General features: G+C 68.5%; 61 protein-coding genes and 1 pseudogene (1 of these 62 cut by a window edge). 33 read left to right on the top strand and 29 right to left on the bottom strand.

Features of this window, described 5'->3' with window-relative positions:
- The 5 genes in view from AC1DVU_RS18070 to AC1DVU_RS18050 are tightly spaced (at most 9 nt apart) and all read left to right on the top strand, a layout consistent with a single transcriptional unit that may run on beyond the window.
- Positions 1-442: the 3' portion of a thiazole synthase gene (locus tag AC1DVU_RS18070; RefSeq protein ID WP_476923859.1), read on the top strand. The gene continues 335 nt to the left of window position 1, outside the view; only the last 442 of its 777 coding nucleotides appear in the window; its start codon lies off the left edge, out of view; the stop codon is at positions 440-442.
- Entirely contained in the window at positions 439-1,023 is a 585-nt protein-coding gene (locus AC1DVU_RS18065) for a thiamine phosphate synthase (protein ID WP_476923858.1), read from the top strand. The genes AC1DVU_RS18070 and AC1DVU_RS18065 overlap by 4 nt, the downstream gene beginning before the upstream one ends.
- A complete protein-coding gene (gene thiD, locus AC1DVU_RS18060; RefSeq protein ID WP_476923857.1) occupies positions 1,020-1,814 on the top strand; it encodes a bifunctional hydroxymethylpyrimidine kinase/phosphomethylpyrimidine kinase in 795 nt (264 codons plus the stop codon). Before AC1DVU_RS18065 ends, thiD begins: the two co-directional genes overlap by 4 nt.
- Entirely contained in the window at positions 1,814-3,535 is a 1,722-nt protein-coding gene (gene thiC / locus AC1DVU_RS18055) for a phosphomethylpyrimidine synthase ThiC (protein WP_476923856.1), read from the top strand. Before thiD ends, thiC begins: the two co-directional genes overlap by 1 nt.
- A 9-nt stretch (positions 3,536-3,544) precedes the next feature.
- Positions 3,545-4,444: an aminoglycoside phosphotransferase family protein gene (locus tag AC1DVU_RS18050; protein WP_476923855.1), complete on the top strand. Its 900-nt coding sequence runs from the start codon at positions 3,545-3,547 to the stop codon at positions 4,442-4,444.
- On the opposite strand, the gene AC1DVU_RS18045 is transcribed toward AC1DVU_RS18050, so the two are convergent.
- On the bottom strand, positions 4,441-5,028 hold the full coding sequence (locus tag AC1DVU_RS18045; protein ID WP_476923854.1) for a TetR family transcriptional regulator: 588 nt from the start codon (positions 5,026-5,028) through the stop codon (positions 4,441-4,443). The two genes, AC1DVU_RS18050 and AC1DVU_RS18045, sit on opposite strands and share 4 nt — an antisense overlap.
- 57 nt (positions 5,029-5,085) lie before the next feature.
- On the opposite strand from AC1DVU_RS18045, the gene AC1DVU_RS18040 reads away from it, so the two are divergent.
- Genes AC1DVU_RS18040 through AC1DVU_RS18025 form a run of 4 tightly spaced genes read left to right on the top strand, consistent with a single transcriptional unit; the run spans position 5,086 to position 8,595 of the window.
- Positions 5,086-6,039 (top strand): DUF2867 domain-containing protein, encoded by a 954-nt coding sequence (locus AC1DVU_RS18040; RefSeq protein ID WP_476923853.1) that lies wholly within the window; start codon positions 5,086-5,088, stop codon positions 6,037-6,039.
- Between the two features lie 28 nt (positions 6,040-6,067).
- On the top strand, positions 6,068-6,745 hold the full coding sequence (locus tag AC1DVU_RS18035; protein WP_476923852.1) for a VOC family protein: 678 nt from the start codon (positions 6,068-6,070) through the stop codon (positions 6,743-6,745).
- A 36-nt stretch (positions 6,746-6,781) separates the two neighbouring features.
- Positions 6,782-7,843 carry a succinyl-diaminopimelate desuccinylase gene (dapE, locus tag AC1DVU_RS18030; protein ID WP_476923851.1) on the top strand — a complete coding sequence of 354 codons (1,062 nt, stop codon included), beginning with the start codon at positions 6,782-6,784 and terminating at the stop codon, positions 7,841-7,843.
- Positions 7,840-8,595, top strand: a complete 756-nt coding sequence (locus tag AC1DVU_RS18025; protein ID WP_476923850.1) for an LOG family protein — start codon at positions 7,840-7,842, stop codon at positions 8,593-8,595. Before dapE ends, AC1DVU_RS18025 begins: the two co-directional genes overlap by 4 nt.
- An 11-nt stretch (positions 8,596-8,606) precedes the next feature.
- Here the strand turns inward: AC1DVU_RS18025 and AC1DVU_RS18020 are convergent, their stop codons facing one another.
- From AC1DVU_RS18020 to folP, 4 genes are all read right to left on the bottom strand, one after another.
- Positions 8,607-9,803, bottom strand: a complete 1,197-nt coding sequence (locus AC1DVU_RS18020; RefSeq protein ID WP_476923849.1) for an ABC transporter permease — start codon at positions 9,801-9,803, stop codon at positions 8,607-8,609.
- Positions 9,800-10,498: an ABC transporter ATP-binding protein gene (locus tag AC1DVU_RS18015; RefSeq protein ID WP_476923848.1), complete on the bottom strand. Its 699-nt coding sequence runs from the start codon at positions 10,496-10,498 to the stop codon at positions 9,800-9,802. Before AC1DVU_RS18015 ends, AC1DVU_RS18020 begins: the two co-directional genes overlap by 4 nt.
- Complete coding sequence (locus AC1DVU_RS18010) at positions 10,498-11,514, bottom strand: efflux RND transporter periplasmic adaptor subunit (protein ID WP_476923847.1); 1,017 nt, start codon at positions 11,512-11,514, stop codon at positions 10,498-10,500. Before AC1DVU_RS18010 ends, AC1DVU_RS18015 begins: the two co-directional genes overlap by 1 nt.
- A 132-nt stretch (positions 11,515-11,646) precedes the next feature.
- On the bottom strand, positions 11,647-12,531 hold the full coding sequence (gene folP, locus AC1DVU_RS18005; RefSeq protein WP_476923846.1) for a dihydropteroate synthase: 885 nt from the start codon (positions 12,529-12,531) through the stop codon (positions 11,647-11,649).
- A 4-nt stretch (positions 12,532-12,535) separates the two neighbouring features.
- On the opposite strand from folP, the gene AC1DVU_RS18000 reads away from it, so the two are divergent.
- Both AC1DVU_RS18000 and AC1DVU_RS17995 read left to right on the top strand, forming a co-directional pair.
- Entirely contained in the window at positions 12,536-13,096 is a 561-nt protein-coding gene (locus AC1DVU_RS18000; protein ID WP_476923845.1) for a DNA-3-methyladenine glycosylase I, read from the top strand.
- 68 nt (positions 13,097-13,164) lie between these two features.
- The gene (locus AC1DVU_RS17995; RefSeq protein ID WP_476923844.1) at positions 13,165-13,758 is read left to right on the top strand and encodes a hypothetical protein; all 594 of its coding nucleotides are present in this window, start codon (positions 13,165-13,167) and stop codon (positions 13,756-13,758) included.
- Between the two features lie 16 nt (positions 13,759-13,774).
- On the opposite strand, the gene AC1DVU_RS17990 is transcribed toward AC1DVU_RS17995, so the two are convergent.
- Positions 13,775-14,575: an enoyl-CoA hydratase-related protein gene (locus AC1DVU_RS17990; protein WP_476923843.1), complete on the bottom strand. Its 801-nt coding sequence runs from the start codon at positions 14,573-14,575 to the stop codon at positions 13,775-13,777.
- A 107-nt stretch (positions 14,576-14,682) separates the two neighbouring features.
- On the opposite strand from AC1DVU_RS17990, the gene AC1DVU_RS17985 reads away from it, so the two are divergent.
- Both AC1DVU_RS17985 and AC1DVU_RS17980 read left to right on the top strand, forming a co-directional pair.
- Complete coding sequence (locus AC1DVU_RS17985) at positions 14,683-14,844, top strand: DUF3117 domain-containing protein (RefSeq protein ID WP_082530405.1); 162 nt, start codon at positions 14,683-14,685, stop codon at positions 14,842-14,844.
- 71 nt (positions 14,845-14,915) lie between these two features.
- Positions 14,916-15,206 carry a hypothetical protein gene (locus AC1DVU_RS17980; protein ID WP_476923842.1) on the top strand — a complete coding sequence of 97 codons (291 nt, stop codon included), beginning with the start codon at positions 14,916-14,918 and terminating at the stop codon, positions 15,204-15,206.
- Here the strand turns inward: AC1DVU_RS17980 and AC1DVU_RS17975 are convergent.
- Entirely contained in the window at positions 15,203-15,991 is a 789-nt protein-coding gene (locus AC1DVU_RS17975) for a hypothetical protein (protein ID WP_476923841.1), read from the bottom strand. The two genes, AC1DVU_RS17980 and AC1DVU_RS17975, sit on opposite strands and share 4 nt — an antisense overlap.
- A 138-nt stretch (positions 15,992-16,129) precedes the next feature.
- Between AC1DVU_RS17975 and AC1DVU_RS17970 the strand changes: the two genes are divergently transcribed.
- Positions 16,130-16,801 carry a response regulator transcription factor gene (locus AC1DVU_RS17970; RefSeq protein WP_476923840.1) on the top strand — a complete coding sequence of 224 codons (672 nt, stop codon included), beginning with the start codon at positions 16,130-16,132 and terminating at the stop codon, positions 16,799-16,801.
- A gap of 13 nt (positions 16,802-16,814) precedes the next feature.
- Entirely contained in the window at positions 16,815-18,128 is a 1,314-nt protein-coding gene (locus tag AC1DVU_RS17965; RefSeq protein WP_476923839.1) for a sensor histidine kinase, read from the top strand.
- Between the two features lie 3 nt (positions 18,129-18,131).
- Here the strand turns inward: AC1DVU_RS17965 and AC1DVU_RS17960 are convergent, their stop codons facing one another.
- The gene (locus tag AC1DVU_RS17960; RefSeq protein ID WP_476923838.1) at positions 18,132-18,788 is read right to left on the bottom strand and encodes an O-methyltransferase; all 657 of its coding nucleotides are present in this window, start codon (positions 18,786-18,788) and stop codon (positions 18,132-18,134) included.
- Positions 18,789-18,910: 122 nt separating this feature from the next.
- Between AC1DVU_RS17960 and sigE the strand changes: the two genes are divergently transcribed.
- The 3 genes from sigE to AC1DVU_RS17945 all read left to right on the top strand — a co-directional run bounded on the left by sigE (position 18,911) and on the right by AC1DVU_RS17945 (position 21,493).
- A complete protein-coding gene (sigE, locus tag AC1DVU_RS17955; protein ID WP_476923837.1) occupies positions 18,911-19,477 on the top strand; it encodes an RNA polymerase sigma factor SigE in 567 nt (188 codons plus the stop codon).
- Positions 19,477-20,319, top strand: a complete 843-nt coding sequence (locus AC1DVU_RS17950) for an anti-sigma factor family protein (RefSeq protein WP_476923836.1) — start codon at positions 19,477-19,479, stop codon at positions 20,317-20,319. The genes sigE and AC1DVU_RS17950 overlap by 1 nt, the downstream gene beginning before the upstream one ends.
- Positions 20,320-20,428: 109 nt before the next feature.
- Positions 20,429-21,493: a methyltransferase gene (locus tag AC1DVU_RS17945; RefSeq protein ID WP_476923835.1), complete on the top strand. Its 1,065-nt coding sequence runs from the start codon at positions 20,429-20,431 to the stop codon at positions 21,491-21,493.
- An 8-nt stretch (positions 21,494-21,501) separates the two neighbouring features.
- Here the strand turns inward: AC1DVU_RS17945 and AC1DVU_RS17940 are convergent, their stop codons facing one another.
- The 4 genes from AC1DVU_RS17940 to AC1DVU_RS17925 all read right to left on the bottom strand — a co-directional run bounded on the left by AC1DVU_RS17940 (position 21,502) and on the right by AC1DVU_RS17925 (position 24,294).
- Positions 21,502-21,819, bottom strand: a complete 318-nt coding sequence (locus AC1DVU_RS17940) for a sec-independent translocase (protein WP_476923834.1) — start codon at positions 21,817-21,819, stop codon at positions 21,502-21,504.
- A gap of 9 nt (positions 21,820-21,828) precedes the next feature.
- On the bottom strand, positions 21,829-22,968 hold the full coding sequence (locus AC1DVU_RS17935) for an Mrp/NBP35 family ATP-binding protein (RefSeq protein WP_476923833.1): 1,140 nt from the start codon (positions 22,966-22,968) through the stop codon (positions 21,829-21,831).
- A 58-nt stretch (positions 22,969-23,026) separates the two neighbouring features.
- A complete protein-coding gene (locus tag AC1DVU_RS17930; protein ID WP_476923832.1) occupies positions 23,027-23,962 on the bottom strand; it encodes a TIGR01777 family oxidoreductase in 936 nt (311 codons plus the stop codon).
- 62 nt (positions 23,963-24,024) lie between these two features.
- On the bottom strand, positions 24,025-24,294 hold the full coding sequence (locus AC1DVU_RS17925) for a Fe-S cluster assembly protein HesB (protein WP_476923831.1): 270 nt from the start codon (positions 24,292-24,294) through the stop codon (positions 24,025-24,027).
- Positions 24,295-24,398: 104 nt separating this feature from the next.
- On the opposite strand from AC1DVU_RS17925, the gene AC1DVU_RS17920 reads away from it, so the two are divergent.
- Positions 24,399-25,820, top strand: a complete 1,422-nt coding sequence (locus tag AC1DVU_RS17920) for an ATP-binding cassette domain-containing protein (protein WP_476923830.1) — start codon at positions 24,399-24,401, stop codon at positions 25,818-25,820.
- Positions 25,821-25,846: 26 nt separating this feature from the next.
- On the top strand, positions 25,847-26,074 hold the full coding sequence (locus tag AC1DVU_RS17915) for a hypothetical protein (protein ID WP_476923829.1): 228 nt from the start codon (positions 25,847-25,849) through the stop codon (positions 26,072-26,074).
- 100 nt (positions 26,075-26,174) lie between these two features.
- Here AC1DVU_RS17915 and AC1DVU_RS17910 read toward each other — a convergent pair whose 3' ends face one another.
- Both AC1DVU_RS17910 and AC1DVU_RS17905 read right to left on the bottom strand, forming a co-directional pair.
- Positions 26,175-26,675 (bottom strand): DUF1003 domain-containing protein, encoded by a 501-nt coding sequence (locus AC1DVU_RS17910; RefSeq protein ID WP_476923828.1) that lies wholly within the window; start codon positions 26,673-26,675, stop codon positions 26,175-26,177.
- Complete coding sequence (locus AC1DVU_RS17905; protein WP_476923827.1) at positions 26,668-27,948, bottom strand: magnesium transporter MgtE N-terminal domain-containing protein; 1,281 nt, start codon at positions 27,946-27,948, stop codon at positions 26,668-26,670. The genes AC1DVU_RS17910 and AC1DVU_RS17905 overlap by 8 nt, the downstream gene beginning before the upstream one ends.
- 64 nt (positions 27,949-28,012) lie before the next feature.
- Here AC1DVU_RS17905 and AC1DVU_RS17900 point away from each other — a divergent pair, with 64 nt between their 5' ends.
- Positions 28,013-28,543 carry an NADPH-dependent FMN reductase gene (locus AC1DVU_RS17900; protein ID WP_476923826.1) on the top strand — a complete coding sequence of 177 codons (531 nt, stop codon included), beginning with the start codon at positions 28,013-28,015 and terminating at the stop codon, positions 28,541-28,543.
- Here the strand turns inward: AC1DVU_RS17900 and AC1DVU_RS17895 are convergent.
- From AC1DVU_RS17895 to AC1DVU_RS17880, 4 genes are read right to left on the bottom strand one after another with little or no spacing between them, the layout of a single operon-like run.
- Positions 28,540-28,968 carry a DUF1810 domain-containing protein gene (locus tag AC1DVU_RS17895; protein ID WP_476923825.1) on the bottom strand — a complete coding sequence of 143 codons (429 nt, stop codon included), beginning with the start codon at positions 28,966-28,968 and terminating at the stop codon, positions 28,540-28,542. The genes AC1DVU_RS17900 and AC1DVU_RS17895 overlap by 4 nt on opposite strands.
- Positions 28,965-31,325: an FdhF/YdeP family oxidoreductase gene (locus AC1DVU_RS17890; protein WP_476923824.1), complete on the bottom strand. Its 2,361-nt coding sequence runs from the start codon at positions 31,323-31,325 to the stop codon at positions 28,965-28,967. The genes AC1DVU_RS17895 and AC1DVU_RS17890 overlap by 4 nt, the downstream gene beginning before the upstream one ends.
- A 57-nt stretch (positions 31,326-31,382) precedes the next feature.
- Entirely contained in the window at positions 31,383-31,820 is a 438-nt protein-coding gene (locus AC1DVU_RS17885; RefSeq protein ID WP_476923823.1) for a hypothetical protein, read from the bottom strand.
- 5 nt (positions 31,821-31,825) lie between these two features.
- Positions 31,826-32,881 (bottom strand): alpha/beta hydrolase, encoded by a 1,056-nt coding sequence (locus AC1DVU_RS17880; RefSeq protein ID WP_476923822.1) that lies wholly within the window; start codon positions 32,879-32,881, stop codon positions 31,826-31,828.
- Positions 32,882-33,028: 147 nt separating this feature from the next.
- On the opposite strand from AC1DVU_RS17880, the gene AC1DVU_RS17875 reads away from it, so the two are divergent.
- Positions 33,029-34,393, top strand: a complete 1,365-nt coding sequence (locus tag AC1DVU_RS17875) for a WS/DGAT/MGAT family O-acyltransferase (RefSeq protein ID WP_476923821.1) — start codon at positions 33,029-33,031, stop codon at positions 34,391-34,393.
- 114 nt (positions 34,394-34,507) lie between these two features.
- Here the strand turns inward: AC1DVU_RS17875 and AC1DVU_RS17870 are convergent, their stop codons facing one another.
- Complete coding sequence (locus AC1DVU_RS17870; RefSeq protein WP_476923820.1) at positions 34,508-34,972, bottom strand: nuclear transport factor 2 family protein; 465 nt, start codon at positions 34,970-34,972, stop codon at positions 34,508-34,510.
- 159 nt (positions 34,973-35,131) lie between these two features.
- Between AC1DVU_RS17870 and AC1DVU_RS17865 the strand changes: the two genes are divergently transcribed.
- The 6 genes from AC1DVU_RS17865 to AC1DVU_RS17840 all read left to right on the top strand — a co-directional run bounded on the left by AC1DVU_RS17865 (position 35,132) and on the right by AC1DVU_RS17840 (position 40,237).
- On the top strand, positions 35,132-36,004 hold the full coding sequence (locus AC1DVU_RS17865; RefSeq protein WP_476923819.1) for a DMT family transporter: 873 nt from the start codon (positions 35,132-35,134) through the stop codon (positions 36,002-36,004).
- Between the two features lie 105 nt (positions 36,005-36,109).
- Complete coding sequence (locus tag AC1DVU_RS17860) at positions 36,110-37,300, top strand: acyl-CoA dehydrogenase family protein (protein WP_476923818.1); 1,191 nt, start codon at positions 36,110-36,112, stop codon at positions 37,298-37,300.
- 9 nt (positions 37,301-37,309) lie between these two features.
- Positions 37,310-37,789: a YflT domain-containing protein gene (locus tag AC1DVU_RS17855; RefSeq protein WP_476923817.1), complete on the top strand. Its 480-nt coding sequence runs from the start codon at positions 37,310-37,312 to the stop codon at positions 37,787-37,789.
- The gene (locus AC1DVU_RS17850) at positions 37,786-38,820 is read left to right on the top strand and encodes a MaoC family dehydratase (protein WP_476923816.1); all 1,035 of its coding nucleotides are present in this window, start codon (positions 37,786-37,788) and stop codon (positions 38,818-38,820) included. Before AC1DVU_RS17855 ends, AC1DVU_RS17850 begins: the two co-directional genes overlap by 4 nt.
- Entirely contained in the window at positions 38,807-39,391 is a 585-nt protein-coding gene (locus AC1DVU_RS17845) for a histidine phosphatase family protein (RefSeq protein WP_476923815.1), read from the top strand. The genes AC1DVU_RS17850 and AC1DVU_RS17845 overlap by 14 nt, the downstream gene beginning before the upstream one ends.
- A 21-nt stretch (positions 39,392-39,412) precedes the next feature.
- Positions 39,413-40,237, top strand: coding sequence for a PHP domain-containing protein (locus AC1DVU_RS17840; RefSeq protein WP_476923814.1), 825 nt, complete (start codon positions 39,413-39,415; stop codon positions 40,235-40,237).
- 72 nt (positions 40,238-40,309) lie between these two features.
- Here the strand turns inward: AC1DVU_RS17840 and AC1DVU_RS17835 are convergent, their stop codons facing one another.
- From AC1DVU_RS17835 to AC1DVU_RS17820, 4 genes are read right to left on the bottom strand one after another with little or no spacing between them, the layout of a single operon-like run.
- Positions 40,310-41,023, bottom strand: a complete 714-nt coding sequence (locus AC1DVU_RS17835; protein WP_476923813.1) for an FAD-binding oxidoreductase — start codon at positions 41,021-41,023, stop codon at positions 40,310-40,312.
- Complete coding sequence (locus tag AC1DVU_RS17830) at positions 41,020-41,634, bottom strand: sulfite oxidase-like oxidoreductase (protein ID WP_476923812.1); 615 nt, start codon at positions 41,632-41,634, stop codon at positions 41,020-41,022. Before AC1DVU_RS17830 ends, AC1DVU_RS17835 begins: the two co-directional genes overlap by 4 nt.
- Positions 41,634-42,464, bottom strand: coding sequence for an alpha/beta fold hydrolase (locus AC1DVU_RS17825; RefSeq protein WP_476923811.1), 831 nt, complete (start codon positions 42,462-42,464; stop codon positions 41,634-41,636). The genes AC1DVU_RS17830 and AC1DVU_RS17825 overlap by 1 nt, the downstream gene beginning before the upstream one ends.
- Positions 42,461-43,219 (bottom strand): SDR family NAD(P)-dependent oxidoreductase, encoded by a 759-nt coding sequence (locus tag AC1DVU_RS17820; protein ID WP_476923810.1) that lies wholly within the window; start codon positions 43,217-43,219, stop codon positions 42,461-42,463. The genes AC1DVU_RS17825 and AC1DVU_RS17820 overlap by 4 nt, the downstream gene beginning before the upstream one ends.
- 61 nt (positions 43,220-43,280) lie before the next feature.
- Here AC1DVU_RS17820 and AC1DVU_RS17815 point away from each other — a divergent pair, with 61 nt between their 5' ends.
- Complete coding sequence (locus tag AC1DVU_RS17815) at positions 43,281-44,054, top strand: ParA family protein (RefSeq protein ID WP_476923809.1); 774 nt, start codon at positions 43,281-43,283, stop codon at positions 44,052-44,054.
- Between the two features lie 16 nt (positions 44,055-44,070).
- Here the strand turns inward: AC1DVU_RS17815 and AC1DVU_RS17810 are convergent, their stop codons facing one another.
- The gene (locus AC1DVU_RS17810; RefSeq protein ID WP_476923808.1) at positions 44,071-45,531 is read right to left on the bottom strand and encodes an MFS transporter; all 1,461 of its coding nucleotides are present in this window, start codon (positions 45,529-45,531) and stop codon (positions 44,071-44,073) included.
- A 112-nt stretch (positions 45,532-45,643) separates the two neighbouring features.
- The gene (locus AC1DVU_RS17805; protein WP_476923807.1) at positions 45,644-46,306 is read right to left on the bottom strand and encodes a PadR family transcriptional regulator; all 663 of its coding nucleotides are present in this window, start codon (positions 46,304-46,306) and stop codon (positions 45,644-45,646) included.
- 103 nt (positions 46,307-46,409) lie between these two features.
- On the opposite strand from AC1DVU_RS17805, the gene AC1DVU_RS17800 reads away from it, so the two are divergent.
- Both AC1DVU_RS17800 and AC1DVU_RS17795 read left to right on the top strand, forming a co-directional pair.
- Complete coding sequence (locus AC1DVU_RS17800) at positions 46,410-47,075, top strand: L,D-transpeptidase (RefSeq protein ID WP_476923806.1); 666 nt, start codon at positions 46,410-46,412, stop codon at positions 47,073-47,075.
- Between the two features lie 118 nt (positions 47,076-47,193).
- The gene (locus AC1DVU_RS17795; protein ID WP_476923805.1) at positions 47,194-49,056 is read left to right on the top strand and encodes a hypothetical protein; all 1,863 of its coding nucleotides are present in this window, start codon (positions 47,194-47,196) and stop codon (positions 49,054-49,056) included.
- Here the strand turns inward: AC1DVU_RS17795 and AC1DVU_RS17790 are convergent.
- Positions 49,053-50,465: a DEAD/DEAH box helicase gene (locus tag AC1DVU_RS17790; protein WP_476923804.1), complete on the bottom strand. Its 1,413-nt coding sequence runs from the start codon at positions 50,463-50,465 to the stop codon at positions 49,053-49,055. The genes AC1DVU_RS17795 and AC1DVU_RS17790 overlap by 4 nt on opposite strands.
- Before the next feature lie 113 nt (positions 50,466-50,578).
- Between AC1DVU_RS17790 and AC1DVU_RS17785 the strand changes: the two genes are divergently transcribed.
- Complete coding sequence (locus AC1DVU_RS17785) at positions 50,579-51,277, top strand: ferritin-like fold-containing protein (protein WP_476923803.1); 699 nt, start codon at positions 50,579-50,581, stop codon at positions 51,275-51,277.
- A gap of 104 nt (positions 51,278-51,381) precedes the next feature.
- Here AC1DVU_RS17785 and AC1DVU_RS17780 read toward each other — a convergent pair whose 3' ends face one another.
- From AC1DVU_RS17780 to AC1DVU_RS17770, 3 genes are read right to left on the bottom strand one after another with little or no spacing between them, the layout of a single operon-like run.
- Positions 51,382-52,611, bottom strand: a complete 1,230-nt coding sequence (locus AC1DVU_RS17780) for an RNA polymerase sigma factor (RefSeq protein ID WP_476923802.1) — start codon at positions 52,609-52,611, stop codon at positions 51,382-51,384.
- 2 nt (positions 52,612-52,613) lie between these two features.
- Positions 52,614-52,958, bottom strand: a complete 345-nt coding sequence (locus AC1DVU_RS17775; RefSeq protein ID WP_476923801.1) for a YciI family protein — start codon at positions 52,956-52,958, stop codon at positions 52,614-52,616.
- 55 nt (positions 52,959-53,013) lie between these two features.
- On the bottom strand, positions 53,014-53,556 hold the full coding sequence (locus tag AC1DVU_RS17770; protein ID WP_476923800.1) for a GrpB family protein: 543 nt from the start codon (positions 53,554-53,556) through the stop codon (positions 53,014-53,016).
- Positions 53,557-53,676: 120 nt separating this feature from the next.
- Between AC1DVU_RS17770 and AC1DVU_RS17765 the strand changes: the two are divergent.
- A pseudogene (locus AC1DVU_RS17765) lies at positions 53,677-53,782 on the top strand (IS481 family transposase); the annotation flags it as partial.

Genomic DNA, 53,782 nt, shown 5'->3' with positions numbered 1-53,782 from the left:
CGTTGTCGAGCTCTTGTCGGCTGCCGAGACCTTGGTGGAGCAGGGATTCACGGTGCTGCCCTACACGACGGACGACCCAGTGGTCGCGCGACGACTCGCCGACCTCGGCTGTGCAGCGGTCATGCCGCTGGGCTCGCCGATCGGCTCGGGCCGAGGCATCAGCAACCCCCGCGCCATCGAGTCGGTACGCGCCGCCGTCGCAGTGCCGGTGGTGCTCGACGCGGGCATCGGTACGGCCAGCGATGCCGCCCTCGCGATGGAGCTCGGCTGCGACGCCGTCCTCGCCGCGAGCGCCATCACCCGTGCCGAGAGGCCAGTGGCCATGGCGACCGCGATGCGGCTCGCCGTCGACGCCGGCCGGCTCGCATGCAATGCCGGGCGGATCCCGGAGCTCACCACCGCTCGTGCCTCGACGCCGTCGATCGGGCGGGTGGGCACATGAGCCTCTCCCGCCTGCTGGTCCTCACCGATCGCGCGCAGCTGCCACTCGGACGTTCCCTCACCCAGGCGGTCTCCGCCTGCGCCAGCGCCGGTGCCACCCACTTCGTGGTGCGCGAGCTAGATCTCTCGGTCGGTCAGCGGAAGGCTCTGGTGACTTCGCTCGCCCGGATCCCCGGCATCGTCCTGATCACGGCGCGCTGTCACCTGGAGGGGTCGAGCGGAGTGCACCTTGCGGCCGCCCAGGACGATGATGCCGCCGCCGCGATTCGCGGACGCTCCTGCCACGACGAGGCCGAGGTGCGCCGGGCGGCCGGTGACGGAGCGTCATACGTGACCGTCTCGCCCGTCGCGCCCAGCGACTCGAAGCCCGGCTACGGCCCGCCGTTCGGGCCGCCAGGCGTACGTCGCCTGGTGGCTGCGGCGAATGGCACACCTGTGTTCGCGCTCGGCGGTGTCGACGCCGGGAACGCCCGCTCGTTCCGGGACGCCGGGGCATACGGGATCGCCGTCATGGGGTCACTCATGAGGGCCAACGACCCCGCAGCGATGGCGGAGAGCCTGCTCGCCGAGGTGAACCGATGACCCCTCCCGTCGTCCTGTCCATCGCGGCAACCGACTCCGGTGGCGGGGCCGGACTGACCGCCGACCTGGCCACGTTCGCCGCGCTGGGCGTCCACGGTGCGTGTGCCGTCACCGCGGTCACCGCCCAGGACACCACCGCGGTCCATGCCGTGACGCTCATGTCGCCCGCCGATGTGGCGCGGCAGATCGACACGGTCCTCGGCGACGTGACTGTGGCTGCCATCAAGACCGGAGTCCTCGGCAGCCCGGGGACCGCCCGACTCGTCGCCGACGTGGCCGGCCGGCATCCGTCCACGCCTCTCGTCGTCGACCCGGTCCTGGTGTCCACGAGCGGCGACGAGCTCGCCACCGGCGAGGTGCTCCTGGCATACCGCCAGATCATCCTTCCTTCGGCGACGGTCATCACCCCGAACCGTGACGAGGCGGCCCGACTGCTCGGCGGCGTGGGATCGCCCGAGGACATGGCCTACGCCCTCCACACTCTCGGGCCGGCGGTCGTCCTCACCGGAGGGAATCCGGAGGGCACTTCCTGCACCGACATCCTGGTCGACCGGTCCGGAAGGCTGACCCGACTCAGTCATGCCACGGTCGAGACCTCCAACGACCACGGCACCGGGTGCACCTTCAGCGCGGCCATCGCCGCCGGGCTCGCCCACGGCCGCCCGCTCGAGACCGTCGTGCGGAGCGCCCAGGCATTCGTGGGACGCGCCCTTGCCACCTCCAGAACCTGGGAGCTCGGCCGCGGCCGAGGCCCCGTCTCACACATCCGCACCCCCACCAAGGAGAACTGATGCAGATCCATTCCTCTCACAGCACCGTCCACCGAACCGGCACGCGCGCGGACATCGCTGTCCCGGTCACCCGTGTCGCGCTGACCAATGGCGAGTCGTTCGACCGTTACACGACGGCGGGTCCGGGCGCGGATCCCGAGGTCGGCCTGCCGCCGTTGCGCTCGACCTGGATCGCGGAGCGTGGGGACGTCGAGAGCTACGAGGGACGCCGGCCGCAACTGCTCGACGACGGACGGTCAGCCGTTCGCCGCGGAGGCGCCTCCGACGAATGGCGTGGAGCCCGCCCCAACCCGGTGCGGAGCAAGGACGGCGCGGTGGTCACGCAGATGCATTACGCGCGCAAGGGTGTCATCACCCCGGAGATGGAGTTCGTCGCGATCCGTGAACAGCTGCCCGTTGAGCTCGTCCGGGCGGAGGTCGCCTCCGGTCGGGCGATCATCCCGGCCAACGTCAACCACCCCGAGGCCGAGCCGATGATCATCGGCAAGCGGTTCCTGGTGAAGGTCAACGCCAACATCGGCAACTCGGCCGTCACCAGCTCGATTGCCGACGAGGTCGACAAGCTGACCTGGGCGGTGACCTGGGGAGCCGACACCGTCATGGACCTGTCGACCGGCGACGACATCCATACGACCCGCGAGTGGATCGTGCGCAACTCACCGGTCCCGATCGGCACCGTCCCGATCTACCAGGCCCTGGAGAAGGTCAACGGGGAGGCGCACAAGCTGACCTGGGAGATCTTCCGCGACACGGTGATCGAGCAGTGCGAGCAGGGCGTCGACTACATGACGATCCACGCCGGCGTGCTGCTGCGGTACGTGCCGATGACGGCCAAGCGCATCACCGGCATCGTCAGCCGGGGCGGCTCGATCATGGCGGGCTGGTGCCTGGCCCACCACCAGGAGAACTTCCTCTACACGCACTTCGACGAGCTGTGCGAGATCTTCGCCAGGTACGACGTCAGCTTCTCCCTCGGCGACGGCCTCCGCCCCGGCTGCGTCGCCGATGCGAACGACGACGCCCAATTCTCCGAGCTCAGGACCCTTGCCGAGCTGACCAAGCGGGCCTGGGAGTTCGACGTCCAGGTCATGGTCGAGGGACCGGGACACGTGCCGCTCAACCTCGTCGAGGAAAACGTCGTGCTCCAGCAGGACTGGTGCCACGGTGCGCCGTTCTACACACTCGGCCCTCTCGCGACTGACATCGCTCCCGGCTATGACCACATCACCTCGGCGATCGGTGCGGCCACGATCGCCATGCACGGCACCGCGATGCTGTGCTACGTCACACCCAAGGAGCACCTGGGACTGCCCAACCGTGATGACGTGAAGACCGGCGTCATCACGTACAAGCTCTCGGCCCATGCCGCCGACGTCGCCAAGGGTCATCCGGGTGCCCGTGACTGGGACGATGCCCTGTCCAAGGCCCGCTTCGAGTTCCGCTGGGTCGACCAGTTCGCCCTGTCTCTCGACCCACACACCGCCGAGTCGTTCCACGACGAGACCTTGCCCGCCGAGGCTTCCAAGACAGCGCATTTCTGCTCGATGTGCGGCCCCAAGTTCTGCTCCATGCGGATCAGCCAGGACGTGCGCCGGTACGCCGAGCAGCGTGGGCTCGACGAAGCCGAGGCGCTTCGCGCAGGCATGGACGAGAAGGCCGAGGAGTTCATCGAGCTGGGCAGCTCGGTGTATCTCGAGTCGACGGACAGCGGACCCGCCTAGGCTCGTGACGTGAGCCTGCTGCCGTTCGACCTGCCGCCGACATTTCTGGCGATTGCCGACCGGGACGACCAGTGGGCTGCTTGGGTCGGCGATGTCCCGCGGATCGTGCGCGACCTGCTCGACGAGTGGGGCCTCGCGGTCGATGGCGAGCCGATGCACGGTTGGACGTCGCTCGTCCTGCCGGTACGCACAGAAGGTCGGGCGGCGGTGCTCAAGGTCGCCTGGCCGCACGAGGAGTGCCAGCACGAGATCCTGGCGCTTCAGCACTGGCACGGCAATGGTGCGGTGTTGATGCTGCGCGCCGACCCACGCCGCAACGCGATGCTGCTCGAACGGCTGTCGACGCAGGACCTGACGCAGCTCGGCGACCTCGAGGCCTGCGAGATCATCGCTGGGCTCTACGCACAGCTGCACGTTCCTGCGCCACCGCAGCTGTTGACCCTGAGCTCGTACGTCCACCGCTACACCGACGACCTCGAACGGTTGCCGAGGGACGCACCGATGCCGCGGCGCATCGTCGAGCAAGCCATCAGCCTCGGCCGGGATCTGGTCACGGACCCGGCGACGGATGGCACGCTGATCCACGGTGACCTGCACTACGAGAACGTCTTGGCCGGGGACCGGGAGCCCTGGCTGGCGATCGACCCACAACCAGTCTCGGGCGATCCGCACTACGAGGTGGACCTCGCGCTGTTCAACCGATGGGACGAGATCGTCGCCTCGGCCGACGTGCGCGAGGCCGTCCGCCGTCGCTTCCACACCGTCGTGGATGGTGCAGGCCTTGACGAGGAGCGGGCTCGCGACTGGGTCATCGTCCGCGAGACGCACAACGCCATGTGGGCGATAGAGGACGGCGATTCCGAGCGTGTGACGACCGCCATCGCGATCATCAAGGCAGTCCAGGACTAGACGTCCACCAACGTCTCCACGATGCGGTCGACGTACGCCGTGAACGCCTTGCCCGTGGGCAGCCGGTCTGGCGTCGCGTGCGCGAGCTGGGCATGGCCGAGGTAGGCCGCGTATGCCAGCAGGGCGCGGTCGCGGGCGTGAGCCTTGGACAGGCCCTGCTCGGCGAACAGTGCCACGAGCGTCGACATGCGGCGCTCCGTGACGCGCGCCAGCACGGGCGCGACCAACGGATGGTCCGCGTGTGGCTGCAGCGCCAGCTCGATCGAACCCGCACCAGGCGTCCCCACCACGGCCCCGAGCACCAGACGCAGCAGGATGCGTAGCCGGTCCGTGCCGTCGGCTGCCCGGTCGACGGCAGCGATGACGCCGTCGGTGTCACGCCGCTCCCACAGCTCCAGGGCGGCGGCAATGAGGTCGTCGCGACCCGTGAAGTGCCAGTAGAAGCTGCCTTTGGTCGCGCCGAGCGTCTTGGCGAGCGGCTCCACCGCCACGGCGGCGAGGCCGTTGCGCTCGAGGGCTGCAAGCGCGGCCGCACTCCAGTCCTCCGCGGTGAGGGAGGCGCGCGAGCTCTTGGCAGATGTCATGTCCATACGCTACCGTATGGACGAGCCCTCCATACGGAGGCGTATGGAGGAAGTTCCATGGTCATCAATGTGCATGAACGCCTCATCGCCGCACCTGCGTCGCGCGTCGGGGAGTCGCTGGACCGGATCGGCAGCGACGACGACACCTGGTGGCCGTCGCCTGCTTGGCCGGCGATGGTGCTCGAGGCGCCGCTCGCGCTCTGGGTCCGCGGACGGCATGGCCCGATCCGCTACCAGGTGACCGAGTACGTCCCCGGGCGATCCGTCGAGTTCACGTTCGACGAGCGCGTGGGACTCCGCGGCACGCACCGCTTCGACGTCATCCCGCAGGACTCCGAGTCCTGCCTCGTGCGGCACGTGGTGGAGGGCCGGACCACGGGCACGATGCGGCTCGTGTGGCCACTGGCGATGCGCTGGCTGCACGATGCTGTCGTGGAGGACCTGATGGACCGGGTCGCGACCGACGCCGGTCACCCGCCGGCTCAGCGTGCCCGATGGTCGTGGTGGGTCCGGCTGATCCGTCGGGCGACGCGTCCGCGGGTGGCAGCCGTACCGGTTCCGGACACACCACTCCTCGCGGAGGCGTTGCCGCACGTGGACTGGGCGGACGCCTACGCAGTCCGGCGGCCGTCCGGCAGCTCGTCGGACCCGCAGGCGTGGGCCGACGCAGTCTTTCGGGCGCCGCCCCTCTGGGTCGGTGCCCTGCTGCTGGCGCGGGAGTCGCTCGTACGCCTGGTGGGCATCGATCGGGCTGGTCGCCGCGCGTTCGACCCGGTGGCGCGCACGGAGGACGAGGTGCTCCTTGGCATCGACCAGAGCCATCTGGGCTTCCGCGCGTCGGTGCTCTGTGAGCCCGACCGTGTCGTCGTGAGCACCGTCGTCCACCTGCACAACCGGCGGGGCGGGCTCTATTGGCTCATCGTGCGCCGGCTGCACCCTGCCGTCGTACGAGCGATGCTGCGACGTGCCGCTGGCCGGGTGCCCAGGGCCGAGGTCGTGCCCGCTCGCTGATCCGCGCGAGCCGTGGCAGGCTGACTCCATGCCTCTTGTGACCTTCCAAGCTCTGTGCATCGATGCGAACGACGTCTCCGCGGTCCAGGACTTCTGGGCCAGCACCCTCGGCTTCGAGCTCGAGAGGCTCGACGATGACGGTGACGCCCACTTGCGGGGTACCAGGGCGGGCGAGGAGCTGTGGATCAACCGCGTCCCCGAGCCGAGGACCGTCAAGCAGAGGGTGCACCTCGACGTCCGGGCCGCGTCGCTCGAGCCGTTCGCCGGCTTCGAGCTGGTCTCGAAGCCCGGGGAGTTCCCGTGGACCACGTTCAGGGATCCGGAGGGCGGCGAGTTCTGCGTGTTCACCTACGACGAGCCACCGGCGATGAAGTTCAAGTCCCTCGTGATCGACTCGGCCGACCATGTCGCCATCTCCGACTGGTGGGCCGGCGTCATCGGCGGCAAGGTGACTCACGACGACCACGGCTACTCGTACCTCGAAGAGATTCCCGGTCTGTCGACCGAGGGCTTCGACTTCGTGCCGGTGCCTGAGCCCAAGACGGTCAAGAACCGCATCCACTGGGACGTGACGCTGCTCCCCGGAGCCACTGTCGACGACCTGGTCGCCGCGGGCGCGACGATCCTGACCCCCGCGGGAGAACGGTCGTGGACCGTCATGGCCGATCCCGAGGGCAACGAGTTCTGCGCCTTCCCGAGTGAGTGACCTGTTGGACTCGGTGCCCCGTGGTGGAATGAACCCGTGCCCGCACTCGACCTGACCACCGACGTCGTCAGCCTCACCGCCGCGCTCGTCGACATCCCCTCCGAGAGCCTGGACGAGCAGGTCATCGCCGACGCGGTCGAGGCGGCGTTGCGCCCTTTGACGCATCTCGAAGTCGTACGTGATGGACACACGATCGTCGCCCGTACGTCGCTCGGTCGTGCCGAGCGCGTCGTCATCGCCGGGCATCTTGACACGGTGCCCGCCAACGGCAACCTGCCGTCGCGGCTGGAGGGCGACATCCTCCACGGTCTGGGCACGTGCGACATGAAGGGCGGCGTGGCGATCGCACTCATGATGGCCGCGACGGTCACCGAGCCGGTCCGCGACATCACCTACGTGTTCTACGAGGGTGAGGAGATCGCTGCCGAGCACAACGGGCTGGGCCGGCTGGCCCGAGAGCGCCCCGAGCTGCTCGCCGGGGACTTCGCGATCCTCATGGAGCCGTCCAACGCCGGTGTCGAGGCCGGCTGCCAGGGCACGATGCGCGCCGAGATCCGCACCGCAGGGGAGCGGGCTCACACGGCGCGCGCCTGGATGGGCAGCAACGCGATCCACGCCCTCGCCCCCGTGCTCGACGGCCTCAACGCGTACGTCGCACGGACAGTCGACATCGACGGCCTGACCTACCGCGAAGGACTCAACGCCGTCGCCATCAGCGGTGGCGTCTCGGGCAACGTCGTCCCCGACGAGGCCGTCATCACGGTCAACTACCGCTTCGCCCCGGATCGCAGCGAGGAGCAGGCGCACCAGCACCTGCAGGAGACGTTCGAGGGCTTCGGCCTGACGATCACCGACTCCGCGCCCGGCGCGCTCCCGGGCCTGTCGCACCCGGCTGCCGCGGCATTCGTCGAGGCCGTTGGCGGCGAGGTGCACCCCAAGTTCGGCTGGACCGATGTCGCACAGTTCACGCTCCTGGGCATACCGGCCGTCAACTACGGGCCCGGTGACCCGATCTTCGCCCACAAGGCTGACGAGCAAGTACCCGTCGAGCACCTGCACCAGGTGCGCGACCGTCTCGAGAAATGGCTCACCACATGACTGAAGAACGCATGACCGACGCGAGGCAGCCCAGGCCGGACCACCGCAAGGGCCCCGTGCGCTTGCGCGGCTCGCAGCGTCCGACGAGCACGACCGACCAACGACTGCTCGATTCGCGTGGGCCGTCCGACTGGGTCCACACCGACCCGTGGCGGGTCCTGCGCATCCAGTCGGAGTTCGTCGAGGGGTTCGGCGCGCTCGCCGAGCTCGGCCCGGCCGTCAGCATCTTCGGCTCGGCGCGGACCAAGCCGGACGACCCGATGTACGAAGCGGCCCAGAGGATCGCCGCCAAGCTGTGCGGCGAGGGCTACGCCGTCATCACCGGCGGCGGTCCCGGAGCGATGGAGGCGGCCAACCGCGGCGCGAGCGAGTGCGGCGGTGTCTCCGTTGGCCTCGGCATCGAGCTCCCGCACGAGCAGGGCATGAACGAGTGGGTCGACCTCGGCATCAACTTCCGCTACTTCTTCGTCCGCAAGACGATGTTCGTCAAGTACGCCCAGGGCTACGTCGTGCTGCCCGGCGGCTTCGGCACGATGGACGAGCTGTTCGAGGCCCTGACGCTGGTGCAGACGCAGAAGATCACGTCGTTCCCGATCGTGCTGTTCGGCACGGAGTACTGGGGCGGGCTGATCGACTGGCTGCGCACGACGATGCTGACGGACGGCAAGATCGGTCAGCCCGACATCGACATGCTGCACCTCACCGACGACATCGACGAGGCCGTCGAGTGGTTCGTCGCCAAGGACGCCTGAGGTAGCGGAGGTCAGAAGCGGATCGCGTCGATGATCTTGACCCGAACGGCGATCAGGGCCGGCAGGAGTCCCGCGAGGCTGCCGACGGCCAGTGAGACGACCAGGCCGAGGACCGCAGCCGACATCGGGAACGGCGGTATGTCGGTGACGTCCGTGATGACGTGATCGGCGATCAACGGGCTGTTGACGATGCCGACCGCCGCGACCACGCCGACGAGCCCCGCGACGAACGTCGCCACGACGCTCTCCATCATGACGGAGAAGAAGACCCGCGACGTCGTGGCGCCGAAGCTGCGGCGGATGCCGATCTCGCGGACGCGTTGCTTGATCGTCACGAGGGCGATGTTGAGCAGGCTCATCGCACCCAGCAGCAGGATCAGGGCGCTGATGCCCCCGACGACGTACTTGAACGTCTTGAAGGACTCGCCGCGGTCTGAGTAGTCATTCCGCCCGACGTCGACCTGCATACCGGGGAGCTCGGACCGGAGCTCCTTGCGGACCGCCTTGCTCAAGGCCTTCGCGCCGCTCGGCGGCACCCACATCTGGAAGTTGACGTCGTACATCGGCTGGCTCGCGCTGAACCACCGTTCGTACGCGTCGAACAGGATGTAGGCGGTCGGGCCACCTGACTGCTCGTCCTTGCGCACCTGGCCGATGATCGTGGCCGTGATCGCGGTCTCGCCACGGAAGGTCACGGTCGCGGGGAGGGAGTCGGGTCCGAGGCCGAGGGCCTTGAGCATGCGGGCGTCCACGACGACGGCCGGGCTGAGGTTCTGGGCGTCGTCCTTGCTCAACCAGCGTCCCTGCAGCGGCACCATGCGCCGCAGGTCGGCGTACGCCACGTCGACCGCGCGCAGGGTGACCCGCCGAGGACCCTTGGCGACGACCGCGATCGGTTGGGACTCCCCGATGGCCGAGTGGTAGTTGACGCCGAAGTCGCGCATCGTCTCGCCGAACACGCGCCGGGTCTCCGACGCGGGTGCGGGCTCGCCGGATTCGCTGTAGGCGAAGATCCCGTACGTCGCCGGTCGGCCGCCCTCACGCTCGGCCTGCTCGACGAGTGCCTGCTTGGCGATGCTGCTGACGGCCACCGCGCTGGTCAGGGCGCACACCGCGACCCCCACCCCGATCAACGAGAGCAGCACGCGGAGCCGGTGGATGCGCAGCTCCTGCCAGGCCTCGACGACCGCCGCGGCAAATCCGGTCATGCGGGTACGTCGACGAGGCTGTGGAGCCGGCCGCCGTCGAGGCGGAACCGCTGGCGAGCCATCTGGGCGACGTCGACGTCGTGCGTGATCGTGATGAGCGCCGCACCGGTCTCGTGCGTGATGCCGTCGAGCAGCGCCATCACCTCGGCGCCGGTCTCGAGGTCGAGTGCGCCGGTCGGTTCGTCGGCGAGGACGATCTTGGGGCCGCGCACGATCGCGCGCGCGATGGCCACGCGTTGCTGCTCGCCGCCGGAGAGGCTCTCGGGCATCGAGTCGAGGCGCGCGCCCAGGCCGACCCGCTCCAGCATCGCCGCAGCGATCTCCCGGCGCTTCCAGAACACGCTCCCGGGCGCGTACATCAACGGAGCCGCGACGTTCTCGAGCGCCGTGCGGCCGGGGAGCAGGTTGAACTGCTGGAACACGAAGCCGACGTCGCGACCCCGGATGCGGGCCGCGGCGCGCGCCCGGAGCGTGCGTATGTCCTGGCCGGCCCACTCGAGCGTGCCGGTCGTCGGCCGGTCGAGCAGGCCCAGCAGGTTGAGCAGTGTCGACTTGCCGGTGCCCGAACGACCGATGATGCCGATGTGGTCGCCGCTCGAGACCGTGAGGTCGACACCCGTGAGGATGTGCAGGTCGCTGTCGTCGGGCAGCTTGACGGTCCGGGTCACCTGCGTGAGGCGCAGCAGCTCGGACATCAGCCGGCCGCCTGCCCCATGTCGACGCCCATCTCGTCGCCGCCCATCTCGTCGGGGGAGGCGCCCGGGACGAACTCGAGGATCTCTTCGCCCTCCTTGAGACCCTTGCGGATCTCGACGACCTGTCCATCGCTCAGGCCCAGCCGCACACGGCGTTCGGTCGGCTCGCCGTCCTCCAGCACCCAGACCGTGCCGGTGCCCACCAGTCCGCGGACCGCGGTGATCGGTACGACCAAGACGTCCTCGGCACGTCCCGCGTTGATCGCCATCGTCATGTTGAGGCCGTCGAACACGCGTACGTCCTCGGGGACTCGGCAAGTGATGCTGGCTCCGCCGCCCTCGCCACCACCTTCGCCCTCGCCGGGTCCGCTGTAGCCGCTGGGCTGCATGTCGTCGCCGTCATCGGACCCGGCGTCGCCGCTGCCGGTGCTGGTTGAGGGATCGCCGATCGCCAGCTCTCCGCAGGCGAAGGGCTTGGGCCCGCCGGTGATGGAGACCTGGGCGGACCGAGGCATCTTGAGCAGGCGGTACTGGTCGACCGGGTCGATCGAGCCCGTCGCGCGAAACGTGTCGAGCCGGATCGTCGCGACGGCGTCGCCCTTGGTCACCGGGTCCTCGAGCTCCTTGGAGAACCCGCTGATGCGGCCGGACTTGGAGGCCAGGACGTTGTAGTAGCGGATCTTCGGCTTGGCCTCGTCCTCGTCGTCGCCTGCTGCGGCTTCCTCGGACTTGATCTGGAAGATCGGCTCGCCGACCTTGACCTTGGCGCCGGCCTGGAAGAAGAAGTGGTTGACGACGCCGTCGTGATCTGCCTTCGCCGTGACCGGCGGGTCCACCTGGATCGTGCCCTGGAGCGTGAGCATGTTCTCGACGGTTCCGCGGCTCACGCCAGCGTTGCTGACGGGGATCTGTCCTGTTGGCTTGAGTCCGCTCCGCGCCGGCTCGGGGTCATCGCTCCCGAACGCCATGACCGCCAGGCTGATGGCGATCGTCGAGAAGATCGCCACCCAAGCCACAGGGAGCACTACTTTGCGAAAAACTCTCACGGTCGGTCGTTCCTCGCTGTCGAGAGCAGGTGGCCCCGGTTGGGAAACTGAATCGTAGCGGTTCGAGACACGTGCGACTCGAACTCGGGAAATGCCCGCGCGTCAGGCCAGACCGCGTCGGGCGACCGCTGGAGGGCGGTCCCCACGGATCGAGGAGACCACGTCGAGGACCTGACGGGTCTCGGCGACGTTGTGGGCACGGAACACCCGCGCGCCCTGCCACGCCGAGACGGCGGTCGCGGCCAGCGTGCCGGGCAGGCGGTGGTCCTTGTCGACGTCGAGGGTCTCGCCGATGAAGTCCTTGTTGGACAGCGCGACCAGCACGGGCCAGCCCGTCGCGACCAGCTCGTCGAGCCTGCGCGTCAGCTCCAGGCTGTGCCGGGTGTTCTTGCCGAAGTCGTGCGTCGGGTCGATCACGATCCCGTCGCGGCGAACGCCCGCCTGGAGCGCGCGTTCGGCCAGTCCCGTCACGGTCTCAATGACGTCGGCGACGACGTCGTCGTACGCCGAGCGGTGCGGGTCGGTGCGCGGCCCGATGCCGCCGGTGTGGCTGCACACGAGCCCGGCACCGTGCTGCGCGGCGACCGCGGCGAGCTCGGGGTCGTGTCCCGACCAGGTGTCGTTGACGAGGTCGGCGCCGAGGCGGCACAGCTCGTCGGCGACCTCGCTGCGCCAGGTGTCGACGCTGATCACCAGGTCGGGGAACCGTGCTCGCGCCTCGGCGACGAAGTCAGCCGTGCGTCGCAGCTCCTCGTCGGCGTCGACATCAGGGCCGTAGCCCGCGCGTACGCCACCCACATCGACCAGGTCGGCCCCGTCGCGGACGGCCTCGCCAAGGCGTACGAGGGCGGGCTCGAGGTCGAACGTCGAGCCGCTGTCGTAGAACGAGTCCGGCGTGCGGTTGATGATCGCCATCAGCGCAAGCTCCCCGGGCTGGAACGTCCGCGTGCCCAGTCGCAGAGTGTCCGAGGTGGATGGCAGAGTCACACTCGTGAGCGTAACGACCGGTGCCGACCTGATCGTGCGTTGCCCATGGGGCGACGACCCCGCGATGATCGCCTACCACGACACCGAGTGGGGGCGGGAGCTGCGCGGCGACCGCGAGCTGTTCGAGCGCATGTCGCTCGAGGCGTTCCAGTCCGGTCTGTCCTGGGCGATCATCCTCCGCAAGCGCGACAACTTCCGCGAGGCGTTCGCGGGCTTCGATCCTGAGGCCGTCGCCGCGTTCGGCGACGCAGACGTCGCCCGGCTGCTCGACGATGCCGGCATCGTGCGCAACCGCCTCAAGATCGAGGCGACGATCAGCAACGCCCGCACGCTCGTGGAGCTCGACGAGTCGTTCAGCGACCTGCTCTGGTCGTTCGCGCCGCCGCCCGCGCCGGCGCCGACGTCATACGCCGACGTGCCGGCGACGACAGCCGAGTCGATCGCCATGGCCAAGACGCTCAAGAAGCGTGGCTTCCGGTTCTTCGGACCGACGACGGCCTACGCCCTGATGCAGGCGACCGGCATGGTCAACGACCACCTCGCCGACTGCGTTGCGCGCGGCTGAGTCAGACCAGTCACACGCGCCCAGCGTGGCTCCCCACTTTCGCCGCCGCCGCGGCTTACCATCCGGACATGGCTTCATCGCGCAGAATCCCCCGGTCTCGCAGAGCAGTCGGCTCGGTCGGACTGCTGATCTCTGCTGCCCTCGTGGCAGTGGCAGGCATCATCCTGTCGACCGTCCCCGTCCTGATCGCGGCAACGACGTACGCGGTCCTGGCCGGCGTCGTCGCGGCCCGGCTGCTGTCCAACGAGCTCCACGACAGGCGTCGCATCTGGTCGATGGAACGGTCTGCCATCGTCGACGACAACCGTCGCGCCTCGGTGGCGCGTTCTCGTGAGCACATCGAGTTTGCGACCCAGATGGGCGCGCGGATCAGGTTGCGCGACGAGCAGCTCGCCGAGCTCCGCGACTCACTCGTGACCGCCGAGATCGACCTGGCTCGCTCGCGCGAGCGGGTGTCGGAGGAGCGTGCCCGGAACGAGGCCCTCAAGGCCGACGCAGAGTCCGCGAAGTCCGATCTCGAGTCGGCTCAGTACGACCTGGCGCGTGCACTCGACGCCCTCGTCGAGAGTGAAGGCGCCGAGATGGACGCTCGGGCCCAGGTGCTCGCGTGGGAAGAGGCGGCCTCCGCGGAGGAGCGCCGCCAGCACGACCGCTCTGCCTGACGGTTCGGCCGTCGGATCAGCGCCCGGTGAAGACCGGCTTCTCCTTGGCGAGGAACGCCTGCACCGCGACCGCGTGATCTGCTGACGCACCGGTCAGTGCCATCTTCTGGCCCTCGTGCTCGAGCGAGGCGGGCAGGTCGTGCGTTGCCGAGAAGGACAGCGACCGCTTGATCGCGCCGAGCGCCAGCGTCGGCCCGTCCGCGAGGGAACGCGCCAGCGCGGCCACCTCGGCGTCGAAGTCCTCGTCGTCGACGACTTTCGTGGCCAGCCCGAGGGCGTACGCCTCGTCTGCCGGGATCGTGCGCGGCTGCATCAGCAGCTCGGTCGCCTTGCCGAACCCGACGAGCCGGGGGAGGGTCCACGAGGAGCCGGTGTCACAGGACAGGGCGATGCCGGCGAATGCCAGGTTGAACCCGGCCGAACGGCGTACGAGGCGGAAGTCGGCGGCGAACGCGAGAGAGGCCCCGGCGCCCGCAGCGACACCGTTGACCGCCGCGATGACGGGCTTGGGCATCGTCGCGATCGCGGTGACGGCGGGGTTGTAGTGCTCGGCGACCGTCGTGCCTAATGACGAGCTCTCGGACTGCAGGTCGGCGACGTGCTCCTTGAGGTCCTGGCCGACGCAGAAGGCCCGTCCGGTGCCGGTCAGGACGGTGCAACGCACGGCACTGTCGGCCGCTGCGGCGTGCAGCGAATCGCGCAGCGCGATCTTCGTTGCGAGCGTCAGGCTGTTCATCCCGTCGGGACGGTTGAACGTCACCGTGCCCACGCCGTCGACCACCTCGTAGGTGACAGGTGGTGCGCTCTGATCGGTCATCGGTGCCTCCTGGTGGTACTGCGGTCGAACGTGCTTCGGCCATAGGCGATAATAGGAGGCACGCTTCCCGCCGTAGCGGTGGGAGCTCCAGATCGAGAGGGGAACTGATGGCCGCCATGAAGCCACGGACCGGAGACGGCCCGATGGAGGTCACCAAGGAAGGGCGCTGCATCGTCATGCGCGTCCCGCTCGAGGGCGGCGGACGTCTCGTTGTCGAGCTCAACAATGAGGAAGCGGCCACGTTGGGCGACCAGCTCAAAGCCGTCTGATGTACGGGCTGACCGTTCGCTGGTCATTGGCCGACGCCCCCAAAGGCACACTCAAGGCTCTCCGCTCGTACGTGGAGGATGAGTCCTTCTCGAAGTTCGCAGGGCTCGACGGCCTGCGCTTCAAGACCTGGCGCGCCCGCAAGGGCGAGTGGTTCGAGGGCAGCTATGTGTTCGTCTCCGACGAGGCGCGCGCCGCATTCCAGGACAACTTCGAGAAGATCGCCGCCGACTCGGCCGGCTCCAAGATCATCGGCAGCCCGCCCGTCACGATCGAGCCCTATGAGGTCGTCGCTGTCGTACGCGGCCCTGCCGGATTCCGCTCGTCAGCCAGCTTCGAGCACGACAAGCGCGACGACGACTAGTCGTCCGGGTGCCCCAGGGGTCCGGTCGCCGTGCCGGCCGGCACCTTCTCGACGGTCAGCAGCTCCTCGCGCCCGCTGCCGCCCGCGATGTCAAGCGTGAGCACCTGGCCGACGCCGCGGGCGTAGAACTTGTACTCCAGCACATCCGGCTCGATCGCCGACGTGTCCTTCGTGAGCACCGCCGAGGTGAAGTGGCCGTATTTCACGTCGACCATCTCGCGTGCGCTCAGCACTTCGCCGTTGTCCTCGGCCTCGCCACGGTAGTACTCCTGGCGATACGCCAGTCCGGGCCGCGGGTGTGCTGGCATGACGACTCCGGCCATCGCTCCGTCGACCCCGGCCTCGAACGAGCCCTCCGACGTCACCTTCTTGCCATCCTCGAACTCCGCCGTGTCCTCCCCGAGGTACCAGACGTTCCCCTCAGCATCCTGGGCGTACCAGTCGAAGGTGTCCTCGACGATCTCACCATCCTCCGAGACGGTGTCGCGGACGACGCGCGCCGTGACGCCGTTGGCGACCTTGCGCGTCTTGCTCGTCACCGTGACGACAACCGTTGCGACGCTCCCGTCGCCGCCCACCTCCCGGAACGTCGACTGGGTGCCCGGCACCAACGGCAGATAGGGATTGTCGATCGTCGTCGTGAAGTCCTTCGGATCCAGCGTCATCGCCTCACCGCCTCGTGGCAGTTCACGCGAACTGGTCGTGGGTTCGTCGCTCCCCCCGGAGCACGCCGCGACCACGGCGATGCCTGCGAGTGCGGTGAGCACGCGGTGTGATGAGTTCATGTCCAATCCTCTCGTCCACCACGAGATTGCGTCGTCGGCGCTGAATGCCGGCTGAATCGCCGCAAAGGCTTGTTCAGCAGGTATTCAGCGGGGCCGGCTTAGCGTGGCTAGTCTGAAGACGGCTACCGGGAGACGACCATGAAGGTGCTCCTCGTCGATGACGACGAAAAGCTCACCGCAGCGGTGAAGCGCGGCCTCCAGCCCGAGGGCTTCACCGTCGACATCGCCCACAACGGCGTCGACGGGCTGTGGCGGGCGACCGAGGGGTCGTACGACGTCGTGGTGCTCGACCTGATGCTTCCCGGGCTCAACGGCTATCGCGTGTGCAGTGACCTGCGGGCTGCGGGCATCTGGACGCCGATCCTGATGCTGACAGCGATGGACGGCGAGCTCGACGAGGCGGAGGGATTGGACCTCGGGGCCGACGACTACGTGGTCAAGCCGTTCTCGTTCCCCGTGCTGGTCTCCCGCCTGCGTGCCCTGGTCCGTCGCGGCAGCACCTCTGCGCCCGTCCCGGTGGCCGCAGGAGATCTCGAGGTCGATCCGCTCGGCCATCGCGTACGAGTCGGTGACGGTGAGCTGTCGGTCACCTCACGGGAGTTCGATGTCCTGTTCCACCTGGTACGCAACTGCGGTCGGGTGGTGTCCAAGCATCAGATGATCGACGAGGTGTGGAGCGACGACTTCGATGGCGATCCCAACATCGTCGAGGTCTACGTCGGCAGGCTCCGGCGCAAGCTCGAGCAGCGGTCGAGCCAAGCCACGATCGAGACCGTACGCGGTGCGGGCTACCGGCTGAGCGCGGGCTGACATGGTCTGGGGTGTGCGGGCACGGACGACCCTGCTGGCGGCGACGCTCGTGCTGATCATGCTTGCCCTGACGGGGGCGGCATTGGTGGCTTCTCAGCGGCACACTCTCGTCGAGAGCGTCGACGAAGGGCTTGAGCATCACGCCAGTGCGGTCTCAAAGCAGGTGGATGACGGATCAATACCTGAGATCCTCGCCAGCGAGGGCGACGATGATGCATTTGCGCAGGTCGTCGACGCCTCAGGTCATCTGGTCGCGGAGACCACGACCTCACCGGGCCCTCTTGAGCTGGCCCTGCCCGAAGGCGGCAAGCCAGACTTTCGGTCCGCGCACGTCCCTCGCGCCGAGGGGGAGTATCGGGTGATGTCTGTGCGTCACGAAGGCGTCGTGATCCGCACGGCGACACCGCTCGATGACGTCAATGACAGTGTCTCGACCTTGATCCGCGGACTCAGCGTGGCGGTGCCCGCCGCGACTCTGGTGCTCGCGGGGCTCGTCTGGGTCCTGGTCGGCCGGGTTCTCAGCCCGGTCGAGCAGATCCGCCGCCAGGTGGCAGAGATCAGCGGCAGCAGCCTCGACCGGCGCGTGCCGGAGCCCGCCACCCGGGACGAGGTGGCTCGCCTCGCGCAGACCATGAATCTCATGCTCGGACGCCTCGAAGCCTCGTCGGCGCGTCAGCAGCGGTTCGTTGCGGATGCCTCACATGAGCTTCGCGGCCCATTGGCCAGGATGCGCGCGGAGCTCGAGGTTGACCTGGCCCAACCGGACAGCGCAGATCATCCGGCGACCCAGCAGAGCGTGCTGGACGAGACCGTGTCCCTCCAGCGCCTTGTCGACGATCTCCTTCTACTGGCGAGAAGTGACGGCGACGACACCCCTGGCAGACGTGGTCCCGTGGACCTCGACGACGTCGTGATGCGCGAGGTCCGCCGCGTGCGTGACACAGGGGGGCCGACGATCGACGCGTCGGCCGTGTCGGCCGCTCAGGTCGTCGGTGATCCGACGCACCTAGCCCTGGTCGTGCGCAACCTGCTCGAGAATGCCCGACAGCACGGCGGGCCCTCGGTCACGGTGTCGCTGACCGAGCGCGACGGTCAAGCGGTCCTGACCGTGTCAGACGACGGGGCCGGGATCACGGACGATCTCCGCGAGCGGGTCTTCGAGCGGTTCGCGCGCGCCGACGACGCGCGCGTCCGCAGCGGTCACAGCACTGGGCTGGGTCTGGCCATCTCCCGTGAGATCGTCTCGGCGACCGGCGGAAGCATCGCGCTCGATCCCGCTCACGGCCCGGGCGCGAGCTTCGTGGTGGAGTTGCCGTTGGCCCGGTGAGCCTCAGGCCAGGAGCTGGGCGGCCAGCAGGCCGTCGCCGAGCGGCAGCAGCACGCTGCGGAGTCGCTCGTCGTTCTTGACCCGCTGCACGACCTCGCGGATCGCCGACGTCTCAGGGTCGCGCTGGGCCGGATCGGCGACCCGGTCGTGCCACAAGGCGTTGTCGAACACGATGACGCCGCCGGGGCGTACGAGGCGCATCGCCTGGTCGAGGTACTCGCCGTACTCGACCTTGTCGCCGTCGAGGAACACCACGTCATAGCCGGCATCGGTCAGCCGTGGCATGACGTCGAGCCCGGCGCCCGCGATCAGGCGGAACCGCTGTGGTGCGTAGCCGGCCTCGGTGAACGTCTCACGGGCCAGCCGCTGGTGCTCGGCCTCGAGGTCGACCGACGTCAGGACGCCGTCGGGCTGCATGCCCCTCAGGAGCCACAGCCCGGAGACGCCGGTGCCGGTGCCGATCTCGGCGACCGACTTGGCCTGCACGACCGAGGCGAGGAAGGACAGGGCCGCACCGCCGCCAGGACCGACGGGGATGACGCCGACATCTGTGGACCGGCGTCTCGCAGCGGCAAGGTGGTCGTCCTCGCTCAGGAAGTCCTCGGCGTACGCCAGGCTGGCTGCGGTGGTGATGGTCGGCTCCTCGGTCGCGGTTGTCAAAGACAGACTATCCGCGCAGGAGCCGTTGGCTGCGGAGGCTCAACCGTGTGATGTCACGGGAATCTGGGGAACAGTCAGCAGTTTCAATGCGTTCTCTCAGGTACGGGGTGAACGATCAATTCATGAAGGACGACGACGTGACCACGGCAACGCTCAACTGGGACGACATCGTCGCGGAGCACTCCGCGCGCGTCTATCGGCTTGCCTACCGCCTGACCGGCAACCGCCAGGACGCCGAGGACCTGACGCAGGACGTCTTCATCCGGGTCTTCCGCTCGCTCGACGCCTACGAGCCGGGCAACTTCCCCGGCTGGTTGCACCGCATCACGACGAACCTCTTCCTCGACCGCGTGCGCCGCAAGTCGCGCCTGCGCATGGATGGCTTCTACGAAGGTGCCGAGGACAAGCTGCTGAGCTCTGAGGTGCTCCCCGAGTCGGCCGTCCACGACGCCAACTTCGACCCCGACATCGAGCTGGCACTGTCCTCGCTGTCCGACGAGTTCCGCGTCGCCGTCGTGCTGTGTGACATCGAAGGCTTGTCCTACGAGGAGATCTCCGACGTCCTCGGCGTCAAGCTCGGCACCGTCCGTTCCCGCATCCACCGTGGCCGCACGCAGCTGCGCGAGACGCTTGCTCACCGTGCTCCCCGCAAGGGTCGGACCCGATTCGTGGGGCCGGTTGGGATCTGATGGCTCATCTGGGTGCTGATGTCGCAGCGTTCGTGGACGGACAGCTGTCCGAGCCCGCGACGCGCGAAGCGCTGACGCATCTCCAGACGTGTGACGCCTGCGCCAAGGCCGTACGCCAGCAACGCCTGCTCAAGTCCCGTATGTCGACGGTTGCCGCGCCCGAGCCTCCGGCCAACCTGCTCGCCTCGCTGTCGAGCCTGGCCGCGTCGCCGCCGGAGCCCGACAGCTGGTGGGTCCGCGTACGCCGCTCGGTGCCGTTCCGTGCCGGTGTCGTCCTCGTCAGTGCCTCGGTCGCTGTGGTGATGACCGCGTACGCCGTTGGCGGAGGGGACCAGCGGGTCGGCGACGAGGTCGCACCTCCGTTCAACCGCTATGCCGCCGACTTCTACGGCGCGACCGCGGTGCCGGCCGGGCACGTCATCGAGGACTCGACGATGACCGAGCTCGACGGCTCGGGCTGGCCGTGCCTCACGACACTGGCGGGCGACATGCACCGCGTCTCCGGGGCGTTCGCTGACCACGAGGAGGTCGTTGCCCTGAGCTACTCCAACGGCAGCGCCAAGCTCAACCTGTTCGAGCAGAACGGGTCGCTCGATCGTGACAGCGTCCAGGACTTCGAGCACGCCGAGATGGCCGGCTCGCAGGTCTGGGTCCGTGATGGTGAGCCGATGCTCGTGACCTGGGACGACGACGGTGTCGTCTACACGATCGTGACCGACGCCGACCGTGGCCGGGTCGAGCAGGCGGTGTCCCAGCTGCCACGCGGCACCCACGAGGAGACGCCTCCGGAGCGCGTACGAGACGGGCTCGACCGCATGACGGCGTGGCTCGACGCAGCCTAAGGACTGTCAGAAACGCCTGCGGTTCTGGCTCGTCGTTGCAATACTCGAATGCACCGCTGATCTGTCCGCGGGGGCCCTGTCGGGACAGCTGACTGCCAGGAGCCCTCACATGAGCGAGACGACCACCAGTGCCACCGAGCCACCGATCGGTGATGCCCCGAGCCCCGAACACATCCTTCAGATCGGCATGGGCTTCTTCGCCTCCAGGACACTCCTGTCTGCGGTGGATCTCGGGCTGTACGCCGAGCTGGGCGCCGACGGTCTGACCGCGGCACAGATCGCCGAACGTGTCGGGCTGCACGAGCGGAGCCGTGATGACTTCCTCGATGCCTTGGTCGCGCTCGGTCTGCTGTCCCGCGACGGCAACGGACCCGACGCCGTCTATCGGCACACGCCGGACACGGCGGTGTTCCTCGACCCCAGCTCACCCGCGTACGTCGGCGGGATCCTCGAGATGGCCTCCGCGCGGCTCTACGGTTTCTGGGGCTCCTTGACCGAGGCCCTGCAGACCGGCCTCCCGCAGAACGAGATCAAGACCGGAGCGCCGGGGCTGTTCGAGGGCCTCTACTCGCAACCCGAGGTCCTGGAGAACTTTCTTGCCGGGATGGCCGGCATCCAGCTCGGTGCCTTCACGGCGCTGGGCGAGTCGCTCGACCTCAGTGCCCATCACACGTTCAGCGACATCGGCGGTGCCAACGGGGTGCTGGCGACGATCATCGCAAGCCGCAACCCCCACCTCACCGGCACCGTGTTCGACCTGGCGCCGGTCGTCCCGGTCGCGAACGCCCATCTGGCGAGCCACGGTGTCGCCGATCGCGTCAAGGCGGTCGAAGGGGACTTCTTCCGCGACGACTTCCCGCCGGCCGATGTCTACTTCATGGGGAACATCCTGCATGACTGGGACGAGGTCCAGAAACAGACGCTCATCGACAAGGCGTACGCGGGCCTGTCGTCCGGCGGCATGCTCGTGGCCATCGAGAACGTGATCGATGACGAGCGTCGGGTGAACGCTTTCGGGCTGTTGATGTCGCTCAACATGCTGATCGAGCTGCCAGGCGGATTCGACTACACCGGCGCCCAGTTCGATGGCTGGGCCCGCAGGGCCGGATTCGCGCGGACCGAGGTCCGTCACCTCGCCGGCCCGACCAGCGCCGCCATCGCGTACAAGGAATGAGTGGCGGGCTAGGTCGACTCCGGGTCGTACGGCGGGGTCTCGCCGGGCCGCAGGATGCGCTGCTCGCGGGTGGGTGACGGCGTCGTGTCGTCGTCGAGGAAGTTCTTGCGGACGATCTCGCGCGGGTCGAGGTCGCGGAGGTTGAGGTCGGAGAAGTCCTGACCCATCTCGCGCCCCAGGTCGTTCTTGGCGTTCTCAGCCATCTGGCGCAGCGTACGCACGAAGCCGCCGGCCTGCTTGGCGATCTCCGGGAGCTTGTCCGGCCCGAACACGAGCAACGCCACCACGAGGATGACCCCGATCTCGGGGAGGCCCATGCCGAACATGTGTGCGGCCTAGAGCCGTCCGGCCGGTGCCAACCCCAGCTGCATGCCGGCAAGGCCGCGGGAGCGTCCGCTCAGCTGGTCAGCGGCACCCTGGAGGACCTTGGCGGCCTCGGAGTCGGGATCCGTCTCGACGATCGGGTCGCCGGCGTCGCCGCCTTCGCGAAGTGTCTGGTCGAGCGGCACCTGGCCGAGCATCGGCACGTCGTAGCCGAAGCGCGCGCTGAGCGTCTCGGCGACCTTGGCAGCGCCACCGGAGCCGAAGATCTCCATGCGCTCGCCGCCGGGGACCTGGAGGTAGGACATGTTCTCGATGACGCCGACGACGCGCTGGTGCATCATCGAGGCCATCGTGCCGGCGCGCTCCGCGACATCGGCGGCCGCGGGCTGCGGGGTCGTCACGACGACGACCTCGGCGTTGGGCAGGTGCTGGCCGAGGCTGATCGCCACGTCGCCCGTGCCGGGCGGCAGGTCGAGGAGCAGGGCGTCGAGGTCGCCCCAGTAGACGTCGCTGAGCATCTGCACGAGCGCACGGTCGAGCATCGGCCCGCGCCATGCGACGACCTGGTCCTTGCGGGGCTTGAGCATGCCGATGCTGATGACCTTCATGCCCTTGACCGGGACGGGCATGATCATGTCCTCGACCTGGGTCGGGCGGAGGTCGCCGACGCCGAGCATGTCGGGGATCGAGTGTCCGTAGATGTCGGCGTCGATGATGCCGACCTTGAGGCCGCGCTTGGCCATCGCGAGCGCGAGGTTGACCGTGACGGTCGACTTGCCGACGCCGCCCTTGCCCGAGGCGATCGCGAAGACCTTGGTCAACGATCCGGGCTGCGCGAACGGGATCTCCTTCTCGGTGCGTCCACCGCGCAGCAGCTCCTGCATGCTCTTGCGCTGCTCGTCGGTCATGACGCCCATGTCGACGACGACCGCGTGGGCCGGCGCCACCTCGGCGACGGCGGCGGTGATGTCCCGGTTGAGGGTGTCCTTGAGCGGGCAGCCGGAGACGGTCAGCAGCAGGCGTACGGTGATCTGCGATTCGTCGATCGTGATGCCGTCGACCATCCCGAGCTCGGTGATGGGTCGCTTGATCTCAGGGTCGTTGACCTTGCTGAGGGCTTCACGGACTTGCTCTTCGGTGACCACTGCCATGCCTCCATCGTACGGGGGCGGTCCTGCGATCACCGCTGAGCCTGCCCTTCCAACCCTGTCAGCCCAGGGCGACGGGCAGCAGGCCACGGGGCGTACGGCCTGCGATCTCGTCGAGCGCGCCCGACAGCGTCGGGTGGGCGAACTCGAACCCCGACTCCCGCAGGATCCGCGAGTCGATCCACCGGCTCTTGAGGACGAGCTCGGGCTCGGTGCGGATGATGCGCGCACCCGCCTCGAGCGCCCACGCCGGGAGCGGCATGCCCCAGGCCCGGCCGAGCGTCGCCCGCACCTGGCGCATCATCTCCGCGTTCGACACGACCTCCGGGGCGGCGACGTTGACGGGGCCGGAGATCTCGGGGTGCTCGAAGGCGTACGTGATGGCGCTGACGACATCGTCGACGTGGACCCAGCTGAACTTCTGCTCGCCGTCGCCCATCGGCCCGCCGAAGCCCAGCCGGGCGAGGTTGATGAACGGGTTCAGCGCTCCGCCGCCGGCCCCGAGGACGATCGACATGCGAAGCGCGACCTTGCGGACGTCGGTCGGTGCTGAGAACAGCTCGTGCTCCCAAGCCCGAGCGACGCCAACGGAGAACCCGGTGCCGAGCTCACCGGAGGCCTCGTCCATGGGACGGTCGCGTGAGTCGCGATAGATCGTGCCGGTGCTCGAGTTGATCCACAGCGCCGGAGGGCTCGTGGTCGCCGCAAGCGCGCGTCCGAGCGCGACTGTGGTCTCCGTGCGCGACGAGAAGATCGCGTCGGCGTTGCGCTTGGTGTAGCGGCAGCTCACCGAGCGGCCCGCGAAGTTGACGAGCAGATCGGCGCCGTCGAGCACCTCGACGAGAGCCGACGGGTCGTCCCAGGTCGCGTCGCTCGACGCGCTGCGGCCGATCGTGCGTACGTCGACCCCTCGCTCCGCGAGCGTGCGGAGGAGGTGCTGGCCGATGTAGCCGGACGCACCGGCGATCACGGCGGTCCGTGGCTCTGAGTGGCTCATGGCGCCCACCCTAGACCACTATTTGAACATGTTCAATTTCGGTTCAGGGTGGGCGGCCAGTGTCAGCCTTGGACGCCGACGGCGAACTGCACCGATCCGTCGGCCTCGACCTGTGCATCGAGGATCTTGTCGTCGAGAAGGGCGGCGGCGCCTTCGTCGAGGAAGACTCGAGCACCGTTCTCCTCGACGACCTGGTCGCCTGGCTCGGACGCCGCTGCGGGCGTCAGGGCGAGCGACTCGTCGGCTGTCTGGCTGATCCGGAGGCCGGCCTGTTCGTCTGCCACGGTCTGTTCGACGATCTTCTGGACCACGTCTGCTGCGTTGTCGGTCATCGTGAGCACGTGTTTCTCCCGTTCCATGGATGGGCGTCTGGGTGAATCTCCCACTCTTGCTCGCGTTCGTCGCTGGTTCAAATGCCAGGTGCGAGGATGTCGTGGTGGGACACCTCGACCTCAACTCCGTCAGCTTCACGCTGTCCGACGGGCGACCTCTCCTCGACGAGGTCAGCCTGCGGGTGGGCGAGGGCATGAAGGTCGCTCTGATCGGCCCCAACGGCAGCGGAAAGACGACCCTGACCCGCATCGCGACGGGTGACCTCGACCCGCACGAGGGTGCCGTCACGATCTCCGGGGGACTCGGGGTGATGCGACAGTTCATCGGCTCGGTGCGCGACGAGTCGACCGTCCGCGACCTCTTGGTGTCCGTGGCTCCCGCGGCCGTGCGCAAGGCAGCAGCCGAGGTTGACCGGACGGAGCTGCTCATGATGGAGCGTGACGACGAGCGCGACCAGATGGCGTACGCCCAGGCGCTCGTCGACTGGGGCGATGCGGGCGGCTACGACCACGAGGCGATGTGGGACATGTGCACCGTCTCCGCGCTGGGCGTGCCGTTCCAGAAGGCGCAGTGGCGTCAGGTCACGACCCTGTCCGGTGGTGAGCAGAAGCGGCTCGTGCTCGAGGCCTTGCTGCGCGGGCCCGAGCAGGTGCTGCTGCTCGACGAGCCCGACAACTACCTCGACGTGCCGGCGAAGCGGTGGCTCGAGGACCAGCTCGTCGAGTCGCCCAAGACCGTGCTGTTCGTGAGTCACGACCGTGAGCTGATCGAGCGGGTCGCGCAGCGCATCGCGACGCTCGAGCCCGGCGCAGCCGGCAGCTCGCTGTGGGTGCACCCGGGGCACTTCTCGACGTACCTGCAGGCACGGATCGAGCGCAACGCCAAGCTCGAGGAGCGCCGTCTGCGGTGGGACGAGGAGCGGGCCAAGCTCAAGGCCCTCGTCGTGATGTACCGGGCCAAGGCCGCCTACAACGCCGACATGGCCTCGCGGTTGCAGGCGGCGGTCACCCGGCTCGAGCGTTTCGAACGAGAAGGCCCGCCGGAGGCCGTGCCGATCGCGCAGAACCTCCGGATGCGGCTCGACGGCGGACGTACGGCCAAGCGTGCGGTGGTCGCCGAGCAGGTCGAGCTCACGGGGCTCATGAAGCCGTTCGACCTCGAGATCTGGTTCGGCGAGCGGGTCGCGGTGCTGGGCAGCAACGGCTCGGGCAAGTCGCACTTCCTCCGGCTGCTGGCCGCCGGCGGTTCACGGCCGGACATCGAGCACGAGCCGGTCGGCGACGTCATCCCGCCGCCGGTCGACCACACCGGCATGGCCAAGCTGGGCTCGCGCGTACGCCCCGCGACGGTGCCCTCGAACGTCGACAGCGCCTGCTCAAGCGCCTCGGCGGAGTGCAGGTCGAGGTTGTCAGTGGGCTCGTCGAGCAGCAGTTCGACAGCTCGAGCAGCAGGATCTGGAAGCGCGCCTGCTGACCACCCGACAGCTGCTCGAAGACCTGGTCACCAGCCCTTGGCCAGCCCGTAGCGGTCAAGCGCCTTGGCCGAACCCTCATGCCCCATGCCCCTACGGTGGCCGTCGCCGTGATGCAGGATCTCCAGCAGCGTGCGGCCCAGCAGCGAAGGGTGCTCGTGAGTCTGCGCGAACCACCCGTCGCCGTGACCCATGACCGCTGGTTCGCCCGCGGCTTCGACCGGTTCCTGGTGTTCGGCGCCGACGGCCGGGTCTACGAGTCGGACGAGCCGGTGTGGGACGAGACGCGGGTGCAGCGCAGCCGCTGAGGCTGCGGCCGCCGGTGGGGTTGGACGGATCTCCATGCGTTCGCGTTGCCTGGACATCGGGAACGCATGGAGATCATCGTTCCGGGTACACGTCCGCGCGCTAGTTCTTCGACTCGTCCTCGGCGTCGCGTTCGTCGAGGTCGGCCATCAGGCCGCGCAGCTCGCCACGGATGAAGTCGCGGGTCGCGACCTCGCCGAGGCCGAGGCGCAGGCTGGCGACCTCGCGGGCGAGGAACTCCATGTCGGCGTTGGCCTGTGCGGTGGCGTCGCGGTCCTGCTCCTGCGTGACGCGGTCACGCGCCTCCTGGCGATTCTGCGCGAGCAGGATGAGCGGTGCGGCGTACGACGCCTGCAGCGACAGGATCAGGGTGAGGAAGATGAACGGGTAGTCGTCCCAGCGGTGCCGGTCGGGGCCGTACGGCATGTTCCACAGGACCCAGATCGCGACGAAGACCGTCATCCACGCGATGAACGTCGCGGTGCCCAGGAAGCGGGCGGTCGACTCCGCGAACCGTCCGAAGCGCTCGGGATCGGGCTCGCGGCGGGGCCGGAACGAGCGGCGTACGGAACGAGGCTGGTCGAGACGGGCGCGGTCAGCCATGCGTGACCACCTCCGACCCCTCTCCGGGAGCCGACTCGGTGTCGTCCTGCTCGCGCCAGCCCTCAGGGAGCAGGTGGTCGAGCACGTCGTCGATGGTCACCGCCCCGAGCAGATGGGCGTTCTCGTCGACGACCGGCAGCGCGACCATGTTGTAGGCGGCGAGCAGGTTGGCGACATGCTCGAGCGATGCCTCGGGGCGCGGCCAGTCGATGTCGTTGTCGACGATGGCGCTGACCAGCGTCGAGGGCGGCTCGCGCAGCAGGGCCTGGAAGTGCACGATGCCGAGGAACTTGCCGGTCGGAGTCTCCAGCGGCGGCCGGCACACGTAGACCATCGACGCGAGCGCGGGGATCAGGTCGGGATTGCGGATGCGGGCGAGTGCGTCGGCGATCGTCGCGTCAGGGGGCAGAACGACCGGCTCGGTCGTCATCATGCCGCCGGCAGTGCGCTCCTCGTACGTCAGCAGGCGGCGTACGTCCTCGGCGTCCTCGGGCTCCATGAGGGCGAGCAGCGCCTCCGCCGTGGCGGGCGGCAGCTCGCCGAGCAGGTCGGCCGCGTCGTCCGGGTCCATCTCGGTGAGCACGTCGGAAGCACGCTCGGGGTCGAGCACCCCGAGGATCTCGACCTGGTCCTTCTCGGGCAGCTCCTCGAGCACGTCGGCGAGGCGCTCGTCGTCGAGCTCGGTGACGACTTCCATGCGGCGCTTGGGGGCGAGGTCGCGCAGGGCGTTGGCGAGGTCGGCGGCGCGCATCTCGTCCATCGTGGCGAGCAGGTGGGTCGCGCCCTGACCGGCTTCCTCGGTGGTCAGGCCCTTGACCTCGTCCCACTCGAGCACGTGGTGGGGACCGCGGCGGCCGAAGCGCTTGCCTCCGCCTTGCACGGCCACCGAGCTGACGTACCAGTCACGGCGTGGGTCCTGCTCCATCGCGAGGTCGTAGACGGTGCCGCTGGTGCCGTCCGGGAGCGTCACGGTGCGGTCGAACAGCTCGTGGATCGCCAGCGTCTCAGTGCGGCGCTGAACGAACTTGCGGACGTTGAGCACGCCGGTCGTGATGATCTGGCCCGAGTCCAGCGAGGTCACGCGGGTGATCGGCAGGAAGATGCGGCGACGGCCGAGGACCTCGACGACGAGTCCGAGCACGCGCGGACGCTGGCGGGCGGAGCGTACGGCCACCACGACATCGCGGAGCTTGCCGACCTGGTCGCCCGCGGGGTCGAAGACCGCCTGACCCACGATGCGGGACAGGAAGATGCGTCCGGGCGTTGCGCTCACGCTCGAACTCTACCGTCGCGGCATGCCCGACCCGTGGCACATCAGGCGGTCCTAGGCTTGCCGGGTGACCAGCATCCTGATGATCAGCGGCAGCGTACGACTGGGTTCGGTCAACGCTGCGGTGATCGCGACAGCCGCCGCGCTGGCGCCCCAGGGCGTGAGCGCAGTGACGTACGCCGGCCTCGGCAACCTGCCGCACTTCAACCCCGATCTCGACCACGACCCACTGCCCGAGCCCGTCGTCGAGCTGCGGCGATTGATCGACGAGGCGTCCGCGCTGCTGATCAGCACGCCGGAGTACGCCGGCGCGATGCCCGGGGCGCTCAAGAACCTGCTGGAATGGACGGTCGGGGGAGTCGAGACCACGCAGAAGCCGACGGGCTGGATCAATCCCTCGGCGATCCTCAACCGTTCGGCGGGCACGTACGCCTCGCTGCGGACCGTGCTGGAGTACACCGATTGCCGCATCGTCGAGGAGGCGTGCGTCGACGTCCCGGTGCCGCGGGCCCTGCTCGGTGACGACGGCCTGGTGCCGCCCGGGCCCGAGCACGACGCGATCCGTGCCGCTGTGGCGGCGCTCGTCGCTGCGACCTAGCTGGCGAGCAGGCGCAGGGTCGCTGCGTCGGGCTCGCCGCCGAAGTGCCGGGTGAGCAGCTGCTCGATCGTGGCGGACTGCGGCGATGCCTGCGCGAACAGCGTCAGCGAGGAGTGCAGCTTCTGCGCGTCGACCGGGCCGAACACATCGGTCATCGAGACGTCACCCAGGGCCAGCAGCGCCTGGCAGCACTCGTCGTAGCGGACGCCGAGCACGGGATGCGCTGCGTACGCCTGCGCCTCGCCGAGGCCCGAGATGGCGTACCGGACGGCCATGTCGCTTCGGCCAAGACCGGCGATCTGTGGGAAGACGAACCACATCCAGTGGCTCGTCTTGCGACCGGCGCGCAGCTCGGCCACCGCACGCTCGTACGTGCCACCGGCTTGCGCGTCGACGAACCGCTGGAGGTCGAACGGGTCGCTCACGACAGGTGCCGGGGCTGGCGATCCGTCTTGTGGGCGTCGTCGGCACCGACCTCGTCCTGGCCCGCGCCGACGCCCGAGGCGCCGTCCGTCGGGTGCGGCTCGAGCCGGACCATGACGGACTTGGACGTCGGGGTGTTGCTGCCGATCGCCGTCGAGTCGAGGGGGACGAGCGGGTTGGTCTCGGGGTAGTAGGCCGCCGCCGAGCCGCGCGGGGTGTCGTAGGAGACGATCCTGAACCTGCGAGCCACCCGCGTGACGTCGTCGGCCTCCCAGTGCGCCACGAGGTCGACCAGGTCGCCGTCGGCGAAGCCGAGTGCTGTGATGTCGTCGGGGTGCACGAACACGACGCGGCGACCGTCCTCGATGCCGCGGTAGCGGTCGCTGAGCCCATAGATCGTGGTGTTGAACTGGTCGTGGCTCCGCAGCGTCTGCAGGACCACGTGCCCGTCGGGCACGTGCAGGAGCTCGACCGGCGACGCCGCGAACTCGGCCAGGCCGCTCGCGGTCTCGAACGTACGGGAGTCGCGCGGTGGGTGGGGCATGACGAAGCCGCCGGGGCGGTCGACGTTGTGGTTGTACTCCTCGCAGCCCGCGACGACGCGCGAGATGTGGTCGCGGATGATGCCGTGGTCGATCGCCATGGCGGACCAGTCGATGCCGTGTCGCTTGCCGATCGTGGCTTCTGCGAGCCCGGCGACGATCGCGACCTCGGAGCGTACGTGCGGGCTCACGGGCGGCAGGACGCCACGCGACGCGTGCACCGCTGACATCGAGTCCTCGACCGTGACGAACTGCTCGCCGGCGGGGGAGACGTGCTTCTCCGTACGCCCCATGGTCGGCAGGATCAGCGCGGTGTCGCCGCACTCGAGGTGGGAGCGGTTGAGCTTGGTCGAGACCTGGACCGTCATGGCGGCACTGCGGAGGGCCTTGGCGGTGACGTCGGTGTCGGGCGCGGCCTGGACGAAGTTGCCGCCCAGCGCCATGAAGAACGAGGCCTTGCCGTCGCGCAAGGCACGGATCGCGTCGACCGTGTCGAACCCGTGCTCACGGGGCGGGTCGAAGCCGAACTCGGCCTGCAACGCGTCGAGGAAGTGGTCGGGCACCCGCTCCCAGATGCCCATGGTGCGATCGCCCTGGACGTTGGAGTGCCCGCGTACGGGGCACAGGCCGGCGCCTCGCTTGCCGATGTCGCCCCGAGCCAGCGCGACGTTGGTGACCTCGCGGATCGTCGCGACTGAGTTGCGGTGCTGCGTCAGCCCCATCGCCCAGCAGTAGATCGTGGCGTCCGACGCGCGGATCATCTCGGCCGCTTCGGTGATCTGGGCGCGGGTCAGGCCGGTCGCCGACTCCACGACGGCCCAGTCGACGGCGCGGACGTGCTCAGCCCAGGCCTCGAACCCGTGCGTGTGCCGCTCGATGAACTCGTGGTCGATCGCGTCCCACTCCAGCAGCAGCGAACCGATCGCCTGGAACAGCGCGAGGTCGCCGTTGAGCCGGATCGGCAGGTGCAGGTCGGCGATGTCTGTGCCCTTGCCGACGACCCCGCGCGGCTTCTGCGGGTTGCGGAAGTTGACCAAACCGGCCTCGCGCAGGGGGTTGATCGAGATGATCTTGGCGCCGCGCCGCTTGGCGATCTCGAGCGCGGACAGCATGCGCGGGTGGTTGGTTCCGGGGTTCTGGCCGGCGATCACGATGCACTCGGCGTCATAGATGTCGCGCAGGCTGACACTGCCCTTGCCGATGCCGATCGACTCCGTCAGGGCCGTGCCGCTCGACTCGTGGCACATGTTGGAGCAGTCGGGCATGTTGTTGGTGCCGTACGCCCGGATGAACAGCTGATAGAGGAACGCGGCCTCGTTGGACGCCCGGCCGGAGGTGTAGAACACCGCCTCGTCCGGACTCGCGAGCGAGTTGAGCTGATCGCCGATCAGCCGCAGCGCCTCCTCCCAGCCGATCTCCTCGTAGTGCGTCCCGCCCGGCCGCTTGATCAAGGGATGCGTGATGCGGCCCTGTTGCCCGAGCCAGTACTCGTCGTGAGCGGCCAGGTCAGCGATGCTGTGGCGCGCGAAGAACGCCGGGGTGGCCCGGTCCTTCGTCGCCTCCTCGGCGACGGCCTTGGCGCCGTTCTCGCAGAACTCGGCGGTGTGCCGGTTCTCCGGGTCCGGATCGGGCCACGCGCAGCTCATGCAGTCGAAGCCGTCGGCCTGGTTGAGCTTGAGCAGCGTCTTGGCGGAGTTCTTGACCCCCATGTGGGACACGGCGCGCTGCAGCGACACACGTACGCCCGTCACTCCGGCCGCTGCGCGCTTGGGGTCGTGGACCTCGAGCTCGTCCTCGTTGATCACGTCGTCTGACATGTCAGCCCTTTCTCAGTCCATTGTTGCTCGCTTGCGAGCCAGCCGTGTGCCGCAGGGTCAACGCGTCAGGTGCGGCGACGTGTGGCGGATCGTGGTGGCGATCTGGTCCGGTAGCGAGATCTCCTCGGTCGGCACGAGGCGCACCACGACGGACTCGCGCGCCCACCGCTCGATCGCGTTGTCGCTGTCGCTGAGGTTGAGTCGTCCGGCCTTGAGCGCGGTCGTCACCGGGTCCCAGTGCTCGGACTCCGGCGTCACGACCTCGACCCGTGCCTTGGCCTCGGCGACGAGGGCCCGCGTCGACTTGCTGCGCAGGCTGAGGATCACGGTCTCGTGACGCTCGATGTCGGGCAGCGGCTGCTCCGAACCGCCGGCCACGACGCACACGGCATCGCCGACCCATTCGTGCCAGACCGGATGAACGCGTCGGCCGTACGAGATCCAGAGCAGGCCGGACTTCTTGGCGAGCTCGGCGACGAGGTCGGTGCGGTTCACACGGCTCAGCGTACGGCTGTGCGACTGCGGCGCGAGCGCGCAGCCGGGGCGGGTGCGGCGACGGGGCTCGTGGCGACGACCTCCCGGTCGGCGAGGCCACGGACGAACGTACCGATCTCGCCGATTGCGAGGCGTGCCTCGGGTACCCAGGCGGCAGCTGCCTGGAACACGTGAACCTGGCGATCCCACACCTGCAGGTCGCACGGCACGCCGGCCGACACCAGGCGGTTGGCCATCAGCTCGGCATCGGCCATGAGGACCTCGTTGGAGCCGATGTGGATCAGCGCGGGCGGCATGTCGGCGAGCGGCATGTTGACCGGGTCGACGCGCTGGCCCGAGATGCCACGGCGGGTGTCCATGCGGAGCGAGACGTCTGCGAGCTTCGCGACGGCGTTCATCGGGAATGTCTCGCAACGGTTGGCGTTGCGGTGGCCCTCCTTGCCGGCCGGGTCGAAGTCGAGCAGCGGCGAGATCGCGACGACTCCGGCGGGCTGGCCCCAGCCCTTGTCCATGACCGCGCGCGCGACGCTGAACGCGAGATAGCCGCCGGCGGAGTCGCCGGCGATCGTGATGTTCTCGGCGGCGTAGCCCTGCTCGAGCAGCCAGCGGAAACCGTCGACCCCATCGGCGACCGACTCGGTGATCGGCTCATAAGGCATCTGGCGGTAGCCGACGTTGAGGACGGGCTGCTTGGCGCTGAACGAGATGCGGGAGACGAGCCGGCGATGCGTGTTGAGGCCGCAGGTGATGAACGCGCCGCCGTGGAAGTAGAGGATCGCGCCCGGGTTGCCGCCGTGGATGTCGGCGACGCCCTTGGCCTGGAGCCACTCGCTGCCGCAGTCGGCGAGGTCGACCGAGCGCCACATCGTGCCTTCGTGCACCGGCAGCAGCCTGGCGATCTGCTCGACGGCGTTCGGGGGGAAGAGGTCGAATGGCATCCGCGCCCACACCCCGAGCAGAGGGCGCACGGTGTGGCGCAGTCCGAAGCCGAGGAGACGGGACTGGACGCTTGCGCCACGGAAGAACTGTGGTTGAGCGGCCAGCGTCAGATGCGATGCCATCGGGATCCCCCTTCAGGATCATGCGACACTCGTTTACCCAGGTCCGGCGGTAAACAGTCGTTAACGAACCATTCACAAAAAGTGACTTGCGCCACATGCGATCGTTAGCGTACTGCGCGTACGTTCCAGATTTTCGGAGGATCACCGATGTCGTTCATGCCACCTACGGACTCGATGTTCCTTCTGGCTGAGAACCGCGATCATCCGATGCACGTGGGCGGGCTGCAGCTGTTCGTGCCACCGGACGGATCGGGTCCGGCGTTCGCGCGGGAGATGCTCGAGGCGTACCGGCAGACCGACAACATCTCGCCGATGTTCCGCAAACGCCCCGGTGAACCGGTCGGCACGCGCTGGAAGACCGACGAGACGATCGACTTCGACCACCACGTACGACACTCGGCCGTGCCGAGCCCGGGCCGGATCCGCGAGCTGCTGCAGCTGACGTCCCGGTGGCACGGCTCGCTGCTGGACCGGCACCGGCCACTGTGGGAGGTCCACGTCGTCGAAGGGCTGCAGGACGGCCGCATCGCGGTCTACACCAAGGTCCACCACGCGATGGTCGACGGCGTCTCGGCGCTGCGCCTGATGCAGCGGTCGCTGAGTGAAGACCCGAACGCGTCTGACTGCCTGCCGCCCTGGGCGCTGCCGCCCAGGAAGTCCTCGGGTGACAAGAAGGGCTTCGACCCGATGGCCCTCATGCGTACGGGCGCGGGTGCGGCCGGCGACATCGCTGGACTGCTCCCGGCGGGGCTCAAGATCGCCAACCAGATCATCCGCGAGGGCGACATCACGCTGCCGCGCGCGCCCAAGACCATCCTCAATGGCTCGATCGGCGGGGCGCGCCGATTCGCCGCCCAGTCGTGGGAGATCGAGCGCATCCAGCGGGTCGCCAAGTCCTCGGCGACGACACTCAACGACGTCGTCCTCGCGATGGTCTCGGGCGCGCTGAGGGAGTACCTCCTCGAGCAGCACGCCCTGCCCGACGAGCCCATGACGGCGATGGTGCCGGTGTCGCTGTCGCTGCGCGCCGAGTCGGCGGGCAAGGACACCGGCACGGGCAACGCCACTGGCGCGATCATCGTCAACCTCGCGACGGACCGCGACCAGGGTGCGACCCGGCTCGAGGAGATCGCCTACTCGTCGCGGCAGGCCAAGAAGATCCTCGGCGACCTCTCGCCGACCCAGATCCTGGCGTTCTCGGCACTGCAGATGCTGCCGCTCGCGCTGACGCCGATCCCGGGATTCGTGAAGTACACCAACCCGCCGTTCAACGTCGTCGTCTCGAACGTCCCGGGGCCGAAGAACGACATGTACTTCAACGGCTCACGCCTCGACGGCATGTATCCCGTCTCGATCGTCACGGACGGCCTGGCCCTGAACATCACGCTGACGAGCCGTGCGGGCTACCTCGACTTCGGCCTCATCGGCTGCCGCCGTTCAGTCCCTCACCTGCAGCGACTGCTCACCCACCTCGAGTCGTCACTGGCGGAGCTCGAAAAGGCCTGGGGCTAGTCCCGAATCGGTGGTTGAGGAGCGAGGCACGAGCGTCTCGAAACCACGATCTGGAGTGGTGGTGGTTTCGAGGCTGCGGCCGGGGGCGGCCTCCGCACCTCAACCACCGATGGGTCACTCCCAGCGGTTGGCGATGAGCTGATGGCTCGGTGTGTCCTCGAGGGACTCCATCGCCTCGTAGATCCGCTCGTACGACGTCTCGGCGATCCGCCACCCGTCGCTCTCACGCCGGTATTTGTCGCGGTAGTAGCCGGCGCCGCGGATCAGCACCTTGAAGTCTGGCGCGATCACGGTGTCCTCGAAGCCCCACGACGCCTCGGCCGAGTCGCCGTCGACGTCGATCTCGGGGTGATGGGCGACGTGCATCGTGATGATGCCGTTGGAGAGCTTGTCGCTCATGAACCCGACGATCGCCTCACGACCCTCGAGCGCGTCCATCTCGCCGTACACCTTGGTGCCGTAGCGCCCGACGGCGTCAGAGGTGAACGTGTCGGCGAACTCGTCCCACAGCTTGAGGTCGAGCGAGCGGAAGTAGCGGTACTTGAGCCGTCGGATGTCTTCGAGCGCTTCCAGGTCCATCCCGGAAGCATCCCAGTGCTCAGGCTCAGAAACAAGAACCTGTTCTAGTTTTGGTGGACGGTTGTCGTCAGCTCGGCGCCCTGCCGCAGCGGTCTCCAATCCTTGCGGCGAGGGCCAGGCACGCGGAGCTGCGGGTAGGCATACCGGCAGACTGACGGGGTGAACGCCTTCCTCGCCATCGTCGCGATCCTCGGCGTCTCGGCTTCGGGGCCCCTGATGGCGGGGGCGAACGCTCCGGCGCTGGCGATCGGGTTCTGGCGCAACGCACTCGGGACGATCGCGGTCGCGCCGTTCGCAGCGCCGACGATCCGTCGAGAGCTGCGCGCCCTGGGTCGCGAGGGCTGGACCGCCACGGCCTTCGCGGGCGTGATGCTGGCGCTGCACTTCGGTACGTGGGTCAGCGCGCTCAAGATGACCTCGGTCGCCGCGGCGACGGCGATGGTCAGCATGCAGGTCGTGTTCGTCGTCGTGATCGACCGTTTGCGCGGGGACCGTACGCCCCGCGCCGTCGTGGCTGGGATCTCGATCGCCGTCATCGGCGTGCTGGTCATCACCGGTGTCGACTTCTCGCTGTCCGCGCGTGCGGTCGCGGGGGACCTCCTCGCCTTGGCCGGGGGACTGACCGCTGCGCTCTACTTGATGGCTGGCAGCCGGGTGCGCGAGAGCGTCTCGACGACGTCCTACACCGTCGCCTGTTACGCCATCTGTGCCGTCACTCTCCTCGTCGCCTGCCTCGTCGCGCGGGTCGAGATCGTGGGATTCTCCGGGCGTACGTGGCTGGCGATCGTCGGCGTCACGATCTGCGCGCAGCTTCTAGGGCATTCGGTGCTCAACCACCTGCTGGCGGTCATGAGCCCGGGTCTGATCTCGCTGCTGCTGCTGTTCGAGGTGCCGGGCGCCGCGATCCTGGCAGGAATCTTCCTCGACCAGACGCCTCCGGTCGGTGTGTACGCCGGGCTCGCGCTGATCCTCGCGGGCCTCGTGGTGGTCGTCCTGCGACGCCCACCACCCGACGAGGTCCTGCCCGACTGAAGTTAACGGGGAGTAACCAACGTCACCTCTTGCACCGGACGACATACCAATGGCCCGTCGGTACAGTCAGCAGGTCAACGTCAGCAACATTTGAGGAGCCCCGCAATGGGTCGTCTTGTCCGCACCGAAGGTCTGACCGACATCCAGGAAGAGATCCTGAAGACGGTCCGTCAGTTCGTCGAGAAGGAGATCCTGCCCGTCGCGACGGAGCTGGAGCACAAGGACGAGTACCCGACCGACATCGTCGAGGGCCTCAAGGAGCTGGGCATCTTCGGGATCATGATCCCCGAGGAGTACGGCGGGCTCGGTGAGAGCCTGTTGACGTACGCGCTGGTGGTCGAGGAGATCGCGCGCGGCTGGATGAGCGTGTCGGGTGTGATCAACACGCACTTCATCCTGGCCTACCTGATCCGTCAGCACGGCACGGATGAGCAGAAGCAGAAGTACCTGCCGCGGATGGCGACCGGTGAGGTGCGTGGCGCGTTCAGCATGTCCGAGCCGGCGCTCGGCTCTGATGTCGCGGCGATCAAGACCAAAGCGACCAAGACTGACACAGGCTATGAGATCACCGGTCAGAAGATGTGGCTGACCAACGGTGGCTCGTCGAACCTGGTCGCGGTGCTGTGCAAGACCGACGAGGGTGACGACAGCGTCTACAAGAACATGACGACGTTCCTGGTCGAGAAGGAGCCCGGCTTCGGGCAGACCGCTCAGGGCGTGACGATCCCGGGCAAGATCGAGAAGATGGGCTACAAGGGCATCGACACGACCGAGATGATCCTGGAGAAGCACCAGATCTCGGCCGACCAGGTCCTCGGCGGCAAGCCGGGTCAGGGTTTCTACCAGATGATGGACGGTGTCGAGGTCGGCCGGGTCAACGTCGGCGCCCGCGCTGTCGGCATCGCGAACCGGGCGTTCGAGCTCGGCATCGCGTACGCCCAGCAGCGCGAGACGTTCGGCAAGCCCATCGCACAGCACCAGGCGATCCTGTTCCGCCTGGCCGAGATGGCCACCAAGGTCGAAGCCAGCCACGCGATGGTGGTCCGCGCGGCCCGCGGCAAGGACTCGGGTGAGCGCAACGACGTCGAGGCCGGGATGGCCAAGATGCTCGCGGCGGAGTACTGCAACGAGGTCGTGCAGGACTCGTTCCGCATCCACGGTGGCTACGGTTACTCCAAGGAGTACGAGATCGAACGCCTCTACCGCGAGGCCGCATTCATGCTCATCGGTGAAGGCACTTCCGACATCCAGAAGATGATCATCGGACGCAGCCTTCTCAAGGACTACAAGCTCTAGGAGCCAGCCATGGCAGAGATCTTCTCGCTCGAGTACCCACAGTCGCTCGGCGTGTTCGACAAGTACGCCGACGCGCAGAAGGCCGTCGACTACCTCTCGGACAACGAGTTCCCCGTCGAGAACGTCCTGATCGTCGGCACGGAGCTCAAGCAGGTCGAGCGCGTGACCGGACGCCTGACGTGGGGTCGCGTGCTGATGGCCGGTGCGGGTTCCGGCGTGTGGCTCGGCCTCTTCATCGGCCTGCTGCTGAGCCTGTTCAGCGACGGCAGCTCGTTCGGCGCGGCGGTGCTGGGCGGCATCGTGCTGGGCCTGGTCTTCGGCGTGACCTCCGCAGCCCTCGGCTACGGCGCGACGCGAGGCCAGCGGGACTTCAGCTCGGTCCAGAAGGTCGTCGCGACCAAGTACGAGGTGCTCGTCGAGCACAAGTTCCTCGCCCAGGGCCAGGAGCTGCTCGCCAAGATGCCCGGCCGCGACCCGTTCGCCGTATGACGAAGACCAACCCCGGCAACTTCTTCGAGGACTTCGAGGTCGGCCAGGTCCTCCGGCACGCAACTCCTCGCACCGTCACAGAGGGTGACCGCGCGGCGTACGGTGCGCTCTACCCGACCCGGTTCGCGGTGCCGTCGTCTGCGGAGTTCGCGGCATCGGTCGGCCTGGACCCTGCCCCGGTCGAGGACCTCATCGCGTTCCACATCGCGTTCGGCAAGACCGTCCCCGACATCTCGCTCAACGCTGTCGCCAACCTCGGCTATGCCGAGTGCCGCTTCCACCGCCCGGTCGTGCCCGGCGACACGATCGCCACGCAGTCCGAGGTCATCGGCCTCAAGCAGAACTCCAACGGCAAGACCGGCGTGGTCTACGTACGCTCGACCGCGACGAACCAGCGCGACGAGGTCGTCCTGGAGTGGGCCCGCTGGGTCATGGTGCACAAGCGTGACGTCGACGCTCCAGCTCCCGAGACCGTCGTGCCGGACCTCGCGCCGGCCGTCGCAGCCGACGACCTGGTGCTGCCGAACGGGCTCGACTTCACGGCGTACGACTTCGCCGCTGCAGGGGAGCCGCACCGCTTCGACGACTACGAGGTCGGCGAGAAGATCGACCACGTCGACGGCGTCACGCTGACCGACCCAGAGCATATGCTCGCGACCCGGCTGTGGCAGAACACCGCCAAGGTGCACTTCAACACCGAGGCCCGGCCCGACGGCACCAGGCTCGTCTACGGCGGCCACATCATCTCCCTGGCTCGCGCGCTGTCGTTCAACGGGCTCGCCAACGCCCAGCTGATCGCTGCGATCAACGCCGGCGCGCACGTGTCGCCTGCACTCGCCGGCGACACGGTCTATGCGTGGTCGGAGGTCCTGGACAAGGCCGAGACCCCGGCGCCGGGTGTGGGTGCCCTGCGCTTGCGCCTCGTCGCCACCAAGGGCCGCGACGAGTCGATGACACTGCGCGACGCCGACGGCAAGTACGCACCCAGCGTGCTGCTCGACCTGGATGTCTGGGCCCTTGTCCCACGATGACGAGGTCGAGGACCAGCTCTGGCTGGTGCGCCACGGCGAGACGGAGTGGAGCCGCAGCGGCCAGCACACGTCGACGACCGACCTGCCGCTGACCGAGAAGGGCGAGGCCGCAGCTCGTACGCTCGTGGGTCCGCTGGCCGGCATCGACTTCGTGCACGTCCTGTCGAGCCCGCGCCGACGCGCGGTCCACACCGCCGAGCTCGCGGGCTTCTCGCACCCCGACCTCGACGAGGACCTCGCCGAGTGGGCATACGGCGACTACGAAGGCCTGACCACCCCCGAGATCCGCAAGACCGTGCCGGGCTGGAGCATCTGGACGCATCCGTCGCCCGGCGGCGAGACAGCACAACAGGTCACGGAGCGGCTCGACCGCGTCGTGGCTCGTGCCCGCGCAGCCGACGGCAAGACCCTGGTCTTCGCCCACGGGCACTCGTTGCGGGCTCTCGCGGCGCGGTGGCTGGGGCTGGACGTGTCGGAGGGTCGCCTGTTCGCGCTCGACACCGCGACGATCTCGGTGCTCGGCGTCGATCGCGGCACGCAGGTCGTACGGCAGTGGAACTGCCTGCCCTGAGCCCATCGGTAGCCTGACCCCGTGAAGATAGACCTCCACACCCACTCCGACCGCTCCGACGGCACCGACAGCCCCACCGAGCTGATCGACAACGCCAAGGCGGCGGGACTCGACGTTGTCGCGATCACCGACCACGACTCCACGGAGGGCTGGAAGGAAGCCGACAAGGCAGCCAGACGTGCCGGCATCACGCTCGTGCACGGCATCGAGATCTCGACCAAGCTCGGCGGCAAGAGCGTGCACTTGCTGGGCTATGAGTTCGACCCCCGGCACAAGCCGCTCCTGACCGAGCTGCGCAAGGTCATCGACGGCCGCAACTCCCGCCTGCCGGCAACGCTCGAGCGGCTCCAGGGCCTCGGCATCGACATCACGGCTGAAGGCGTACGTGCGAGATCGGCGAACGCCGCCGCGACGGGTCGCCCGCACGTCGCCGACGCCCTCATCGACCTCGGTGTCGTCAAGGATCGCAACGAGGCCTTCGAGCGCTATCTCAAGCCCGGCCGGCCCGCGTACGTCGATCGCTACGCCGCTGACCTGCCGACCGCGATCGGCCTGGTCAAGGCTGCCGGTGGCAAGGCCGTGCTGGCACATCCGTGGTCACGCGGCAGCCATCGCGTGCTCACCCGCGACCGCATCGGAGCGCTCGCCGACCAAGGGCTCGACGGGCTCGAGGTCGACCACAACGACCACGGCGCCGAGGACCGGGCTGCGCTGCGGCAGATCGCGCGCGAGTTCGGACTCGTGCGCACGGGATCCAGCGACTATCACGGCACGGGCAAGATCGACTTCCCGCTCGGCGGCAACGTGACAGAGCCCGATCAGTATCGCAAGCTGCTGGACCTCTAGCCCCCGAGATTTGGATTCAGATGCACCAGGAATCGCGACGCGGTGGTGCAGGTCGATCCAAATCTCGGGGCATTAGCCGCCCGTCGCGCCGAACTGCTCGACCCGCACGATGTCGCTCGGCACCCCGGCTTCGCCGAGGCTGCGGCCGACGAAGCTCACGAAACCAGCGGACCCGCAGACGTACGCCCGCTCGATGCCCTTGGACAGCTCCGCCAGCTCGTCGGGGTAGATGTGCGCGGCGACGCGATCGCCGTGGTTCTCGCGGGTCAGCGCGATGAACGCGCCGAACTCCTCGAGCTCCTCGATGTAGGGCAGCCGCTCACGGGTCTGCGCCGAGGCGACGATCGTCAGCTGCGACGCGGTGCCGAGCCGTCGGGCGTACCGGAGCATCGAGATGAACGGCACGACACCCGAACCGCCGGCGACGCACAGCGACGGGACCTGGCCGCCCCAGACGAACCAACGGCCGATCGGGCCGCGCAGCTCGAGCTCGTCGCCGACCTCGACGACGTCGTGCAGGAACCCCGACACCTCACCGCGCGGGAGGCACTCGACCATGAGCTCGATCAGCGGGTCGGCCGGGTCGGAGGCGAGCGAGTACGACCGCTGGGCCGTGTAGCCGTCCGGCGCCCTCAGGCGTACGACGTAGTGCTGGCCCGGCACGTGGTCGTGACGGTCGGCGACCTCGAGCCGCAGCCGGACGTACGTCTCGCCGAACCGCTCGACCTCGCGGACGATGCCCGTCGTCCATGAGCTGGCGACAGCCTCCACGGGAGCGGCAGTCATGCATCACCCTGGTAGCGCTGCTCGAGCCACGGGTCGCCGCGATCGTGGTAGCCGTTGCGCTCCCAGAACCCCTGCTCGTCGTGGTCCATCAGCTCGATGCGGGTGATCCACTTGGCGGACTTCCAGAAGTACAGATGCGGCACCAGCAGGCGTACGGGGCCGCCGTGCTCGGGCGCCAGGGGCTTGCCGTCGAACTCCCACACGAGCCAGGCCTTGCCGTCGGCGATGTCCTCGAGCGGCAGGTTGGTGTTGTAGCCCGTGGTCGCCGTGGCCATGACGTGCGTCGCCTCGGGCCTGGGCCTGGCGATCTCGAGCAGCGCGTCGACGCTGACGCCGGCGAACGTCGTGTCGAACTTGGTCCACGTCGTCACGCAGTGGATGTCGCCGAAGTAGGACGAGCCCGGCAGCGCGTGGATGCCGCGCCAGTCCCACGTCGTCGGGTTGTCGACGAGCCCGTCGACCGTCATGGTCCAGGTGTCGAGGTCGATCGTCGGAGTGAGCTCGGCGGTCAGGACGGGCCAGTTGGCGCCGGTGTCGTACTGGCCGGGTGGCAACCGCTTGTCGCCGCCCCGACGAGCACCTCCGGTGAATCCGCGAGTGAAACCTGCCATCAGCTGTTCTCCTTGAGGAACGGCAACCATACGTCGAGGAGCCCCTGCGGGTTCTCGACCGCGGGGGAGTGGGCCGCGTCGTCGATGACGTGGATGTCGGTGTCGAGCCGCTTGGCCATCCCGGCTTGTACGTCGTGCGGCCAGGCGTCGTCGTCGGCGCCGCGGCCGACCCAGAACGGCAGCCCGGTCGCCGCGACCTCGTCGATGATGTCGGGGGCGTCGATCAGGAGCTGGGTGATCGCCTTGAGCGACGCGGGGGCGTTGGACGTGAACCGCTTGTCCAGGAACTCCGCGATGTCGGGCGGCAGCGACGGATCGCGCGGCAACCTGGCACGGATCTCCGCAAGCGTCATGGTGTCGATCGCCTGCACGAGTGGACTCAGCGGCGGCCGGCCGGGGGTCTCGCCGAGGGCACCGGGACCGGTGCAGAGCAGGCTCAGCGTGCGCACCTGCGAAGGGTCGAGGACTGCGGCCTGCTGGGCGACGAGGCCGCCGAAGGAGTGACCGAGCACATGGGATCGCGCTGCTGCGGTTGCGCTCACCCCAACGGCATCCGCGGCGAAGCCCGCGAGCGAGTAGTCGTCATCAGGAGCGCCCGGCGTCTCGTACTGGCCGCGCTGGTCGTACGCCGTCGCGTCGAAGCCCGAGGCGGCCAGCAACGGCAGGAACGCGGTGAAGTCCTCCTTGGAGCCGGTCCAGCCGGGGATGAGGAGGACGTGCGCGATGGCCCCGTCCGTGCGGATCGTGTGCGCCGCGAACTCACCGCGCGACGTCTCGATCGTGACCGCATGAACACCGGGCGGCAGCGCCAATGACTTCGGCGTGCTCATCGCCCGCGCTTCGCGATCCGCGTGACGAGACCCTTCGGCATGTACTGCGCCAGCGTCGTGAGCACCTTGTAGCGGAACGACGGGACCGAGACCGACTTGCCCTTGTCGAGGTCCTTGAGCGAGGTCTTGACGACCTTGTCGGACTTGAGCCACATCCATTTGGGCACGCCAGAGATGTCCATCTCGCCGCGTTGGTGGAACTCCGTGCGTACGAAGCCCGGACACAGCGCCTGGACCGAGATGTTGACGTCGGCGTAGTGGATGTCGGCCCAGCGCGACAGGTTGAGCAGCCACGCCTTGTGCGCCGAGTAGACGCCGCGTGGCGTGAACGCAGCGACGCTCGACACGTTGATGATCTGCCCGCCGCCACGCCCCGCCATGGTCTTGATCGCTGCGTCCATGAGGTGCATCGGCGCGCGGACGAGCAGGTCGAGCTGGCGGTCCTCGTCGCCGATGTCCGTCGTGCCGAACCAGCCGGCCAGCGAGGCGCCGGCGTTGTTGACCAGGAGGTCGACCGGCCGGGTCGTGTCGGTCAGCTTGTTGACTGCCGCTCGTACGCCATCGGTGGTCGACAGGTCGGCGGTCACGACGTCGACCTCGACCCGGTGCTTGCTGCGCATCTGCGTTGCGAGCGCCTCGAGCCGGTCGGTCGTACGCGCGACGATCACGAGGTCGTAGCCGCGCTTGGCCAGCTCCTTTGCGAACGCGTTGCCGATCCCTGCGGTTGCCCCGGTCACCAGCGCGCGACGTGTCATGGAGCAAGCATGCCAAACGGCCCAGCGCGTGGTCGGCGAGGTCAGGCGACGTGATGACACAATGGCGACCGTGACGACGACTATCGCGGTGGCGAACCAGAAGGGTGGCGTCGCCAAGACCACGACAGTCGTCTCGCTCGGCGCAGCGTTGACCGAGCTCAAGCAGCGGGTCCTGCTCGTCGACGTGGACCCGCAGGGCAGCCTGACGTTCTCCCTGGGCGTCGACCCGGAGGACCTCGACGTCACGGTTGCGGAGGTCCTGCTGGGCACCAAGCAGGCCGAGGACGCCATCGTCATCACCGATGACGGCATGCACCTGTTGCCGGCCAACATCACGCTGACCCATGCCGAGGAGAGCCTCATCGGCCGCACGGGTCGCGAGCAGCGCCTGCGGGTCGCCCTCGACAAGGTCGCCGACGACTACGACTGGATCCTGATCGACTGCCCGCCGACACTCGGCATCCTCACGGTCGGCGCGCTGTCCGCTGCGCAGAAGGTGCTGATCCCGCTGCAGGCCGAGACCCTGTCGCACCGTGGCGTCGGGCAGCTGCTCGACACGATCCACGACGTGCGCCAGTTCATCAACTCGTCGCTGGAGATCATGGGAGTCCTGCCCACGATGTACGACGGCCGCACCAAGCACGCCCAGAACGTCCTTGCCGCGATCCGTGAGACGTACGAGCTGCCGGTCGTGACACCGCCGATCCCCAAGACGATCCGGTTCGCCGAGGCTCCGGCGATCGGCCGTTCGGTGCTCGCCACCGCCCGGACGCACAAGGGTGCCGAGGCCTACCGCCAGGTCGCAGCCGGCATGCTCGCCGACAGCAAGAAGTAGGCCCCAGCACCCTCGGTCAGACCAGCTCGCCCTCGAGCAGCTCGGCCTGCTCCTGCGCGTGCCGCTGCACGGCGTTGCGATCGGGCAGGAACAGCGTCGCGGCCGCCGACAGCAAGTAGCCGCCGACCGCCCACCACGACGACTCCGTGAACCCGTCGCGCAGGCCGGACTCGGTGAACGAGTCACCCACGACGTGGAAGAACACGGCACCGATGATCGCGATTCCCAGCGCGGAGCCGAGCTGCTGGAACGTGCTGTACGTCCCGGAGGCCGCGCCGGCATCGTCGGTCGCGACGGTCGAGAGGGCGATGTCGATCAACGGCACGACGAGCAGGCCGAGGCCCGTGCCGGCCAGGAGGAGCGGTGGGGTGGAGTCCCATCCTCCGAAACCGGCTCCTTGGTCCGCCACGATCCGGGCCAGCCACCAGATGCCCGCGGCTTGGCAGATCGCACCGGCGAACGGCACGACCTTGCCGAGCTTGAGGCCCAGCGGCGCCGAGATGCCGACACCGACGAAGGCACCGAGGCTGAACGGCAGCAGCACGAGGCCGGAGTGGATCGCGCTGAACCCCAGACCGCTCTGCACGTAGATCACGAGTGTCAGGACGAAGCCCGCCATCGCCGCCGAGAACGCCGCCTGCGTCACGATGCCGGCCGTGAACCCGCGGTTGCCGAACAAGTGCATGGGCAGGAGCGAGGACTGCGTGAGCCGTTCGGTACGTCGCTGGTTGGCGACGAACGCGGCGAGGACGACCGCCGCAGCGCCGAACATCGCCCAGATCCAGGCGGGCCAGCCCTGCTCACGGCCCTCGATCAACGGGAAGACCAGGAGGAACACGCCGGCGGTTGCCAAGACGACGCCGGGCAGGTCGAGGCGGGTCGCCCGCTCCGACACGGTGTTGGGGACGTACTTCAGCGCCAGCACGATCAGCACGACGCCGACCGGGATATTGATGAGGAAGATGCTGCGCCAGCCGACCCCGAACGCGTCGCTCGTGATGAGCCAGCCGCCCAGCAGCGGCCCGACGACCGCCGCGGTGCCGGAGACGGCGCCGACGATGCCGAAGACGTTCGCGCGTTCCTTCGGGGCGTACATGACCTGCACGGTCGACAGCAGCTGCGGCACCATCAGCGCCGCGAAGCCGCCCTGCACGATCCTGGCGACGACCAGCGTCTCGCCGTTGCCGGACAGGCACGCCGCGAGTGACGCGATCGTGAAGCCGGCGACGCCGATCACGAAGATGCGTTGCCGGCCGAAGATGTCGCCGAGACGCCCGCCGGTGATCAGCAGGACCGCGAACGTCAGGGTGTAGCCGCCGAGGATCCACTCCAGGTGGGCCGGGCTGGCGTCGAGGTCCGAGCGGATCGCCGGGAGCGCCACGTTGACGATCGTGACGTCGAGCAGGTCCATGAACGCGGCGAACATCAAGATGCTCGTCGCGATGGCGCGCTTGGTTGATGGGGCAGGGGTGCTCACGATGTCTCCTTGTGGGTGAGAGACGCTCGCTACCCTGTGCTTGGGGCCGGGGTCGCTTGCGACTCGGTTTCCGATCCCCGGTCGATGCCAGTCGGCCGGGGATCACTGGTTCCTAGGTGTCCCAGGTCAAGATGTCGCCGAACTCCTCCATGAGCTTGGCGTTCGCATCCTCTCCGGTATGTCCGGCGGACCTGAGCTCGTGGATGCGCCGCCACACCTCCATGCCACCGAGGCGATCGTGCTCGATGTCGTCGACGAGCTTCTCAACGAACCCGATCTCGGCGCGGCGTACGGCCTCGGAGTAGTCGCCCTCGACCATGAAGAGGGCGGGGAATCCTTCCGGCAGGTGCGCGCGCACGCCGTCGTACTGGTTGCTGGTGATGCGCAGGGCCTTGAGCCGCAGCTTGAGGAGGGCGAGGGCCTCGTCGGGCGGGATCGCGCCCATCAGCGAGAGCGCCGCCTCGAAGTCGGTGAACTGCGGTGTGGGGTCTCGCAGCATCTCGCTGAGCCAGTCGCGCATCGCCGTCGCGCCGTCGTCGGTCAGCTCGTAGACCGTCCGCTCGGGACGGTTGCCCTCGCGGAGCGTCTCGCGGGCGGCGATCAGGCCCTTCTTGCGGAGTGACTCCACGACGGCGTAAAGCGATCCGTAGTTGAGCCGGATGCTCTCCTCTTTGCTGCGGTGGCGCAGCGTGGTCGACATCTCGTAGGGGTGCATCGGCTTCTCGAAGAGCAGCGTCAGCACCGCGAGGGACAAGGCGTTCGCCGGTCGCTTCATGACACTCCTCTCGGGTTATCCGTACCTGAATACTCTAACTAGAGTAATACAGGTTGTGCAAGTGGGCCGGGGTCCGCGTGGTCTCGACGTTTAGGATGTGAGCGTGTCCAAGCACCGCGCCTCCCATCGATTGGCCCGCCGTCGCGGCCGCGTCGGTGTCCTGGGAACCGCAGTGGCCGTCACGATCGCCATCGGCGGAGCAGCGGTGGGGATCCTGCCGCAGCTCAAGGCCGACCCGGCCCATGCCGACACGTCGTCAGCCCTTGCACCCGCGGCGATCGAGACGGCGACGCTCGACACCCTCGTGATCCCCGAGCCGGCTCCCAAGCGGCGCGCCGCTGCGGCGAGTGTCACGAAGGTCGCCGAGCTGCCCGAAGGGTCAGGCACCGGTCGGCGCATCGTGTTCGACCAGAGCGATCAGCGGGTCTGGCTCGTCGACGACGACAGCACCGTCGAACGTACGTATCTCGTCTCGGGCAGCCGCTTCAACAACCTGCAGCCCGGTGCCTACACCGTGCAGTCGAAGTCGCGCCACGCCGGCGCGTTCGACGGCAGCGGCACGATGGAGTACTTCGTACGCTTTGCGACTGGCTTCAGCGAGCCGATCGGCTTCCACTCCGTGCCCAAGGACAACTCCGGTGAGCTCGAGCAGACCAAGGCTGAGCTCGGCACCCCGCTGTCCGCCGGCTGCGTACGCCAGTGGTTGCCCGACGCGATCGCCCTGTGGGACTTCGCCCCGGTGGGCACCAAGGTCGTCGTCACCGCCTGAGCGTCGAACGGGATGCCACGATTTTCGCTGGAATCGGAGAACTTCCTGCGGCTGACCCCTTGAGGGTGGACACTGCGGATGGGGGACGCGCGAACCGCGCCTGACCCTAGGATCCGCCATGCAGCGACGTGCTGGCCTCATCCTGCTCGGCGGCCTCGTGGCAGCGAGTCTCGTCGGACCGGTGGGTCCGGCGTCTGCGGTCACGACGCGATCCGTGACGTTGACGATGCCGTCGAGCGCTGTCGTCGGGGAGACGATCACCGTCAGCGGGACGCTCTCGAAGTCTCCCTCGGGCTCGACCGTCAGGATCGAGCGGCAGTCGGGCACGTCGTGGGTGACCGCACTGACCGTGCATGCCGGCGCGGGCGGTCAGTACTCCGGCCGGTTGGTGATGAGCCTGCCCGGGAGCGGGACCTATCGGGCCTACGCGCCGCAGAGCAACAAGCTCGCGGCTGCGGCCTCTCCACTGCGAGTCATCAACGTGTTGCGGACCTTCGCATCCGCCCCGACGCCGGGCATCAACGGGACCCCTGAGGTGGGGCAGACCTTGTCGGCGGTCACCGGGGCGTGGTCGCCCACTCCGGCCTTCGCCTACCGGTGGTTCCGAGGCGGCGCGGCCGTCGCGGGGGCGACCTCGAGCACGTACGCCCTCGGCGTCGGTGATCTGGGCGCCTCGATCAAGGTCGAGGTCGTCGGCACGCTGTCCGGCTACGTGACCAAGACGGTCGTCAGTGCGGCGACCAGCCCGGTGACCAGCCCGGTGCAGGAGAGCCGGGCGACGTTCGGGGAGCTCATGCAGCCCGTATCGACGCAGGTCGCACCGTCATCGGTGGCGACGGTGACCGCGCTCGATCAAGCGCCCGCGTGGAGCAACACGAGTTTGATCCGGTGGGACACCCCAGGGGCATTCACCCACTCGCTCGAACCGAGGCCGGCACTCACCGTGCTCAGCGCCGCCTACGGCTATGACCTGTCCAATCCCGCGCTGGGCGCTGAGTACAACACGGGAAACATCACGACGCAGAACGCCGACGTCTCGTTCGTCGTCACCGGACGCAGGTTCGCGATCAAGTACGTGACCTGGCAGTCGTCCGACGCGATGGTCTGGATCGATGGCGCACCGGTCTCGGCCGCTCCGATCGTCGGGAAGGATCCAACCGGCAACGCCCAGTACAACTGGATCCAGGTCGAGCTGCCCGAGCGCAAGACCGTCACGGTGCGGTTCGCGGGTCCGACGATCTTCACGGGTGTCGACATCGATCAGAGCGATCCCGCGACCATCAGCGCCGCTCCGGTCCCGTTCACGATCGGGGTCGTGGGCGACTCCTACTACGACTCCAGCACGACGCAGAGCTCGTACGCGACCTCGGCCGCAGCCGTGCTCCACACCAAGACCGGCTTCCGGGTCTGGAGCATGGCGCAGTACGGAACGGGCTACCTCAACGATGCATCCGCGCCGGCCATGAACGGCACAGTGGGATATCCGGGCTACTACGCCTCGCCCTTCGGGTCCGACGTGAGAATCGCGAGGCTTGCCGCGGCCCCCATCGACGCCCTGCTGGTCAACGGGAGCATCAACGACGGCCAGTACTTCTCGCCGGCTCAGCACCTGGCCGCGGTCGAGGCCTACGTCAACCGTGTCGCCGAGGTCAGGCCGGACCTGCCGATCGTGCTGATCGGGATCGAGCCGATCAAGATCGGGCGCGACCTGACCTCAGCGGAGAAGGCGGACTTCGACGCCAAGACGCAGAACCTCCGCAGCATGGTGGGGCGGCACCGGAACGTCGTCGGTTTCATTGATCCGTACACCGAGCAGTGGCTCACGGGCACGGGCTCGACGGATGCGCCGACCGGCGTCGGCAACCAGGACCAGTACGTCGGCCCGGGCGGGTCCCACCTGAGCGCCGCCGGGCAGGAGTACTACCAGGCACTGGTCAAGACCAGGTTGGCTGGTCTGCCGGCGACGCTGCCGACGAACTAGTCGGTCTTGGCGACAGGTGCGCCGCCGCGCGAACGCGTGCGGTTGCGGTTGCGACGGGGACGCTGTCCGCCCTCGCTCTGCTTGTCGCCGCCTGAGGACTGCTGCGCCTTCTGCTCGCCGCCGCGTCCGCCGCGGTCTCCGCCGCTGCGCTCGCCGCCACGTCCTCCGCCGCTGCTGCGGCCGCGACCGCCACGGTCGTCGTCCTTCTTGGGCTCCCGGGGCGACGGGTCCTTGATCCGGCCCTTGACGCCACGGTCGATGCCGAGATCGTGGAACAGGTGGTCCGACGTCGAGTAGGTCTCCTGCGGCTCGTCGAACGGCAGGCCCAGCGCGGAGTTGATGAGCTTCCAGCGGGTGATGTCGGCCCAGTCGACGAACGTCACGGCGATGCCCGAGGCGCCGGCGCGGCCCGTACGACCGATGCGGTGGACGTACGTCTTGTCGTCCTCGGGGCAGTTGTAGTTGATGACGTGCGTGATGCCGGCGACGTCGATGCCGCGCGCGGCCACGTCGGTCGCGACGAGGATGTTGATCTTGCCCTCGCGGAAGCGCGTCAGTGCCTTCTCGCGTGCCGGCTGCGCCATGTCGCCGTGCAGCGGCGAGGCGGGGAAGCCGCGGTCGATCAGCTCGTCGGCGACCCGCTGCGCGGTGCGCTTGGTGCGGGTGAAGACGAGGACCTTGCCCACGTCGTCGGCCTGCAGGATGCGTCCGACGATCTCGGCCTTGTCCATCTCGTGCGCCTGCCAGACGAACTGCGCCGTCGCCGGCACCATCTGGGTGTCCTCGCCGGACTCCGCACGGATGTTCATGGGGTGGCGCATGTGCTTGCGGGCCAGCCCGACGATCGCGCCCGGCATGGTGGCCGAGAACAGCATCGTCTGTCGGGTCTCGGGCGTCTTGGCCAGGAGCGACTCGACGTCGGGCAGGAAGCCCAGGTCGAGCATCTCGTCGGCCTCGTCGAGGACCAGGGACTTGACGTGCGACAGGTCGAGGGCGCCGCGGTTGGCCAGGTCGAGCAGGCGGCCGGGCGTACCGACGACGATGTCGACGCCGGACTTGAGCGCGTCGAGCTGCGACTCGTAGGGGACGCCGCCGTAGATCGTCAGGTTGCGGGTGCCGCGACGCTTGGACGCGATCTCGATGTCGCTGGCGACCTGGATCGCGAGCTCACGCGTGGGAGCGACGATCAGGGCCTGCGGCTTGCCGGCGACGATCTGGTCGTAGTCGGTGTCGTGGGGCGCGACCGTGCGCTGGATGACGGGGATGCCGAACGCCAGCGTCTTGCCGGTTCCGGTGCGCGCCTGGCCGATCAGGTCGGTGCCCATGAGGGCGACGCCGAGCGTCATCTCCTGGATCGGAAAAGCTTCTTCGATGCCGACGTCAATCAATGCGTCGGCGATCTCGGGCATGACGCCCAGATCTTTGAACGTAGTCAGGGTCTTCTCGAATTCTTGAGACTCGTGGGATTTCTCGGCCCAGTCTATCGTCTGGCGCCGCCGGCCTTCCCGCTACGCTGCGGGGCATGGCTTCCAAGAACGTTCCGCCGCCCTCGACGTTGGACGATCCGGTCTACCGGAGGGGTGTCATCGAGCTGCTCGGCATCCTGGCGTACGGCGAGATCAGCGCCTGCGAACGCCTCGCAGAGGACGCCAAGATGGCGCCCGACCTCAAGACCAAGGTCGAGATCGCGGCGATGGCGACCGCCGAGTTCGGGCACTTCGAGAAGCTGCGGGACCGGCTCGTCCAGCTGGACGAGGACCCGTACGCGACGATGCAGGAGTTCGCGACGATCTTCGAGCGGTTCCACCGGCAGACGACGCCGTCGGACTGGCTCGAGGGGCTCGTCAAGGCGTACGTCGGAGATGGCCTGGCGGCCGACTTCTACCGGGAGATCGCGGCCTACCTCGACACCGAGACCCGCGCGCTCGTCCTCGACACGTTGAGCGGCACCGGCCACTCGGAGTTCGTCGTCGACGCCGTGCGCGGCGCGATCGCGAAGGACCCGCGGGTCGGCGGGCGCCTGGCGCTCTGGGGTCGGCGGCTCATGGGCGAGGCCCTCAGCCAGGCGCAGACCGTGGTCGCCGAACGCGATGCCCTGAGCACGGTGCTCGTCGGTGGCGTCGACCATCCCGGCATGGACCTGGCCGGCATCGGCCGGATGTTCACCCGCATCACCGAGGCCCACGCAGCACGCATGGAGAAGCTCGGCCTCGCAGCCTGACCCTTCCCACCGTCGGGCGGTGACTTAGTCGCCCTTCCAGCGGCCGGATGGGCGACCAGGTCACCGCCCCCGCTGGGAAAGGCGAGTAACTCACCGCCCAACAGTCAGGGGTGGCGGAGCTCGGCGGCGCGTTGCTCGAGCTGACGGCGTTCGTGCTCGGTCGGCGCGAGCTCGATCGCCTGCTCGATCGCGATCAGGGCCTCGTCGTGCAGCCCGGCACGGGTGGGGAGGTCACCGCGAGCAGCGGCGACGAGGTAGTGGCCGGCCAGCTTCGGGTCGTCGGCAGCTGACTCCAGGGCGGCGAGCCCGGCCAGCGGGCCGTCGCTCATGCCGACGGCGATCGCCCGGTTGAGGCCGATGACCGGCGACGGAGCGATGTCGAGCAGCTCGTCGTACAGCGCCACGATCGCCGGCCAGTCGGTGTCTCCGGCCGACGATGCCGTCACGTGCACCGCGGCGATGTCGGCCTGCACGGCGTACGGCCCGCGCACCGTCCAGCGGTGCCGCAGCAGCGCGAGTGCCTCGTCGATCTCGTCCCGGTGCCAGCGGCTGCGGTCCTGGTGCTCGAGCGTCACCCGCTCGCCATGGACGTCACGTGCGTCGCGACGGGAGTGCTGCAGGATCATCAGGGCCAGCAGTGCGCGCGTCTCGTCGGAGTCGGGGAGGAGACGGGCCAGCAGCCGGCCAAGTCGGATCGCCTCGTCGGCGAGGGCGCTCGTGCCGGTCGCATAGCCCTCGGTGAACACGAGGTAGACAACCGCCAGCACCCCGTCGACGCGTTCGGGGAGGTCGTCCGTCGGCACCCGGTAGGGGATGCCGGCGTGCGCGATCTTGTTCTTCGCACGCAGGAGCCGCTGACCCATCGTGGCCTCCGACGTCAGGAAGGCCCGCCCGATCGCCTCCGTCGGCAGACCCGAGACGACCTTGAGCGTCAGTGCCACCCGCGCCTCGAGCGCGAGCGCAGGGTGGCAGCACGTGAAGATCAGCCGGAGGCGGTCATCGCCCATGGGTGACGCGTCCTGACTCAGCTCGGTCAGCTCCTCGAGTGCGGCCAGGTCGGCAAGCTTGCCGCGTTCGACCTGGGCGCGGCGCAGCACGTCGATCGCCCGGCGGCGTGCGGTCGCGGTGAGCCAGGCCGCCGGGTTGTCGGGTATGCCGTCGCGCGGCCAGCGCAGCAACGCCCGTTCGGCGGCGTCCGAGACGGCATCCTCCGCGAGGTCCCAGTCCGCGGTCGTACGTATGAGGGAGGCGACGATGCGCAACCGTTGCTCCGCCATGGCCTCGGTGAGGGCGCGACGGACGTCGTCCTCCGCCGCGCCCTCACCGCTGCTCATGCTCAGGCCTCGTCGAAGGGCCAGAACGGCCGCAGCTCGAGGGTGCCGGCCGCGGACATCGGGTGAGCCGCCGCGATCGCGATGGCCTCGTCGAGGTCGGCGCACTCCAGGATGTCGAATCCGGCGATCCACTCGCGCGACTCCGTGAACGGGCCGTCCGTGACCAGCAGCTCGCCGCCGCGACGCCGGACTGTCGTGGCGGCCTCGGGTGGGCGAAGGCGCTCGCCGATCACGCGCTTGCCGCTCGCGTCATTCCTGGCCACCCAGTCCTGGACGTCGTCGACAGCGGGGTCGCTCGGCCGGTCAGCCGCATCGGGGTCACTGACGACCAACATCATGTACTTCATCCCTGCTCCTTCGGTCGGGTCTCATCGTCGTACACCAGCACGACGAACGGGAGCCCTACGAATCCGACAGGATCTGCTCGACGACCGATGATTTCTCGTCGGCATAGTCCTGCACGCGCTCCCAGTGCTGAGCCGCGAGGCGTTGCTTGGTCGTCAGGTAGAGCTCGAGCGCCGCCGGATCCGCGCGCAGGCGGTCGCGGAACGTGATCATCCGGGCGTGCTCCGCCGAGCCACTCGTGAACACGTGCAGGTTGACCCGAGGGTCGTCGAGGCGCAGCAACCGGTGCTCGTGCCACCCCGGCTCGCGGATGTGCAGCACATAGCCGATCGCTTCGAGCGCGGGCACGTATGCGGGTTCGTCGGCGCTGTCGGGGACCAGCAGGTTGATGTCGATGATCGGCTTGGCGGCAAGTCCGGGCACCGCCGTCGAGCCGACGTGCGCGACACCACCGGCAACCGAGCCCAGTGCCATTCGGATGCGCGTGGCCTGGACCTTGAACTCGGCGGCCCATGCCGGGTCGTACGGCGCGAGGGTGATCGACCCGTCAACGCGGGTCGGCGCCACGAGGTACTCGGTGGAGTCGTCTGGCGAGCCCACGGCCTAGGTGTGATGTCCAGGGACGTTGTTTCGTGACACGGTCCTGATCTGCTGGACGGCGAAGGCCTCCGGTTGTGGAGTGGAGATGTCTAGTAACCGCTCCGCACACAGGAGGCCTTCGTGTCCCACGCTAACGCTGCTCTGACCCCGCGTGCTCGTTTGAGGCTCGCGAAACTGATCGTTGAGGATCGCTGGCCGCCGCCGGAGGCGGCGAAGATGTTCATGG

The organism is Aeromicrobium sp. P2_G6, assembly GCF_056403535.1.
Note: the sequence above shows the minus strand (reverse complement) of the source record. Positions and strands in the feature narration are given on the sequence as shown.

What these genes read in the sequence shown, in the direction of transcription:
- AC1DVU_RS18065 (WP_476923858.1), top strand. Translation starts at nt 439, where the DNA reads ATGAGCCTCTCCCGCCTGCTGGTCCTCACCGATCGCGCGCAGCTGCCA.
- thiD (WP_476923857.1), top strand. Translation starts at nt 1,020, where the DNA reads ATGACCCCTCCCGTCGTCCTGTCCATCGCGGCAACCGACTCCGGTGGC.
- thiC (WP_476923856.1), top strand. Translation starts at nt 1,814, where the DNA reads ATGCAGATCCATTCCTCTCACAGCACCGTCCACCGAACCGGCACGCGC.
- AC1DVU_RS18045 (WP_476923854.1), bottom strand. Translation starts at nt 5,028, where the DNA reads ATGACATCTGCCAAGAGCTCGCGCGCCTCCCTCACCGCGGAGGACTGG.
- AC1DVU_RS18040 (WP_476923853.1), top strand. Translation starts at nt 5,086, where the DNA reads ATGGTCATCAATGTGCATGAACGCCTCATCGCCGCACCTGCGTCGCGC.
- AC1DVU_RS18035 (WP_476923852.1), top strand. Translation starts at nt 6,068, where the DNA reads ATGCCTCTTGTGACCTTCCAAGCTCTGTGCATCGATGCGAACGACGTC.
- AC1DVU_RS18025 (WP_476923850.1), top strand. Translation starts at nt 7,840, where the DNA reads ATGACTGAAGAACGCATGACCGACGCGAGGCAGCCCAGGCCGGACCAC.
- AC1DVU_RS18020 (WP_476923849.1), bottom strand. Translation starts at nt 9,803, where the DNA reads ATGACCGGATTTGCCGCGGCGGTCGTCGAGGCCTGGCAGGAGCTGCGC.
- AC1DVU_RS18015 (WP_476923848.1), bottom strand. Translation starts at nt 10,498, where the DNA reads ATGTCCGAGCTGCTGCGCCTCACGCAGGTGACCCGGACCGTCAAGCTG.
- AC1DVU_RS17995 (WP_476923844.1), top strand. Translation starts at nt 13,165, where the DNA reads ATGGCTTCATCGCGCAGAATCCCCCGGTCTCGCAGAGCAGTCGGCTCG.
- AC1DVU_RS17990 (WP_476923843.1), bottom strand. Translation starts at nt 14,575, where the DNA reads ATGACCGATCAGAGCGCACCACCTGTCACCTACGAGGTGGTCGACGGC.
- AC1DVU_RS17985 (WP_082530405.1), top strand. Translation starts at nt 14,683, where the DNA reads ATGGCCGCCATGAAGCCACGGACCGGAGACGGCCCGATGGAGGTCACC.
- AC1DVU_RS17975 (WP_476923841.1), bottom strand. Translation starts at nt 15,991, where the DNA reads ATGAACTCATCACACCGCGTGCTCACCGCACTCGCAGGCATCGCCGTG.
- AC1DVU_RS17970 (WP_476923840.1), top strand. Translation starts at nt 16,130, where the DNA reads ATGAAGGTGCTCCTCGTCGATGACGACGAAAAGCTCACCGCAGCGGTG.
- sigE (WP_476923837.1), top strand. Translation starts at nt 18,911, where the DNA reads ATGAAGGACGACGACGTGACCACGGCAACGCTCAACTGGGACGACATC.
- AC1DVU_RS17950 (WP_476923836.1), top strand. Translation starts at nt 19,477, where the DNA reads ATGGCTCATCTGGGTGCTGATGTCGCAGCGTTCGTGGACGGACAGCTG.
- AC1DVU_RS17945 (WP_476923835.1), top strand. Translation starts at nt 20,429, where the DNA reads ATGAGCGAGACGACCACCAGTGCCACCGAGCCACCGATCGGTGATGCC.
- AC1DVU_RS17940 (WP_476923834.1), bottom strand. Translation starts at nt 21,819, where the DNA reads ATGTTCGGCATGGGCCTCCCCGAGATCGGGGTCATCCTCGTGGTGGCG.
- AC1DVU_RS17935 (WP_476923833.1), bottom strand. Translation starts at nt 22,968, where the DNA reads ATGGCAGTGGTCACCGAAGAGCAAGTCCGTGAAGCCCTCAGCAAGGTC.
- AC1DVU_RS17930 (WP_476923832.1), bottom strand. Translation starts at nt 23,962, where the DNA reads ATGAGCCACTCAGAGCCACGGACCGCCGTGATCGCCGGTGCGTCCGGC.
- AC1DVU_RS17925 (WP_476923831.1), bottom strand. Translation starts at nt 24,294, where the DNA reads ATGACCGACAACGCAGCAGACGTGGTCCAGAAGATCGTCGAACAGACC.
- AC1DVU_RS17915 (WP_476923829.1), top strand. Translation starts at nt 25,847, where the DNA reads ATGCCCCATGCCCCTACGGTGGCCGTCGCCGTGATGCAGGATCTCCAG.
- AC1DVU_RS17910 (WP_476923828.1), bottom strand. Translation starts at nt 26,675, where the DNA reads ATGGCTGACCGCGCCCGTCTCGACCAGCCTCGTTCCGTACGCCGCTCG.
- AC1DVU_RS17890 (WP_476923824.1), bottom strand. Translation starts at nt 31,325, where the DNA reads ATGTCAGACGACGTGATCAACGAGGACGAGCTCGAGGTCCACGACCCC.
- AC1DVU_RS17880 (WP_476923822.1), bottom strand. Translation starts at nt 32,881, where the DNA reads ATGGCATCGCATCTGACGCTGGCCGCTCAACCACAGTTCTTCCGTGGC.
- AC1DVU_RS17875 (WP_476923821.1), top strand. Translation starts at nt 33,029, where the DNA reads ATGTCGTTCATGCCACCTACGGACTCGATGTTCCTTCTGGCTGAGAAC.
- AC1DVU_RS17870 (WP_476923820.1), bottom strand. Translation starts at nt 34,972, where the DNA reads ATGGACCTGGAAGCGCTCGAAGACATCCGACGGCTCAAGTACCGCTAC.
- AC1DVU_RS17860 (WP_476923818.1), top strand. Translation starts at nt 36,110, where the DNA reads ATGGGTCGTCTTGTCCGCACCGAAGGTCTGACCGACATCCAGGAAGAG.
- AC1DVU_RS17855 (WP_476923817.1), top strand. Translation starts at nt 37,310, where the DNA reads ATGGCAGAGATCTTCTCGCTCGAGTACCCACAGTCGCTCGGCGTGTTC.
- AC1DVU_RS17850 (WP_476923816.1), top strand. Translation starts at nt 37,786, where the DNA reads ATGACGAAGACCAACCCCGGCAACTTCTTCGAGGACTTCGAGGTCGGC.
- AC1DVU_RS17835 (WP_476923813.1), bottom strand. Translation starts at nt 41,023, where the DNA reads ATGACTGCCGCTCCCGTGGAGGCTGTCGCCAGCTCATGGACGACGGGC.
- AC1DVU_RS17830 (WP_476923812.1), bottom strand. Translation starts at nt 41,634, where the DNA reads ATGGCAGGTTTCACTCGCGGATTCACCGGAGGTGCTCGTCGGGGCGGC.
- AC1DVU_RS17825 (WP_476923811.1), bottom strand. Translation starts at nt 42,464, where the DNA reads ATGAGCACGCCGAAGTCATTGGCGCTGCCGCCCGGTGTTCATGCGGTC.
- AC1DVU_RS17820 (WP_476923810.1), bottom strand. Translation starts at nt 43,219, where the DNA reads ATGACACGTCGCGCGCTGGTGACCGGGGCAACCGCAGGGATCGGCAAC.
- AC1DVU_RS17815 (WP_476923809.1), top strand. Translation starts at nt 43,281, where the DNA reads ATGGCGACCGTGACGACGACTATCGCGGTGGCGAACCAGAAGGGTGGC.
- AC1DVU_RS17805 (WP_476923807.1), bottom strand. Translation starts at nt 46,306, where the DNA reads ATGAAGCGACCGGCGAACGCCTTGTCCCTCGCGGTGCTGACGCTGCTC.
- AC1DVU_RS17795 (WP_476923805.1), top strand. Translation starts at nt 47,194, where the DNA reads ATGCAGCGACGTGCTGGCCTCATCCTGCTCGGCGGCCTCGTGGCAGCG.
- AC1DVU_RS17790 (WP_476923804.1), bottom strand. Translation starts at nt 50,465, where the DNA reads ATGCCCGAGATCGCCGACGCATTGATTGACGTCGGCATCGAAGAAGCT.
- AC1DVU_RS17785 (WP_476923803.1), top strand. Translation starts at nt 50,579, where the DNA reads ATGGCTTCCAAGAACGTTCCGCCGCCCTCGACGTTGGACGATCCGGTC.
- AC1DVU_RS17780 (WP_476923802.1), bottom strand. Translation starts at nt 52,611, where the DNA reads ATGAGCAGCGGTGAGGGCGCGGCGGAGGACGACGTCCGTCGCGCCCTC.
- AC1DVU_RS17775 (WP_476923801.1), bottom strand. Translation starts at nt 52,958, where the DNA reads ATGAAGTACATGATGTTGGTCGTCAGTGACCCCGATGCGGCTGACCGG.